Origin of the sequence: Streptomyces sp. NPDC059524, from assembly GCF_042749255.1 — a bacterium.
GTDB lineage: Bacteria > Actinomycetota > Actinomycetes > Streptomycetales > Streptomycetaceae > Streptomyces > Streptomyces xanthii.
Map to the genome: position 1 here is coordinate 1 of NZ_JBHYTK010000027.1, position 41,062 is coordinate 41,062.

Annotated in this window: 37 protein-coding genes and 2 pseudogenes; 29 read left to right on the forward strand and 10 right to left on the reverse strand. The window is 73.2% G+C overall.

Features of this window, described 5'->3' with window-relative positions; translation table 11 throughout:
* The first annotated feature begins 179 nt into the window (after window positions 1-179).
* The 5 genes from ACFW9D_RS10735 to ACFW9D_RS10755 all read left to right on the forward strand — a co-directional run bounded on the left by ACFW9D_RS10735 (window position 180) and on the right by ACFW9D_RS10755 (window position 2,467).
* Window positions 180-506 carry a hypothetical protein gene (locus tag ACFW9D_RS10735; RefSeq protein ID WP_384620166.1) on the forward strand — a complete coding sequence of 109 codons (327 nt, stop codon included), beginning with the start codon at window positions 180-182 and terminating at the stop codon, window positions 504-506.
* 60 nt (window positions 507-566) lie between these two features.
* On the forward strand, window positions 567-989 hold the full coding sequence (gene panD / locus ACFW9D_RS10740; RefSeq protein WP_188335713.1) for an aspartate 1-decarboxylase: 423 nt from the start codon (window positions 567-569) through the stop codon (window positions 987-989).
* Window positions 990-1,032: 43 nt separating this feature from the next.
* A complete protein-coding gene (locus ACFW9D_RS10745; protein WP_384620169.1) occupies window positions 1,033-1,404 on the forward strand; it encodes a GNAT family N-acetyltransferase in 372 nt (123 codons plus the stop codon).
* A 2-nt stretch (window positions 1,405-1,406) separates the two neighbouring features.
* Complete coding sequence (locus ACFW9D_RS10750) at window positions 1,407-2,054, forward strand: aspartate/glutamate racemase family protein (protein ID WP_384620280.1); 648 nt, start codon at window positions 1,407-1,409, stop codon at window positions 2,052-2,054.
* A 191-nt stretch (window positions 2,055-2,245) separates the two neighbouring features.
* The gene (locus ACFW9D_RS10755) at window positions 2,246-2,467 is read left to right on the forward strand and encodes a hypothetical protein (RefSeq protein ID WP_188335710.1); all 222 of its coding nucleotides are present in this window, start codon (window positions 2,246-2,248) and stop codon (window positions 2,465-2,467) included.
* A gap of 7 nt (window positions 2,468-2,474) precedes the next feature.
* On the opposite strand, the gene gndA is transcribed toward ACFW9D_RS10755, so the two are convergent.
* Window positions 2,475-3,917 carry an NADP-dependent phosphogluconate dehydrogenase gene (gndA, locus tag ACFW9D_RS10760; RefSeq protein ID WP_384620172.1) on the reverse strand — a complete coding sequence of 481 codons (1,443 nt, stop codon included), beginning with the start codon at window positions 3,915-3,917 and terminating at the stop codon, window positions 2,475-2,477.
* A 242-nt stretch (window positions 3,918-4,159) separates the two neighbouring features.
* On the opposite strand from gndA, the gene ACFW9D_RS10765 reads away from it, so the two are divergent.
* Window positions 4,160-5,422, forward strand: coding sequence for a transglycosylase family protein (locus ACFW9D_RS10765; protein ID WP_384620175.1), 1,263 nt, complete (start codon window positions 4,160-4,162; stop codon window positions 5,420-5,422).
* On the opposite strand, the gene ACFW9D_RS10770 is transcribed toward ACFW9D_RS10765, so the two are convergent.
* Entirely contained in the window at window positions 5,412-6,431 is a 1,020-nt protein-coding gene (locus ACFW9D_RS10770; RefSeq protein WP_384620178.1) for a DMT family transporter, read from the reverse strand. The two genes, ACFW9D_RS10765 and ACFW9D_RS10770, sit on opposite strands and share 11 nt — an antisense overlap.
* A 280-nt stretch (window positions 6,432-6,711) precedes the next feature.
* Here ACFW9D_RS10770 and glgA point away from each other — a divergent pair, with 280 nt between their 5' ends.
* Window positions 6,712-7,875 carry a glycogen synthase gene (gene glgA, locus ACFW9D_RS10775; RefSeq protein ID WP_188335706.1) on the forward strand — a complete coding sequence of 388 codons (1,164 nt, stop codon included), beginning with the start codon at window positions 6,712-6,714 and terminating at the stop codon, window positions 7,873-7,875.
* Between the two features lie 16 nt (window positions 7,876-7,891).
* Complete coding sequence (glgC, locus tag ACFW9D_RS10780) at window positions 7,892-9,109, forward strand: glucose-1-phosphate adenylyltransferase (protein WP_384620182.1); 1,218 nt, start codon at window positions 7,892-7,894, stop codon at window positions 9,107-9,109.
* 12 nt (window positions 9,110-9,121) lie between these two features.
* On the opposite strand, the gene ACFW9D_RS10785 is transcribed toward glgC, so the two are convergent.
* On the reverse strand, window positions 9,122-10,159 hold the full coding sequence (locus ACFW9D_RS10785; RefSeq protein WP_384620185.1) for an Lrp/AsnC family transcriptional regulator: 1,038 nt from the start codon (window positions 10,157-10,159) through the stop codon (window positions 9,122-9,124).
* Window positions 10,160-10,273: 114 nt separating this feature from the next.
* Between ACFW9D_RS10785 and ACFW9D_RS10790 the strand changes: the two genes are divergently transcribed.
* The 4 genes from ACFW9D_RS10790 (at window position 10,274) to ACFW9D_RS10805 (ending at window position 16,083) form a co-directional block, all read left to right on the forward strand.
* Complete coding sequence (locus ACFW9D_RS10790) at window positions 10,274-11,476, forward strand: M20 family metallopeptidase (protein ID WP_384620188.1); 1,203 nt, start codon at window positions 10,274-10,276, stop codon at window positions 11,474-11,476.
* Window positions 11,473-12,873, forward strand: coding sequence for an MFS transporter (locus ACFW9D_RS10795; protein ID WP_384620191.1), 1,401 nt, complete (start codon window positions 11,473-11,475; stop codon window positions 12,871-12,873). The genes ACFW9D_RS10790 and ACFW9D_RS10795 overlap by 4 nt, the downstream gene beginning before the upstream one ends.
* Window positions 12,874-13,026: 153 nt before the next feature.
* Window positions 13,027-14,430 carry a wax ester/triacylglycerol synthase family O-acyltransferase gene (locus tag ACFW9D_RS10800; RefSeq protein WP_384620194.1) on the forward strand — a complete coding sequence of 468 codons (1,404 nt, stop codon included), beginning with the start codon at window positions 13,027-13,029 and terminating at the stop codon, window positions 14,428-14,430.
* A 147-nt stretch (window positions 14,431-14,577) separates the two neighbouring features.
* Complete coding sequence (locus ACFW9D_RS10805) at window positions 14,578-16,083, forward strand: SDR family NAD(P)-dependent oxidoreductase (RefSeq protein WP_188335700.1); 1,506 nt, start codon at window positions 14,578-14,580, stop codon at window positions 16,081-16,083.
* On the opposite strand, the pseudogene ACFW9D_RS10810 reads toward ACFW9D_RS10805, so the two are convergent.
* From ACFW9D_RS10810 to ACFW9D_RS10820, 3 genes and pseudogenes are all read right to left on the reverse strand, one after another.
* Window positions 16,062-16,184, reverse strand: a pseudogene (locus tag ACFW9D_RS10810) (3-oxoacyl-ACP reductase); the annotation flags it as partial. The gene ACFW9D_RS10805 and the pseudogene ACFW9D_RS10810 sit on opposite strands and share 22 nt — an antisense overlap.
* Window positions 16,185-16,348: 164 nt before the next feature.
* Window positions 16,349-17,062 (reverse strand): annotated as a pseudogene (locus ACFW9D_RS10815) (SDR family oxidoreductase); the annotation flags it as partial.
* 95 nt (window positions 17,063-17,157) lie between these two features.
* Window positions 17,158-17,664: a metal-dependent phosphohydrolase gene (locus ACFW9D_RS10820; RefSeq protein ID WP_384620197.1), complete on the reverse strand. Its 507-nt coding sequence runs from the start codon at window positions 17,662-17,664 to the stop codon at window positions 17,158-17,160.
* A gap of 115 nt (window positions 17,665-17,779) precedes the next feature.
* Here ACFW9D_RS10820 and ACFW9D_RS10825 point away from each other — a divergent pair, with 115 nt between their 5' ends.
* The 7 genes from ACFW9D_RS10825 (at window position 17,780) to ACFW9D_RS10855 (ending at window position 24,935) form a co-directional block, all read left to right on the forward strand.
* Window positions 17,780-18,157: a hypothetical protein gene (locus tag ACFW9D_RS10825; RefSeq protein WP_384620200.1), complete on the forward strand. Its 378-nt coding sequence runs from the start codon at window positions 17,780-17,782 to the stop codon at window positions 18,155-18,157.
* Between the two features lie 76 nt (window positions 18,158-18,233).
* A complete protein-coding gene (locus ACFW9D_RS10830) occupies window positions 18,234-18,980 on the forward strand; it encodes a DsbA family protein (RefSeq protein ID WP_384620203.1) in 747 nt (248 codons plus the stop codon).
* Entirely contained in the window at window positions 18,977-19,876 is a 900-nt protein-coding gene (locus ACFW9D_RS10835) for a cytochrome c biogenesis CcdA family protein (protein ID WP_384620206.1), read from the forward strand. The genes ACFW9D_RS10830 and ACFW9D_RS10835 overlap by 4 nt, the downstream gene beginning before the upstream one ends.
* A gap of 43 nt (window positions 19,877-19,919) precedes the next feature.
* Window positions 19,920-20,702 (forward strand): DUF4142 domain-containing protein, encoded by a 783-nt coding sequence (locus ACFW9D_RS10840; RefSeq protein WP_188335694.1) that lies wholly within the window; start codon window positions 19,920-19,922, stop codon window positions 20,700-20,702.
* Between the two features lie 356 nt (window positions 20,703-21,058).
* On the forward strand, window positions 21,059-21,232 hold the full coding sequence (locus tag ACFW9D_RS10845) for a hypothetical protein (RefSeq protein ID WP_188335693.1): 174 nt from the start codon (window positions 21,059-21,061) through the stop codon (window positions 21,230-21,232).
* Window positions 21,233-21,441: 209 nt separating this feature from the next.
* Complete coding sequence (locus ACFW9D_RS10850; RefSeq protein WP_384620211.1) at window positions 21,442-23,334, forward strand: family 20 glycosylhydrolase; 1,893 nt, start codon at window positions 21,442-21,444, stop codon at window positions 23,332-23,334.
* A 35-nt stretch (window positions 23,335-23,369) separates the two neighbouring features.
* Window positions 23,370-24,935 (forward strand): alpha-L-fucosidase, encoded by a 1,566-nt coding sequence (locus ACFW9D_RS10855; protein ID WP_384620213.1) that lies wholly within the window; start codon window positions 23,370-23,372, stop codon window positions 24,933-24,935.
* Between the two features lie 68 nt (window positions 24,936-25,003).
* Here ACFW9D_RS10855 and ACFW9D_RS10860 read toward each other — a convergent pair whose 3' ends face one another.
* Together ACFW9D_RS10860 and ACFW9D_RS10865 are read right to left on the reverse strand one after the other, a co-directional pair.
* Entirely contained in the window at window positions 25,004-26,650 is a 1,647-nt protein-coding gene (locus ACFW9D_RS10860; RefSeq protein ID WP_384620216.1) for an amidohydrolase, read from the reverse strand.
* Window positions 26,651-26,679: 29 nt separating this feature from the next.
* The gene (locus ACFW9D_RS10865; protein ID WP_384620219.1) at window positions 26,680-28,164 is read right to left on the reverse strand and encodes an APC family permease; all 1,485 of its coding nucleotides are present in this window, start codon (window positions 28,162-28,164) and stop codon (window positions 26,680-26,682) included.
* Between the two features lie 140 nt (window positions 28,165-28,304).
* Between ACFW9D_RS10865 and ACFW9D_RS10870 the strand changes: the two genes are divergently transcribed.
* Window positions 28,305-28,997, forward strand: a complete 693-nt coding sequence (locus ACFW9D_RS10870; RefSeq protein WP_188335688.1) for a TetR/AcrR family transcriptional regulator — start codon at window positions 28,305-28,307, stop codon at window positions 28,995-28,997.
* A 229-nt stretch (window positions 28,998-29,226) separates the two neighbouring features.
* Here ACFW9D_RS10870 and ACFW9D_RS10875 read toward each other — a convergent pair whose 3' ends face one another.
* Window positions 29,227-29,931 carry a FadR/GntR family transcriptional regulator gene (locus ACFW9D_RS10875; RefSeq protein ID WP_188341181.1) on the reverse strand — a complete coding sequence of 235 codons (705 nt, stop codon included), beginning with the start codon at window positions 29,929-29,931 and terminating at the stop codon, window positions 29,227-29,229.
* A gap of 231 nt (window positions 29,932-30,162) precedes the next feature.
* Here ACFW9D_RS10875 and ACFW9D_RS10880 point away from each other — a divergent pair, with 231 nt between their 5' ends.
* The 8 genes from ACFW9D_RS10880 to ACFW9D_RS10915 all read left to right on the forward strand — a co-directional run bounded on the left by ACFW9D_RS10880 (window position 30,163) and on the right by ACFW9D_RS10915 (window position 38,340).
* Complete coding sequence (locus tag ACFW9D_RS10880) at window positions 30,163-31,263, forward strand: sugar ABC transporter substrate-binding protein (protein WP_384620222.1); 1,101 nt, start codon at window positions 30,163-30,165, stop codon at window positions 31,261-31,263.
* A gap of 8 nt (window positions 31,264-31,271) precedes the next feature.
* Window positions 31,272-32,780, forward strand: coding sequence for a sugar ABC transporter ATP-binding protein (locus tag ACFW9D_RS10885; RefSeq protein ID WP_384620284.1), 1,509 nt, complete (start codon window positions 31,272-31,274; stop codon window positions 32,778-32,780).
* A 161-nt stretch (window positions 32,781-32,941) separates the two neighbouring features.
* Window positions 32,942-33,985 carry an ABC transporter permease gene (locus ACFW9D_RS10890; RefSeq protein ID WP_384620224.1) on the forward strand — a complete coding sequence of 348 codons (1,044 nt, stop codon included), beginning with the start codon at window positions 32,942-32,944 and terminating at the stop codon, window positions 33,983-33,985.
* 27 nt (window positions 33,986-34,012) lie between these two features.
* Window positions 34,013-35,371 carry an L-fuconate dehydratase gene (locus tag ACFW9D_RS10895; protein WP_384620227.1) on the forward strand — a complete coding sequence of 453 codons (1,359 nt, stop codon included), beginning with the start codon at window positions 34,013-34,015 and terminating at the stop codon, window positions 35,369-35,371.
* Window positions 35,368-36,138 carry an SDR family NAD(P)-dependent oxidoreductase gene (locus tag ACFW9D_RS10900; RefSeq protein WP_384620230.1) on the forward strand — a complete coding sequence of 257 codons (771 nt, stop codon included), beginning with the start codon at window positions 35,368-35,370 and terminating at the stop codon, window positions 36,136-36,138. Before ACFW9D_RS10895 ends, ACFW9D_RS10900 begins: the two co-directional genes overlap by 4 nt.
* An 11-nt stretch (window positions 36,139-36,149) precedes the next feature.
* Window positions 36,150-37,157 (forward strand): aldo/keto reductase, encoded by a 1,008-nt coding sequence (locus ACFW9D_RS10905; protein ID WP_384620233.1) that lies wholly within the window; start codon window positions 36,150-36,152, stop codon window positions 37,155-37,157.
* Complete coding sequence (locus tag ACFW9D_RS10910; protein ID WP_384620235.1) at window positions 37,154-37,468, forward strand: L-rhamnose mutarotase; 315 nt, start codon at window positions 37,154-37,156, stop codon at window positions 37,466-37,468. Before ACFW9D_RS10905 ends, ACFW9D_RS10910 begins: the two co-directional genes overlap by 4 nt.
* The gene (locus tag ACFW9D_RS10915) at window positions 37,465-38,340 is read left to right on the forward strand and encodes an amidohydrolase family protein (protein ID WP_384620238.1); all 876 of its coding nucleotides are present in this window, start codon (window positions 37,465-37,467) and stop codon (window positions 38,338-38,340) included. Before ACFW9D_RS10910 ends, ACFW9D_RS10915 begins: the two co-directional genes overlap by 4 nt.
* On the opposite strand, the gene ACFW9D_RS10920 is transcribed toward ACFW9D_RS10915, so the two are convergent.
* Window positions 38,301-39,707: a lipase maturation factor family protein gene (locus tag ACFW9D_RS10920; RefSeq protein ID WP_384620241.1), complete on the reverse strand. Its 1,407-nt coding sequence runs from the start codon at window positions 39,705-39,707 to the stop codon at window positions 38,301-38,303. The two genes, ACFW9D_RS10915 and ACFW9D_RS10920, sit on opposite strands and share 40 nt — an antisense overlap.
* Window positions 39,708-39,819: 112 nt before the next feature.
* Between ACFW9D_RS10920 and ACFW9D_RS10925 the strand changes: the two genes are divergently transcribed.
* On the forward strand, window positions 39,820-40,944 hold the full coding sequence (locus ACFW9D_RS10925) for a DUF6777 domain-containing protein (protein ID WP_384620243.1): 1,125 nt from the start codon (window positions 39,820-39,822) through the stop codon (window positions 40,942-40,944).
* The last annotated feature ends 118 nt before the right edge of the window (window positions 40,945-41,062 follow it).

The following is a 41,062-nucleotide window of genomic DNA, read 5'->3' on the forward strand; positions in this document are numbered from 1 at the left end:
CCCGCCACCCGAGAAGGCGGGTTCAGCCGGAGAGGGGCCCGGGTCCGAGACCTGAGCTCCCGAGAGGCCGGGCCGGTAGAAGAGGGGACCCGGGCCGGCCCCTTGGTCGCGTGATCGTCGTGCCCTGCGTCGCAAGCCCTTCGGACTCGACCATCACGCATGCCCGATATTGCCCCAATATGCGCAGAATCTTCACGCGACTCGCCGGGGAAACCATGATCGATGCCGACCCCGCAGAGGTGGACCTCGTCCACCACCACGCCTCCATGCAGGTGTTCGCCGAAGCCGGCGGGCGCAGCCGATTCGTCTGGATCACCGACGTGCAGTCGCACAGCTGCGCGGAGCCCGTCGCCGCGATGGTCGACCAGGGGACCCAGGTGATCCGCCGGACCCTGAGCAGGCGCCCGCCGCCGCTTCTTGACACGAGGGGGCGTGCCGGCGCGGGCCTGCTCGGCGGGGCGCACGATCTTCTGGAAGGCCTTCGGGGCGAAGGTGGGCCGATGTAGAGTGAAGAACGCCCTTGACCTGCACAAAGCAGGCAGGGAGCCGCCTTCTAGGAGTCCATAGTGCTGCGCACCATGTTCAAGTCCAAGATCCACCGTGCCACCGTCACCCAGGCCGACCTGCACTACGTCGGCTCCGTGACCATCGATGCCGATCTGCTCGACGCCGCCGATCTGCTGCCCGGCGAGCTTGTGCACATCGTCGACATCGACAACGGGGCCCGGCTCGAGACGTACGTCATCGAGGGGGAGCGGGGGTCCGGAGTCATCGGGATCAACGGGGCCGCCGCCCACCTCGTGCACCCGGGCGACCTCGTGATCATCATCAGTTACGCTCAGGTCGACGACGCCGAGGCGCGTGCGCTGCGGCCCCAGGTCGTGCACGTGGACCGGGAGAACAAGATCGTCGCGCTGGGTGCGGACCCCTCCGAGCCTGTCCCCGGCGGCGCCGACCGGCGCAGCCCCCAGGCGGTGCCCGCGGGCTGAGCGGGGCCTCGGCGCGGGAGAGCCTCAACCCGAGGAGAGCCGCATGAGCCCCACGAGCACGCCGGGCGAGATCGACATCCGGGACGACCGCGAGCGGGGCCGGCTGAGCGCCCGGGTGGGCGGGCCCGACGGGGAACTCGTCGGGCACATCCAGTACTTCGTGCTGGAGGAGCCGGAGCGGGCCCTGGTCGCCGTGCACACGATCGTGGAGCGGGAGTACGAGGGCCGCGGCATCGCCGGCTCGCTCACCCGCGAGCTGTACGCGATCGCCGCCCGGGAGGCCGTGCATGTCGTCCCGCTGTGCCCGTTCGCCGTGCGCTGGGCCGCCCGGCACCCCGGTGAGGCGCCCACCGTGTCCGACACGCTGCGGCGGGCCGCCGAGCAGGCGCTCGCCTCCGACCCCGGGAAGTGGTGACCGTGCTCGTCCTGCTGCACACCTCGCCCGTGCACGTGCCCGTCTTCGAGGCCCTGCGCGACGCGCACCATCCCGGGCTCGCCCTGCGGCACGTCGTGCGTGAGGAACTCCTGGAGCGGGCCCGGTCGGCCGGGCCCGCCTCCGCCACCGACGACGTCCGCCACGTGCTGGCCGAGGCCACCGCCGACGGGGCCGGAGCCGTGCTGTGCACCTGCTCCTCGATCGGCGGCGTCGCCGAGTCGCTCGCCGCGGACCTCGGGGTGCCCGTGCTGCGGCTCGACCGGCCCATGGCGGCCCGCGCCGTCGCCCTCGGCCCGCGCGTGACCGTCGTCGCCACCACCCACAGCACCCTGGGCCCCACCGTCGCCCTCGTCGAGGAGGAGGCGGCCCGCGCCGGGCGCCCCGTCGACGTACGGACGGTGCTGGTGGAGGGGGCCTGGGAGCTGTTCCTCGCCGGGGACCACGAGGGATATCTCGGCCTCGTCACCGCCGCGCTGGACGCCATCGGCCCCGCCGACGCCGATGCCGTCGTGCTGGCCCAGGCCTCGACCGCGGACGCCGCCGACCGGACCCGTACCGACGTGCCCGTGCTCTCCAGCCCGCGCCCCGGACTGGCAGCCGCGGCACGCGCCGCGGCACCTGTGGAGTAGCCGCGGCACCTGTGGAGTAACGGCGCCCGGGTCTTCCGGGCCGGCCCCCGAGCGTCCTCACCGGCCCCCGACCGGCACGAACCGCGAGCGGGCCGCCACCCGGGGTGAGCGTCACGCGTGGATCGCGCGGGCGTGGGCACGCGACGGGGGTGACAGTGGAAGGACCCCCGTAGATCTCTGGAGGAACGACCATGACCCACCCGTTCCCCGACCCCGTCCCGCCCGGACCCACGCCGGGACCCGGTCCGGGACCCCGGCCGGGCCCCGGACCCGACCGGCCCGACCCCGGGCCGCTGCCGGACCCGTTCCCGACCCCGGTGCCGCGTCCGGTCCCCGAGCCGTCGCCGTCCCCCGTGCCACCGGACCCGGACCCCGACCCGAAGCCGCCGGAGCCCGAGCCCTCGCCCGCCTAGCGGGCCCTCAGGCCTCGACCTCGCTGCGGTCGCCGCCCCAGAGGGTGTGGAACGAGCCCTCGCGGTCGACGCGCCGATAGGTGTGCGCGCCGAAGAAGTCGCGCTGGCCCTGGGTCAGCGCGGCCGGCAGCCGCTCCGCGCGCAGCGCGTCGTAGTAGGCGAGCGCCGCGGCGAAGCCCGGGGTCGGCACGCCCTCGGTCACCGCGGTGCCCACCACCGACCGCCAGTCGTTCTGGGCTGCCGCGATCTCCTCGGCGAACCCCTTGTCGGACAGCAGCGACACCAGGCCGGGGTCGGCCTCGTAGGCCGCCGTGATGCGGTCCAGGAACGCGGCCCGGATGATGCAGCCGCCGCGCCAGATCCGGGCCACCGCCCCCAGGTCGATGTCCCAGTCGTACTCCGCGCTGCCCGCCGCGATCTCGTGGAAGCCCTGCGTGTACGACACGATCTTCGAGGCGTACAGCGCCTGCTCGACGTGATCGGCGAAGTCGGCGCGCTCCGTGTCCGCGATCGGTTCGGGGCGCGGGCCGGCCAGTTCGCCGGACGCGGCCCGCAGGTCGGCGTGGCCCGACAGGGAGCGGGCGAACACCGCCTCCGCGATGCCCGACACGGGCACCCCGAGGTCCAGCGCGATCTGCACGGTCCAGCGTCCCGTGCCCTTCTGCTCGGCGCGGTCCTGCACGATGTCGACGAACGGCCGGTCGGTCGCCGCGTCCACGTGGGACAGCACCTCCGCCGTGATCTCGATCAGGTATGAGTCGAGCCGGCCCGTGTTCCACGTGCGGAAGACTTCCGCGATCTGCGCCGGGGTGTAGCCGCCCACGTCGCGCAGCAGCTGGTACGCCTCGCCGATCAGCTGCATGTCCGCGTACTCGATGCCGTTGTGCACCATCTTCACGAAGTGGCCCGCGCCGTCCGGGCCGACGTGCGTCACGCACGGGGTGCCGTCCTTCGCCTTCGCGGAGATCTTCTCCAGCATCGGCCCGAGCGCGGCGTACGACTCGACGCTGCCGCCCGGCATGATGCTCGGACCGTGCAGGGCGCCCTCCTCGCCGCCGGAGACGCCCGTGCCGACGAAGTGGATGCCCTGCTCGCGCAGTTCCTTCTCGCGCCGCCGGGTGTCCGCGAAGTGCGCGTTGCCGCCGTCGACGATCATGTCGCCGGGTTCGAGCAGCGGGGCGAACTCGCCGATCACCGCGTCCGTCGCCGCACCCGCCTTCACCATGATCACCAGGCGTCGGGGCCGCTCCAGCGCCGCCACGAACTCCTCGGCGGTCTCGGTCGGGACGAAGATGCCCTCCTCGCCGAACTCCGCGACGAGGTCGTGGGTGCGCGCCGCCGTGCGGTTGTGGAGGGCCACGGTGTAGCCGTTGCGGGCGAAGTTCCGCGCGAGGTTGCGGCCCATGACGGCGAGCCCCGTGACACCGATCTGCGCTGTGCTGCTGCTCATGCCTGTCGCTCCTGGATCGGGATGGTGGCCGGTCCGCCGGACGCCGGGGCCGACCCTTCGACGGTACGTACGGGTACCGGCGCGGGCATCCCGTGCGGAGGCGGGGATTCCTGAGGCATGGGCCCGGTGCCCAGGGTCCAAAAGTCGCCATAGTGGCTTGGGAGTCTCTTGTCACGACTGTGCGGGAGCGGCTAATTTGCCGCTCCTACGTGTGCCCGCAGGTGGTACCAGAGGGGGCTTTCATGGCGTTACGCGGCCGGCACCGCCGGTATCAGCCGAGCCGGGTCAACCGGGCGTCGCTCACCGTGACCGTGGGCGGCGCGGGCATCGCGATCCCCCTGATAGGGGCGGGCACCGCCGAGGCCGCCGACGCCGCGACCTGGAACAAGGTCGCCGCCTGCGAGTCCTCCGGCAACTGGAGCATCAACACGGGGAACGGCTACTACGGCGGCCTCCAGTTCACCGGCTCCACCTGGGCCGCGTACGGCGGCACGGCCTACGCGCCGCGCGCCGACCTCGCCACCCGCGACCAGCAGATCGCCGTGGCCGAGAAGGTCCTCGACGGGCAGGGGCCCGGCGCCTGGCCGGTCTGCTCGCAGCGGGCGGGCCTGTCCCGTACCCCCGAAGCCGCCCCGCCCCGCGCCCCCGAGCGCCCTGCGGTCCGCGCCGTCAAGGACGTGAAACCCGAGGTCACGCCGCAGTCCAGAGCCGGCCGCACCGAGATGTACACGGTCCTCGGCGGCGACACCCTCTCCGGCATCGCGCAGAGCCGCAAGGTGCCCGGCGGCTGGTCCCGGCTCTACGAGGCGAACCGCTCGACCATCGGCGCCGACCCGGACCTCATCCTGCCCGGCCAGCGCCTCGCGATGCCCGGCGGGAAGGCGACCCCGGTCCGCCCGGACCGTACGAAGAAGCCCGCGGCGCGTCCGCCGGAGTCGGCGCAGCCTCCGGCGCACAAGGCGGAGCCGAAGCAGCCCGAACACAAGAAGGCAGCCCCGAAGAGGACCGAGCCCAAGAAGGCCGAGCACGAGAAGGCTGCGCCGCACAGAACCGCGCCGAAGAAGAAGCCGCAGGCCGAGAAGCCCGCGACGCACCGCACGAGCGGCGTGGTCGCCCCGGTCAGCGCCTCCATCGGCACCCCGTACCACGCGGCCGGGTCCTCCTGGTCGAAGGGCTACCACACGGGCGTCGACTTCGCGGTGCCCACCGGCACCTCCGTCAAGGCAGTCGCCGCAGGTCAGGTCGTGTCCGCGGGCTGGGGCGGCTCGTACGGCTACGAGGTCGTGATCAAGCACGCCGACGGCCGCTACAGCCAGTACGGGCACCTGTCCGCGCTCAGCGTGAAGAGCGGGCAGCGGGTCGTCGCGGGCCAGCGCATCGCCCGGTCGGGCTCCACGGGCAACAGCACGGGCCCGCATCTGCACTTCGAGGTGCGGACCGGGCCCGGCTTCGGCAGCGACATCGACCCGCTCGGTTATCTGCGGGCCCGCGGCGTCAGGATCTGACGTCCTGGATCCTCCGGTCGTCCCGGGGCCGCCGCGGGCGGCTCGGGCGGCCGGGGCGGTGCGGATGCTTCGGGATGTCGTCCAGCGCGGCGGGACTGTCCGGCACCACCGGGCCGTCCGGCGCCGGAGAGGCGGGCGCGGCGTCCGATGACGCCCCGTCCCGCGCACCGGCGGCCCGCCGGTCCCGGCCGATGCGCTCCGTGGTGAGCAGGATCAGGCCGCCCGCCGCCACGACACCGCAGCCGAGCGCCAGGACGGTGCCCGCCGTGCCGTGCCGGAAGGACTCGCCGAACAGGGTGAGGCCGACGGCGGACGCCACCACCGGGTTCACGACCGTCGCCGTCGCCAGGGGCGCGGCCAGGCCCGCGCCCCGGTAGGACGCCTGCGACAGCAGCATGCCCGTCGTCGCGAGCGCCGCGATCGCCAGCAGCGTCGTGAGCTGCTCCGGGACGCTGCCCGACCAGTCCTCGGCGACGGACTTCGTGAACACCGACGCCATGCCGAACGCGCCGCCCGCCCCTATGGCCAGCAGCACCGACCGCACCACCGGATGCCGGTGCGCGGCCCGCGCCGACGTCATCAGGACGAGGACGGCCCCGGCCGTGATCAGACCGACCACGAGACGCTCCGTACCGTCCAGGGACTGCTCGGAGGGGGTGCCGGTCAGCGCGAGGAGCCCCGCGAGGCCCGCCGTCGCCATGATCGCGCCGCGCCAGGCGGTCGCCCCGGCCCGGCGCCCCACCAGCAGCGCCGACATCGGCAGGGCGAGCACGATGGTGAGCGCGCCGAGCGGCTGCACGACGCTCAGCGGCCCGTACGCGAGCGCGATGACGTGCAGGAGCGCTCCCATCCCGTTCAGGCAGCCCGCGCCCCACCAGGCCGGCCTGCGCAGCGGCGCGTACACCGCTTCCGGGGAGGTCTCCGCGACGCGCTCCTGCACGATCGCCCCGCCCGCGTACGCGACGGCGGAGACGAGCGACAGCAGCACGGACAGCGCCAGGGCACTCATATGGCGTCCCTGGTGGTGCGGCGCGGAGCGCGATCGGTTCTCATACCCTCCACGATCTCTCGCCCGAGCCGATCTGTCGTCCGACCACAGACGGCATCGGGTCGTACTGCCGATGGAGTACGCCGCCCTCCGGGTCATCCCCAGGACGGGTGTCGCGCGGCGTAGGGGTGGCCTCGTCGTGTCGGCGGTCTTCCGCCCGCGCCCCCCATGGGTGACCATGAGGGGGCGATCCGGGCACGACGATCCGAGCGAGTGGTGGACGACCGACACGGGGGCGCGCGTGCGAGTGGGACTGCTCACGAGGGAGTACCCGCCGGACGTCTACGGCGGCGCCGGGGTCCACGTCGAGTTCCTGGCGCGTGAGCTGCGCCCGCTCGTCGACCTGGAAGTGCACACCTGGGGCGAGGGGTCATCGGCCGGGGTCCGCCGGCACCGCGCCTGGCCCGCCCTCGACGGGGCCAACGACGCGCTGCGCACCCTCTCCGTGGACCTGGCCATGGCCGCCGCGCTCGAAGGCCGCGAGCTCGTCCACTCCCACACCTGGTACACGGCGCTCGCCGGCCATCTCGCCGCCCTGCACCTCGGCGTCCCGCACGTCATGACCGCGCACTCCCTGGAGCCGCTGCGCCCCTGGAAGGCGGAGCAGCTCGGCGGCGGCTACGCCCTGTCGGCCTGGGCCGAGCGCACCGCGATCGAGGCCGCGGACGGGGTCATCGCCGTCTCCCGCGCCATGCGCGACGACATCCTGTCCTGTTATCCGGCCCTGGAGCCGAAGAAGGTCCGGGTCGTGCACAACGGCATCGACGTCTCCCTGTACCGCGCCGACCCGGGCACCGACGTCCTGCGCCGCTTCGGCATCGACCCCGCCCGCCCGTACGTCCTGTTCGTCGGCCGCATCACGCGGCAGAAGGGCGTCCCGCACCTGCTGCGCGCGGCCCGGCACCTCGCCAAGGGCGTCCAGGTCGTGCTGTGCGCGGGGGCGCCCGACACGCCGGAGATCGGCCGGGAGTTCCGCGCGCTGGTCGAGGAGCTGAAGCGGACCCGGGACGGTGTGTGCTGGATCCCGTCCATGCTGCCGCGCACCGAGGTCGTCCAACTCCTCACGCACGCCTCGGTGTTCGTGTGCCCGTCCGTCTACGAGCCGCTCGGCATCGTCAATCTGGAGGCGATGGCCTGCGGCACCCCCGTCGTGGCCTCCCGGGTCGGCGGCATCCCGGAGGTCGTCGCGCACGGCGAGAGCGGACTGCTCGTCCCGTACGCGGAACAGGACCCGGAGGCCTTCGAGGCGGGCCTCGCGCGGGCGATCGACGAGACGGTCGGCGACCCGGACGCGGCCCGCCGCATGGGTGAGGCCGGACGGGAGCGGGCCGCGGCCGAGTTCGGCTGGGACGCGATCGCGCGGCGCACGGCGGACGTGTACGAGGAGATCATCGACGGCGCCTGAACGGCAGGGGGTTGGCATGCGCGGTGGACCTTCGGTGCTCGGGATCGTACTGGCGGGAGGAGAGGGCAAGCGGCTGTTACCGCTCACCGCGGACCGGGCGAAACCCGCGGTCACCTTCGGCGGCACCTACCGGCTCGTCGACTTCGTCCTGTCGAACCTGGTGAACGGCGACATCCTGCGGATCTGCGTGCTCACCCAGTACAAGTCCCACTCCCTCGACCGGCACGTGACGACGACCTGGCGCATGTCGAGCCTGCTCGGCAACTACGTCACCCCGGTGCCCGCCCAGCAGCGGCTCGGCCCGCGCTGGTTCTCCGGCAGCGCCGACGCGATCCTCCAGTCCCTCAACCTCGTCCATGACGAACAGCCCGACTACATCGCCGTGTTCGGCGCCGACCACGTGTACCGCATGGACCCGCGCCAGATGCTCGCCCAGCACATCGAGAACGGCGCGGGTGTCACCGTCGCCGGCATCCGGGTGCCCCGCACCGAGGCCTCCCAGTTCGGCGTCATCACCCCGGCACGCGACGGCACCCGCGTCGAGTCCTTCCTGGAGAAGCCCGCCGACCCGCCGCCGCTGCCCGGCAGCCCCGGCCAGGTGTTCGCCTCGATGGGCAACTACCTCTTCACCACCAAGACCCTCGTCGACGCCCTCCAGCAGGACGCCGAGGACACCGCCTCCGCGCACGACATGGGCGGCTCGATCCTGCCCCTGCTCACCGAGCGCGGCGTCGCCCAGGTCTACGACTTCGACGGCAACCACGTGCCCGGCGAGACCGAACGCGACCACGGCTACTGGCGCGACGTCGGCACCCTCGACGCCTACTACGAGGCCCACATGGACCTCGTCTCGGACCAGCCCGTCTTCGATCTCGACAACCGGCGCTGGCCCATCTACACCCACCCCGGGCAGCTGCCGCCCGCCCGGTTCTGCGCGGGCGGCATCGCGAGCGGGTCGATCGTCAGCCCCGGCTGCGTCATCCGCGGCCAGGTCACCCGCTCGGTGCTCTCGCCGGGCGTGGAGATCGGCGACGGCGCCGTCGTCCAGGGCTCGGTCCTGCACGACAACGTGCGGATCGGCAGGGGAGCGGTGGTGCGCGGAGCCGTCCTGGACAAGAACGTCGAGGTCCCGGCCGGCGCCACGATCGGCGTCAACCCGGGCCGCGACGCCGAGCTGTACACGGTGTCGAAGACCGGCGTCATCGCGCTCGGGAAGGGGCAGGCGGTGCGCTGAGCCGAGCCGGGCTCAGACCCGGCCGGCGGCGCGGGCGTCGATCGGGACCGCGCCCGTGCGGTAGCCGTTCTCGTCGAGCAGGTGCCCGTTCAGCTTCACCGGCCACAGGGCCACCGCCCGGTCGACGACCGTCAGGGCGGGCACCCGCTCCGCGAGCCGCACCTCGAAGCGCTGCGCGTCGTCCAGGGAGCGCACCCAGGCGATCACCTTCAGGTTGTGCCGGCCGATCACCCCCGCGCACAGGCGCACCTCGCGCGCGCCCGTGACCTGCTGCGCCACCGCCCGCAGCCCGTCGGGCGCGCTGCGCCCCCACAGGACAAGGGACACCGGCCACTCCGACAGCGGGCGCGCCACCTCGCAGCGCGGCTGGGCCATCCCCGAGGCCAGCAGCCGGTTGACCCGGCGGCGCACGGTGTCCGGGCCCGCGCCGCAGCGTTCGGCGAGCGCCCGATGGCCGATCCTGCCGTCCACCGACAGCTCCGCGAACAGGGCGTGGTCGAGGTCGGTCAACTCGAACACCGACGTGTCCCCGCGCTGCGGCGCCGACTCGGTGAGCCGGGCGATCTGCGCCGCGTCGAGCGCCCGCAGCCGCCACCGGCTGCCCTCGGTGTAGACGGTGCTCGCCAGATGGGTGCGGGCCGTGACGACGCCCGGCAGGGCGCCGAGCCGGTGCGTCACCCAGCGCGTGACCGCCGCCAGCCGGGGCGCGATCAGGGTGATCAGCAGGTCGCGCTCACCGCTGACGTGCTCGACGGCGATGACGTGCGGCTCGGCGGCGAGCGCCCGGGCCACCTCCGGCACCCGGCCGTTCGCGCAGTCCACCTCGACGAACGCGAGACAGCCCTGGCCGGTCTCCGCGAGGACGGGCCCGGGATGACAGCTCACCCACGCGGCGCCCGCCTCGGTCAGCCGGCCCCAGCGGCGCGCCACCGTCACCGGGTCCACGCCGAGTGCCGCGCCGATCCGCGCCCACCCGGCCCGCGGCGCGATCTGGAGGGCGTGTACGAGCGCCTGGTCGAGATCGTCCAGCGCACCGCCGAATTCCTGCACGCGCGGCCACCTCTCTGCGTTTTCCCTGCGATCCGGGCGGCGTTCCTGCGGTGGCACAGCACCCTGAGCCCACCCGCTCCGCCCCGCCGGACCGTACCAGGAGGTTCCTCCCCGATGTCGATCACCGAACGCGCCCGTGAACTCCAGCCCGACCTGGTCCGGCTGCGCCGCGCCCTGCACCGCGAGCCCGAGCTCGGCCTGGCGCTGCCCCGCACCCAGGAGAAGGTCCTCGCCGCGCTCGACGGACTGCCCCTGGAGATCACCCCCGGCCGGGCCATCGGCTCCGTGACCGCCGTCCTGCGCGGCGGCCGGCCCGGCGGCGCCGTCCTGCTGCGCGGAGACATGGACGCCCTGCCCGTCACCGAGAAGACCGGCCTCGACTACGCCTCCGAGGTGCCCGGCGCGATGCACGCCTGCGGCCACGACCTGCACACCGCCGGGCTCGTCGGCGCCGCGACGCTGCTCGCCGAGCGCCGCGAACACCTCCGCGGCGACGTCGTGTTCATGTTCCAGCCCGGCGAGGAGGGGCACAACGGCGCCGGACGCATGATCGAGGAGGGCGTCCTCGACGCCGCCGGCAAGCCGCTCGACGCCGCGTTCGCCCTGCACGTCGCGGCGAACCGGCTGCCCGGCGGCCTCGTCGCCACCCGCCCCGGAACCGTCACCTCCGCCTCCGACGTCCTGACCGTCACCGTGCGCGGCGCCGGCGGCCACGGCTCCACCCCGCACAGTGCGAAGGACCCCGTCCCGGTCGCCTGCGAGATCGTCACCGCCCTGCAGAACTGGGTCACCCGGCGCTTCGACATCTTCGACCCCGTCGTCGTCACCGTCGGCAGCTTCCACGCCGGCACCCAGGCCAACGTCATCCCGGAGACCGCCACCTTCGAGGCCACCGTGCGCAGCTACTCGGAGGCCGCCCACGCACAGCTCATCGAGGGCCTGCCGCGGCTGGTGCGCGGCATCGCCGAGTCCCACGGCGTCGACGCCGAGACCGACTACCGGGTCCAGTACCCGGTCACCGTCAACGACCCGGGCGAGACCGCCTTCGCCCTGGAGGCCGCCCGCGAACTGCTCGGCCCGACCCAGGTCCTGGAAGCCCCGCACCCGGCCAACGGCTCCGAGGACTTCGCGTTCGTCCTGCGGCGCACCCCCGGCACGATGCTTCTGGTGGGCGCGGCCCCCGAAGGCGTCGACGCGTCGACCGCCCCCATGAACCACTCGCCGCACGCCGTCTTCGACGACCGGGTGCTCGGCCGGCAGGCCGCCCTGCTCACCGAGCTCGCCGAGCAGCGCCTCGCCCGCGGCGGCGCGGCATGACGGCCCCGGCCGACGGCAGAGTCCGTACGGTCGTCGGGCTGCTCGTCGCCTTCGAGCTCGTCAGCGGCTTCCTCCAGGGCGCCGCCGTCCCCCTCGTCCCCGCCGTCCAGGACTGGCAGGACATCACCACGGGCCAGGCCCAGTGGTTCACCACCGTCCAGTTCCTGGCCGCCGCGATCAGCGTCCCGGCCTTCGGGCGGCTCGGCGACCTGTACGGACACCGCCGGATGATCCGGGTCGCACTCGCCACGATCGCGGCCGGCACACTGCTCGTCGCCTGCGCCCCGAACCTGGCCGTGCTCCTCGTGGGCCGCGCCCTGATGGGCCCCCTCGCCGCGCTGCTCCCGCTGGAGATCGGCCTCGTCCGGGACCGGCTCAGCGTCGACGGCGGACGCCGGGCCGTCGGCCTCCTCGTCGGTGCGCTCACCCTCGGCTCGGTCCTCGGGCACGCGCTCGCCGGGCCCCTGCTCTCGCTGACCGGCGAACTGCGCCTCACCCTGTTCGTCCTCGCCGCGCTCGCCGCGGCCTGTGTCGCCGTGTCCTTCACCGCGATCCCCGAGTCCGGCACCCGGGCCGAGGGGCGCATGGACCGCGCGGGCGCCGTCCTGCTCGCGCTCGCCCTCGTCGTCCTGCTCGGCACGGTCTCCCGCGCCGCGGCCTGGGGCTGGGGTTCCCCGCTCACCCTCGGCGGACTGCTCCTGGCCGTCGTGCTGCTGGCGGTGTGGACGCGGCTCGAACTGGCCCACCCGCACCCGCTCGTGGACGTCCGTGCCCTGGCCGGCCGGCACAGCGCCCCCTACTTCGCCTCCGCGTTCGTGCTCGGCGCCGTGATGCTCGGCGGGCAGGCCGTCGGGGTCAGCTTCATGGCCGCCTCACCCGGTGACGAGGGATACGGCTTCGGACTCGCCGCCTGGCAGATCAGCGTCTACGGCGTCGTCCCGCACCTCACCGCGTTCGCCGGTTCCGTGCTCTGCGCCCCGCTCGCCGCCCGCATGGGCTACCGGCGCCTCCTCCTTGTGGCGTTCACCCTCCTGGCGGCCGGATACCTGGGCCTGATCGGGGCGAACACCGCGCTCGCGCCGTTCACCGCCGCCAACGCGCTGACCGGGATCGGCTGCGGCCTCGCGCTCGGGGGACTGCCCACCGTCGTAGTCGAGGCCGGCCCGGCCGACCGCACGGCGAGCGTCACCGCCGTCTACAACAACCTCAAGACCCTCGGCGGCAGCATCGGCGGCGCCGCGTTCGGCACCGTCCTGGCGGGCCTGGTGATCGGCACGACGGACACGCCGTCCCGGACCGCCTATCTCGCGATCTGGGCCGGGGGAGGGGTGGCCTGCGCCCTCGCCGTCGGGGTCCAGCTCCTCGCGGCGAGGCGGCCCGCGGTGCTCGCCGCCTGATCCGGCAGAGCACTTCTGCCACACGAGTCACGCCCGACACCATTCGGGCGCCTCTTAATCAAGTGTTAACTGTCTGTGCGCGGATCGTACTTGACCGTAATCGATCGATCGGGGTTGACTGCGACTCCCCTGTCCTCGACGCGAGAGCACTCCATGACTGCGCAGAGTTCGGACCTGCTCGCCCCCCTCGACCTGGCGTTCTGGAACATCGAGACCGCCGAGCACCCCATGCACCTGGGCGCGCTCGGCGTCTTCGACGGAGCCGGCGACGGGAAGAGCGCCGCCCGGCACGCGTACGAGCTGCTCGCCTCCCGCGCCGCCGCCGTCCCCGGACTGCGCATGCGTCTCGCCGGGGTGCTGTTCCCCGTCGGCGGCGCCGCCCGGGTGCCCGTCCGCGACTTCGACCCGCGCGAGCACGTCCGCCTCGGCGTCCCCGTCGAGAACTTCCACGCCGCCGCCGGCGCCCTCATGGAGCGGCCCCTCGACCGCCGCAGGCCCCCGTGGGAGGCCCACGTGCTGCCCGCGGCGGACGGCTCGGGCTTCGCCGTCCTCTTCAAGTTCCACCACGCCCTCGCGGACGGCCTGCGCGCCCTCACCCTCGCCGCCGCGGTCATGGACCCGACGGACCTGCCGCTCGCCCGCGCCCCGAAACCCGAGCCGCAGCGCGGCCGCGGCCTGCGCCTGCCGTTCTCCGGCATGCGCGAGCTCACCCTCGCCGACCTCGACCCGCGCCGCTACCCCGACCACGTCCGCTCCGTCGTCGGCAGCACCGCGCAGGCCCTGTCCATCGGCGCCTCCGTCGCCCGCGCCACCCTCGGCGTGCGCACCTCGCCCGCCCTCACCTCGCCCGGCAGCGGGACCCGGCGCACCGCCGGCGTCGTGCTCGACCTCGACGACGTGCACCGCATCCGCAAGACCGTCGGCGGCACCGTCAACGACGTCCTCATCGCGCTCGTCGCGGGTGCCGTGCGGCGCTGGCTCGACGAGCGCGGCGACGGCAGCGAGGGCGTCGAGCCCCGCGCCCTCGTCCCCGTCTCCCGCCGCCGCCCCCGTACCGCGACCCCGCAGGGCAACCGCCTGTCCGGCTATCTCGTCCGGCTCCCCGTCGGCGAGCGCGACCCCCTGGAGCGGCTGCGCGTCGTACGGGCCACCATGGACCGGCGCAAGGACCACGGCCCGAGCCGCGGCGCCGGCGCGGTCGCCCTGCTCGCCGACCACGTCCCGCCGCTCGGCCACCGCCTCGGCGGCTCCTTCGTCGGGCAGAACGCCCGGCTCCTGTTCGACCTGCTCGTCACCAGCGTCCCGCTGCCCAGCCTCGGCCTGAAGCTCGGCGGCTGCCCGCTCACCGAGGTGTTCCCGCTGGCCCCGCTCGCCCAGGGGCAGTCCCTCGCCGTCGCCGTCTCCACGTACCGGGGCCGCGTGCACTACGGACTCGTCGCCGACGGCGTCGCCGTGCCCGACCTCGACGTGCTCGCCACCGCGCTGCGCACCGAGCTGCGGGTGCTCACCGAGGAGTGCGAGCGCGCCGCGAGCCCCGGCGGCGCCTCCCGGGCGTGACGTCCGTCATTTGGCCGACCCCGCCCGCCCCAGTATCCTCCGGAGCTGGCGGGATCAGCTGAGTGACCTGTAGGGTGCCGCCTTTTGGCAGTCGCGCGGCCACCGGGCATCGGCGCGGCACGAGCGACACGAGGAACAGCAGCGGCGATGACCGTGACAGAGGACAACCAGGCCCCGACGGCGGCCGAGGCCACGGACACCGCGTACGGCCCGGGCATCGACCCCGAGCGCCTCGCCATCTGCCTGAGCGTGCTGGACGAGCTGGACGAGCTGGACGTCGACCACCCCGACGCGATCACCGTCCGGCGCGCCACCGCGGGCATCTACCGCACCGTGAAGCAGCGCCGCCGCCAGGAGCGCCGCGCCGCCAAGACCGCCCACGACAAGGCCGTCACCGAGGCGACCGCGACCGGCTCCGCCGAGCGAATCGACGACGAGACCGAGGGCCTGCTGCCGAGCTCGCAGACCGAGGAGGGCCGGATCGCGGGGATACTGCAGCGCCCGCGCTCCTGCTACACCTGCAAGACCCGCTACGTCGAGGTCGACTACTTCTACCACCAGCTCTGTCCGGACTGCGCCCGCGTGAACCGCGCCAAGCGCGACGTCCGCGCCGACCTGACCGGCAAGCGCGCCCTGCTCACCGGCGGCCGCGCCAAGATCGGCATGTACATCGCGCTGCGGCTGCTGCGCGACGGCGCGCACACCACCATCACGACCCGCTTCCCCAAGGACGCCATCCGCCGCTTCAAGGCGATGGAGGACTCCGCGGACTGGATGGACCGCCTGGAGGTCGTCGGCATCGACCTGCGCGACCCCGCGCAGGCCGTCGCGCTCGCCGACCAGATCGCAGACGCGGGCCCGCTCGACATCCTGATCAACAACGCGACGCAGACCGTGCGCCGCCTGCCCTCCGCCTACGCGGCCCTCGTCGACGGCGAGAACGCCCCGCTGCCCGCGGGTGAACTGCCCCCGTACCACGTCATCGGCGCGTTCAACTCCGGCGCCGTCGACGGCATCGCCGCGCTGCCCCTGGGCACCAGCGGCATCGACGCCCAGCAGGTCGCCGACCTCGCGCTCGTCGCGGGCAACGCGAGCGTGGAGCGGCACCTCGCCGGCACCGCCATCGACGCGGGCGGCCTCGTGCCGGACGTCGTCGACTCCAACACCTGGGTGCAGACCATCGAGCAGATCTCCCCGGTGGAGCTCCTCGAGACCCAGCTGTGCAACTACACGGCGCCGTTCATCCTCATCAGCAAGCTCCGCCCGGCCATGGCCGAGGCCGCCAAGAAGGCCGCCAGCGGACGCGCGTACGTCGTCAACGTGTCGGCGATGGAGGGCGTCTTCGGCCGCGGCTACAAGGGCGCGGGCCACCCGAACACGAACGCGGCGAAGGCCGCGATGAACATGGTCACGCGCACCAGCGCCCAGGAGATGTTCCAGTCCGACGGCATCCTCATGACGTCCGTCGACACCGGCTGGATCACCGACGAGCGCCCGCACTACGACAAGCTGCGGCTCGCCGAGGAGGGCTTCCACGCCCCGCTCGACCTGGTCGACGGCGCGGCCCGCGTCTACGACCCGGTCGTGCGCGGCGAGGCCGGCGAGGACCTGTACGGCGTCTTCCTGAAGGACTACGAGCCCGGCAAGTGGTGACGCAGCTGCCGCTGCACCGCTCCCGGATCGCCGCCCGGTGAGGCGGCACGCACCCGCGTGCCGCCGTCCACCAGCAGATCCGCCCCGGTGATCCACGAGGCCTCGGTGGGCCCGGGGATGTGGGAGCACGCCCCCACGCCGCCCGGCACGCACGCTCGCCGCACCGGTCAAAGGCCCGAGTAGCTCCGCTACCAGGACCTTCGTCCGGCACGCCGATCGCACGCACCGAACGACGCGGGAACGCACCCCCACATCCCCGGGCCCACCCGTCGGACACCAGCCAGCGCACCGCCCGTGCCACGTCGCCGGGCTCGCCGATCCGCCCGCTCGGCAGCCCGGCCGCGACGCTCTCCTCCGCGCGCTCCCACACGAACCGCGCCATCTCGGTGCGCACCAGACCCGGAGACACCGAGTTCACCCGCACCCCGGGCCCCAGCTCGCCCGCCAGCTGGGCCGTCAGATGCAGCAGCGCCGCCTTGCTCGTCCCGTACGCGCCGACGTTCGGGCCGACATGGGCGGCGCCCTCCGTGCACACGTTGACGACGGCGCCGCCGTGCTCGCTCATCCAGGCCCGCCACGCGCACTGCACGAGCCGCAGCGGCGCCTCCACGTTCACCGCGAACGCCGTGCGCCAGGCGTCCGGATCGGTGTCCATCAGCGGTCCGTACGGCTGGTTCGTCGCCGCGTTGTTCACCACGACGTCGAGCCGCCCGTACGCGTCCACGGTCGCCTCCGTGACCTCCCACAGATGCGCCGGATCGGCGACCGAACCGGCGACGCCGATCGCCTCCGCACCCTCGTCCCGCAGTGCGGCGACCGCCTCGCGGACCCCGTCCGCGTCCCGCGCCGTCACACACAACCGGGCACCGCAGCGGGCGAGTTCACGGGCGATCGCCAGGCCGATGCCGCGCGTGCCGCCGGTCACGACGGCCGCCCGGCCGGCCAGGACGCCGGAGACCTCGGCAGGACCTGAAGTCATGGGCGTACGGTCTCACGTTCTCGCCTGACTGACGATGCGTCAGCCGTGCGAGGTGCGTGGGAAGTCGGTGACGGGGCGGGCGGGGAGCGGGCGGATCAGCGGCTGTGGGCGGGCGTCCGCAGGAGCCCCTGCGCGGCCCGCTCCAGCAGCTCGCGCCAGTCCTCCACGACCCCCGCGCCCGGACCCGCCGCCCGGCCCGCGTCGTCCGTCGCCCGGCACAGCGCCACCGCGTCCCGCGCCAGCGGATCGGCCTCGAACGCGGCCGCCTCGCCCGGACTCATCGGCCCGCCGCGCAGACCGGACCCGGCCGGGACGGCGCCGGGCTCGACCGCCGCCAGATAGCGCCGCGCCGGGACGCGCAGCCGCACCAGTCGGGCCACCCGCTCGCCGAGCAGCCCGCGCACGGCCTCGGCGGTCGGGGCCGCCTCACCCGTGTCGCCGACCAGACCGTGGACGAGCCCGGCGAGCTGGAGCTCCTTGTCGCTGGGGTGCGCGCGGCGCAGCAGCGCCGCCGTCCGCAGCGCGTGCTCGGGGCCGAGGGCGCGCAGCGCCGCCATCAGCTCCTCGACGGTGCAAGGTTCGAAGCGGTGCGGGGACGGCATGGGTGACTCCTCCCGAAGGTCTTCCGGTGGTCGACCCCAGCCGACCATGGACACCTGACGGACCGGTCAACGGGACGTTAACGGTCCGTCCCCCGCGTGGGGCACAATGGCCCGCATGCCCCGCACCGTCCCCCGCACCCGCGTGCTGTGGGGCGTCGTGCTCATCGGCCTGCTCCTGTCCGTCCTCGGCGCGCAGCACTGCGCCCGGTCCTTCGCCTCGGCCGCGCCCGGCGCCGCCGAGATCAGCGCGAGCCGGCAGGCGGCGCCGGCCGTCCCGGGCTGCGACCCGCAGCGGCAGCACGCCCCCGACGACCGGCAGGGCCTGCCGCACCGCGGCACCGCCGCGCACGAACTCCTCGCGCCGCTCGCGCACGAGCACGGCCGGGGCGCCGCCGCGCTGCTCGACGCGCTCGCACCCCGCACCCCCGCCGGCCGCGCCCCGCCCCCGGCCGACGCGCCGTCACCCGTCGAACTGTCCGTCCTGCGCGTGTAGCCGACGCCCCGGGCCGCTTCCGCCTGCCCGGAACCCGTCGCACCGTCACCTCCTCCTCACGCAAGGACCTTTCGGCATGCCCGAGAAGAAGAAGACCGCCCGCCCCCTCGTCATCGGCGCCGGCGTCGCCGTGGCCGCCGCCCTGCTCGGCCTCGTCTCCTACACCGCCACCAAGCCCGAGCCGCGTGACGCCGCAAGCACCGGCAGCGCCGCGACCGTCGAGCAGGGGCCCGCCGACGAGACCACCCAGGCCCTCGTGAAGCTCGCCCGCCGCGAGGCGAAGGACCCGCTCGCGCAGGGCCGCGCCGACGCGCCCGTCGTCCTCATCGAGTACGCCGACTTCCGGTGCGGCTACTGCGGGAAGTTCGCCCGCGACACCGAGCCCGGCCTCGTGAAGAAGTACGTCGAGGACGGCACCCTGCGCATCGAGTGGCGCAACTTCCCCATCTTCGGCGCCGAGTCCGAGACCGCGGCGCGCGCCGCCTGGGCCGCCGGACAGCAGGGCCGCTTCTGGCAGTTCCACGCGGCCGCCTACGCCGAGGGCGCCAAGGAGAAGGGCTTCGGCGCGGACCGCCTCGACGCGCTCGCCCGGGAGGCCGGGGTGAAGGACCTCGACCGGTTCCGCCGCGACCTCGACGGCGAACAGGCCCACGCGGCCGTCAAGAAGGACCAGGACGAGGCGTACAGCCTGGGCGCCACCTCCACGCCCTCCTTCCTGATCAACGGTCAGCCCATCGCGGGCGCCCAGTCCGACGCGGTCTTCGAGCAGGCCGTCGAGACCGCGAAGGCGCAGGAGGAGAAGAAGGCGCGGGACGCCCAGTGAGCGACATCGGCTACCTCGCGGCGTTCCTCGGCGGTCTGCTCGCCCTGCTCAGCCCGTGCAGCGCGCTGCTGCTCCCCGCGTTCTTCGCCTACTCGATCGACAGCCCCACCCGGCTCGTCGCCCGCACCGGCGTCTTCTACCTCGGCCTCGCCACGACCCTGGTCCCGCTCGGCGCCGCCGGCTCGTACGCCGGCCGCTTCTTCTACGGGCACCGGGACCTGCTCGTCACGGTCGGCGGCTGGACCGTCATCGTGCTCGGGGTGCTCCAGATCGCGGGGCGCGGATTCACCTCCCGGCGGCTCACCGAGCTCTCCGGGCGCATCCGCCCCACCACCGCCCTGTCCGTCTACGCGCTCGGCGCCGTCTACGGGCTCGCCGGATTCTGCGCGGGCCCCATCCTCGGCAGCGTCCTGACCGTCGCCGCGCTCGGCGGGCATCCCGTGTACGGCGGCGTCCTGCTCGCGGTCTACGCCCTCGGGATGGCCGTGCCGCTGTTCCTGCTCGCGCTGCTGTGGGAGCGGTTCGACCTGGGGCGGCGCCGGTTCCTGCGCGGCCGTGCCGTGCGCCTCGGCCGCTTCGAGACCCACTCGACCTCGCTCGTCTCGGGCCTCTTCTTCCTCGCCCTCGGCACCCTGTTCCTGGTGTTCGACGGGACGACGGCGCTGCCCGGACTCCTGGACGTGGACGACTCGTTCGCCGTCGAGCAGTGGGCCCGGTCGGCCGGCGGACACGTCCCGGACGCGGCGCTGCTCGTCGCGGCCGTCGCCGTGGTGGGCGTAGTGCTCGTGGTCCGGGCCTGGCGCGGCCGTACACCCACCGTGAGCGAGGGGGACGAACACCGCGAGGAAGTGAACACGGCGGACCCGGCGGCCGTATCTTCCCGTACCACCACGTAGCTCGCCGCACGGGCGAGCCGACGCCGGTCACCGGGAGGCCCGCTTGCGTCGCGTCAACGGCACCGCTCTGATCATCGCCGCTCTCCTCGCCACCGTCGCCGCCCTGGCGTTCCCGATCTGGTCGTACGCCGACCGGTCGGGGACGGGGCAGGCGAACCTGGACGCCGGCACGGTGGCCACCCGGTGGGGGCCGCTGTCCGCGACGGACCGGGACTTCATCGTGAAGGTCCGGCTCGCCGGGCTCTGGGAGATCCCCGCGGGACAGCAGGCCATGGAGCGGGCGCCGACGCGGGCCGTGCGCGAGGCGGGGGACCACCTCGTCGTCGGGCACACCGATCTCGACCAGCGGGTGCGGTCGGTCGCGTCCCGGCTCGGCGTGGAACTGCCGAGCCAGCCGAACGCGCAGCAGCAGGGCTGGCTGGCTCAGCTGAGCGCCGCGCGCGGCAAGGACTATGAGCGGAAGTTCGCCAATCTGCTGCGCGACTCCCACGGCAAGGTGTTCGCCCTCATCGCCCAGGTCCGCCACACGACCCGCAACACGCTCGTGCGGGAGCTCGCCACGGACGCCAACCAGACCGTGCTCGACCACATCACCATGCTGGAGAACACCGGTGACGTGGACTTCGACGCCCTCGCGAACGAGGCGGCGGGCACCGCGACGGCCAGCCCGACCGGCCCGCCGCCGCCGGACGGCCGGACCCCGCGGGACCCGGCTCCGGCCGCCGGACCCACCGGTTCCCCGGAGGCCACCTCACGGCCCTCGGCCCAGCCGACGGACGAGCCGGGCCGCGTCATCGACACCGACCGCCCCGCCCCCACCTCCTGAAACGCCCAAGTCGGGCTGTGGCGGAAAGAACAGGAAAAAGCAGTCGCGCCTGAACGGTCCGCCATGGCTGAATGAACTCACGTAAACCTCTCAGGTACGTAAAATCTTCAGCCCCGGTGAGCGGACCCGCGCTCATATGGTTAGGCTGTAGCCGGACGGTCACCGCAAGTGGGTCCCACCCGACCCAGGGGCCGTCCAGGGAAAGACCGATCACCACAGGTCGATTCCACCAGCGACACCGGCGCCACCGCGCCCGAACTGGCCTTCCACTCAAGCCCGATCGGGTGTCCAGTGCCCCGCGTGAAGCTGGGCCGGTCATGCCGGTGAGGGTTACCCCGACACACAAGGAGTGCGCGGTGACACCAGAGAAGACGACGCGAGAGCAACGCCCGAAGGATCGAGCGGACCGGGCCGGCCGACGGCCGGAGCGCCTCGGCAGCCTCGAGGTCTGGGCCCGGTCGGCCCCGATCCGACTCGCGGGCTACGAGGAGGATCTCGCCGAGCCGCACATCCTGCCCAGCGTCGACTGAGTCCGACGCCACGGCTCGAGAGAAGTGGATCGCCCGCCCGCGCCTTCCTGACCGGAGGCGCGGGCCGACGTGTGTCCGGGGCCGTACAGCCCGCGGGACGAGACGTGCGGAACATCCGATGTGTCCCGGGCGGTCGCGACCGGATGTCCAAGTATTCGCCGGGGATGTCCATGGACCGATGATCCTGGGTGCGGGAATCCTCGGATCTCATGTTGACCGAGTCGCGTACGAAACCGCCCGCAGGGCGCCGCAGACCGCGCATCGTCGGCGCCGCCCTGGCCCTCCTCGTCGCGGCGCTCCCCGTCACCGCCGCCCACGCCGCCCCCGGTGCCGAGGCCGCCGCCCCGCAGACCCTGCCGGCCCTGACCGACTGGACGGCGGGACAGGGCACCTACACCTTCGGCGACCGGACCAGGCTCGTCGCCGACGACACCGCGTCCCGCCGCGTCGCCCGCACCCTCGCCGGCGACCTGCGCGCGGCCGGCCACGGCACCGTGCCCGTCACCGACGGCCCCGCCAGGACCGGTGACATCGTCGTCGACGTCGCCCCCGGCCGGGAGCCGCTCGGCACGGAGGGCTACGAGCTGCGGGCCGGGCAGCGCCTGGAGATCACCGGCGCCGCCGAGACCGGAGCGTTCTACGGCACCCGCACCCTGCTCCAGCTCCTCGCCCGGGGCGACACGATCCCGGCCGGACGGACCGTCGACGTGCCCCGCTACCCGGAGCGCGGCGTCGGCGTCTGCGCCTGCTACGTGCACATCTCCACCGACTGGCTGGAGAACCTCGTCCGCGACATGGCGTACCGCAAGCTCAACCAGCTGCTCCTCGAGATCAAGGTCAAGAGCGACCGGCACCCCGAGGCGAACACCTGGGGCTACTACACCAAGGGCGAGATCCGCCGGCTCGTCGCGCTCGGCGAGAAGTACCACGTCACGATCGTCCCCGAGATCAACTCACCCGGGCACATGGACCCGTGGATCGAGAACCGCCCCGACCTCCAGCTCGTCGACACCGACGGCAAGGCCCAGCCCTCCCGCCTCGACGTCACCAAGCCCGAGGCGTTCGCCTACTACAAGAGCCTCGTCGACGAGTACGCCGACGTCTTCCCGGCCCGCTGGTGGCACATGGGCGCCGACGAGTACATGCTCGGCTCCGACTTCGCCAAGTACCCGCACGTCCTGGAGTACGCGCGCGAGAAGTACGGCCCGGACGCCACGCCCCAGGACGCGTTCATCGACTTCGTCAACCGCGTCGAGGCCTACGCGCGGAGCAAGGGCAAGGCGCTGCGCATCTGGAACGACGGCCTGACCGGCGCCAACACCGTGCCGGTCGCCCCCGGCACCACCGTCGAACACTGGCTGAACGTCAAGGTCAGGCCCAGCACCCTCATCGCGCAGGGCCACCCGGTGATGAACGCCGCCTACTCGCTCTACCTCGTGCGCGGCGGCTTCCACACGAACACCCGCAAGCTCTACGACGAGCAGTGGGACCCGCGCAGCTTCGAGGGCGAGAAGCTGACCTCCAGCAAGGGCATCACCGGAGCCAAGATCAGCCTCTGGCCCGACAACGGTCGCGGCGAGACCGAGAACGAGGTCGCGCGGGCCACTGCCCCTGCCCTCGCCCACATCGCCCAGGTCACGTGGGGCGCCGCCCACCCCGACGCCGACTACGGCGCTTTCACCGCCCGCGCCGCGGCGGTCGGCACCGCGCCCGGCCTGCGCGACCTGACCCGCGTCCCCGTCGCCGACGGCACGTACACCCTCGCCGACCGCGCCGGACGCACCCCCGCCCGCACGGTCCGCGTCGCCCGCACCCCCGACGGCTACGCCACGCTCACCGACACCGCCTCCGGCACCTGCCTGGAGACCCGCAGCGGCAAGCTCACCCTCAACGTGCCGCTGCAGCCCGGCTCCGCCGCCACCTGGGAGACCTGCGACCCCGAGAACACCCTCCAGCGCTGGCAGCTCACCCGTGCGCCGGGCGGCCTCACCCTCACCAACGCCATCACCCGCATGACGCTCGACGCCGGCCCCGACGGCGGGCTCGCGCAGTACCCGCCCGACCAGGAGACCCCGACGACCTGGACCCTCACCCAGAACTGAGCGGAACCAGGCCGCGACGAAAGGGACCCACCCGCATGGCACTCAGCAGACGGCACCTCCTGTTCGCCGCGACGGCCACCGCCGCCGTCGCCACCACCGGCCTGCCCGCGTCCGCCGCCTCCGCGGCGACCGCGCGCGGCGCCGCCGAACCCCGCTTCCGGATCCCCGTGAGCCCCGACGACACCCTTGACGAACTCGTCGCCAAGGCGTCCCAGGTCCGGCCCACTCCCCGCCAGATCGCCTGGCAGGGCCTGGAGAAGACCGCGTTCCTGCACTTCGGCGTCAACACCTTCACCGGCCTCGAATGGGGCATCGGAGACGAGGACCCGGAGATCTTCCAGCCCACCGGGCTCGACACCGACCAGTGGGCCCGCGCCCTCGCCGACGGCGGCTTCAAGCTCGCCATCCTCACCGTCAAGCACCACGACGGCTTCGTCCTCTACCCGTCCCGGTACACCGGCCACAGCGTCCGCTCCAGCAGCTGGCGCGGCGGCAAGGGCGACGTCCTGCGCGACTTCGCCGCCTCCATGCGCCGCCACGGCATCAAGGTCGGCGTCTACGTCTCGCCCGCCGACGAGAACCAGTACCTCGACGGCGTCTACGCCAACGGCAGCGCCCGCTCCACCCGCACGATCCCCGAACTCGTCGACGGCGACGACCGCGCCGGGCGCGACCTGACCACGTACGAGCTCGACGCCACGGACTACGGCGCCCACATGCTCAACCAGCTCTACGAGGTGCTCACCGAGTACGGGCCCGTCGACGAGGTCTGGTTCGACGGGTCGCAGGGCCGGATCCCGCCGGACAAGGTCGAGAAGTACGACTGGGACAGCTGGTACGCGCTGATCCGCGCACTCGCCCCGGACGCCTCGATCGCCGTGTCCGGGCCCGACGTCCGCTGGGTCGGCAACGAGGGCGGACTGGCCCGCGAGAACGAGTGGAGCGTCATCCCGGTCAAGGACTCCGGCAACGGCAAGTACGACTACGCGCTGCCCTACGACGCGCCGGACGACGGCAGCCGCGACGCGCTCCTGGAGGCCCGCTCCAAGGCCGCCTACCTCCAGTGGTGGCCCGCCGAGTGCGACGTGTCGATCCGGCCCGGCTGGTTCTACCACTCCGACCAGCAGCCCAAGTCGGTCGCGCAGCTCACCGACATCTGGTTCCGCTCGGTGGGTCGCGGTGCCGTGCTGCTGCTCAACGTGCCGCCGGACACGAACGGCCTGCTCCCGGCCGCCGACGTGACCCGGCTGAGGGAGTTCCGCGAGCGCACCGACCGCGAGCTGCCGGGCGACCTCGCGCGGGACGCGAAGGTCACCGTCGACGACGCGGGCACCCGCACCGTCGACCTCGGCCGCCCGGTGGCCGTGGACCGGATCCGGCTCGCGGAGGACATCCGGCACGGCCAGCAGGTCGAGAGCTTCGTCGTCGAGGCCGAGGGTGACGGCGGCTGGACCGCCGTCACCGGCGCGGGCACCGTCGGCGCCGCCCGCATCCTCGCCCTCGGCACACCGGTGACGGCCCGCCGCTTCCGGCTGCGGATCACGCAGGCGCGGGCCGACGTCCACCTCGCACGGTTCGAACTGCACAAGTCGCAGGTGTGACCGCACGGGGGCCGGCCGGTGCCGCGCCCGGCCTCGGCCTTCGGCGTCGTCTTCGCTTCCGGCAGGACCTAGCCGAACACGCGCCGGCCCCCGACGTACGTCCCCTCCACCCGCGTCGAGGCGATCTCCTCGGCCGGGCCCGCGAACGGGTCCCGGTCCAGGACCACCAAGTCGGCCAGGTACCCGGGCGCGATCGTGCCCGTCTCGGCGTCGAGCCCGTTCACGTACGCGCTGCCCGCCGTGTACGCGGTGAGCGCGTCCTGGAGCGTCAGACGCTGCTCCGGCAGGAACACCGGGGTGCCCTCGGGCGCCTCCGGCACGATCCGGTTCACCGCCACGTGGATGCCCTCCAGCGGGTCCGGGCTGCTCACCGGCCAGTCGCTGCCCGCGGCGAGCGTCGCCCCCGCCCGCAGCAGATCGCCGAACGGGTACTGCCACCCGGCCCGCTCCGCACCCAGGAACGGGATCGTCAGCTCGTCCATCTGCGGCTCGTGCGCAGCCCACAGCGGCTGCATGTTCGCGGTCGCGCCGAGCGCCCGGAAACGGCCGATGTCGTCCGGGTGCACCACCTGCAGATGCGCCAGGTGCGGCCGGTGGTCCGTCCAGCCGTTGGCCGCGCGGGCCGCCTCCACGGCGTCGAGCGCCTCGCGCACCGCACGGTCGCCGAGCGCGTGGAAGTGCACCTGGAACCCGTGCGCGTCCAGCGCGGTCACGTACTTCTTGAGGTCCTCCGGCGGCACGAAGCTGATGCCGCTGTTGTCGCTCCGGCAGCCGCAGCTGTCCAGGTACGGGCCGAGCAGCGCCGCCGTGCCGTTCTCCGCGACGCCGTCCTGCATGATCTTCACGGTCGTGGAGCGCAGCCGGCCCCGGGTGCCCGCCGCGCGGCGGGCGATCAGCTCCTCGATCTGCTCGGTGCCCCGCGCCCGGTCCCACCACAGGGAACCGACCACGCGGGCGGTGAGGCGGCCGTCGTCCGCGCAGGCCAGGTACGCGTCCGTCGGGTCGGTGAGGTTGGCGTGCGAGCCCAGCAGCGCGTCCTGCCAGGCCGTGACGCCGAGCGAGTGCAGCAGCTCCTGCGCGCGCAGCAGCCCGGCGATCCGCTCCTCGCGGGTGACCTCCGGCAGCAGCCGGCCGACCAGGTTCGCCGCGCCCTCCTGGAGCATGCCGGTCGGCTCGCCGTCCGCGTCCCGCTCGATCCGCCCGTCGGCCGGGTCGGGCGTGTGCCGGTCGATGCCGGCCAGACGCAGCGCCGCCGAGTTGACCCAGGCGCCGTGGTGGTCGCGGTTGACGAGGTACGCGGGCCGGTCGGGCACCAGGGAGTCCAGTTCGGCGGCCGTCGGCAGACCACCGGGGAAGGCCTCCATGGACCAGCCGCCGCCGGTGATCCACGCGTCGTCCGGGTGCGCGGAGGCGTACGCCGCGATCAGCTCCCGGTACTCCGGCAGGGCCTCCGCGTGGCTCAGGTCGCACTGGCCCATCTCGATGCCGCCGCCCACGGGATGGATGTGCGCGTCCTGGAAGCCGGGGATCAGCAGCTTCCCGTCCAGGTCGACGACCTCGGTGCGCGGGCCGATCAGCTCCCGCACCTCGTCATGTCCTACGGCGACGATCCGCTCGCCGCGCACGGCCACACCGCGGGCCCGCGAGCGGGCGGGGGAACCGGTGTGGACGGGACCGCCGGTGAAGACGAGATCGGCGGGTGCGGTGCCGGTCATGGGGCAACTCCTTGTACGGGGTGAGGTGTTCAGCGGACGTTCTCGGGCGCGGTCAGTTCGACCGCGTCGGCGTCGGTGCCGCGCCCGGTGACGAAGTAGGGGGAGCGGCGCCGGTACTTGGCGAAGGCCGCCATCGCGAGCCCCGAGGCGATGATCGCAGCGGGGATCGACAGCATGAACCAGCCGTTGTCCGGGGTGAGTTCGAAGTGGTCGCTCATCGTCGCGTAGTCCCGGCCCAGGTAGATGCCGATGGCGAGCAGCGCGATGCCGCTCAGGCCCGGCGCCACCACGGCGCGCAGCGCCTCGCCCCGGTTCGTGCGCAGCAGTCCGCGGAAGCGGACGGCGCAGGCCAGCGCGGTGAGGCCGTAGTAGAGGGCGACGACGAGGCCGATCGAGTTCACGGCCGCGAGGATCATCTCGTTGAGCTTGGGGATCGCGAGGGCGAGCAGGGCGATGGCCGCCGAGATCGAGGTGACGAGGACGGTGCCGAGGGCGGGGGAGCCGTACTTCGGGCTGATCTTCGTCCAGACCTGGCCCATCGTGCGGTCCCGGCCCATCGCGAGCATGCCGCGCGCGGTCGGGATCACGCTGGACTGGAGCGAGGCCACCGCGGAGAAGAGCAGCGCCATGAGCGGCAGGCTCGCCAGCGGCTCGTCGGCGAGCTTCGCCCCGAGGTACGTGAGCGCCTGCGGGCCCTGCTCGACCAGCTCGGACAGCGACATCTCGCGCTGGAAGGCCACGGACCCGTACAGGAACAGGGCGAGCATCGTGAACAGGGCGATGAAGCCGCCGCGGCCCGCGTCGCGGACGTCCTTGGTCTCCTCGGTGACGCTGAACGCGGCGTCCCAGCCCCAGAAGAAGAACACGGCGAGCACCAGGCCCTGCGCGAACCCGGTGCCGCTGTGGATCGCGAACGGGTTCAGCCACGACCAGGAGAAGTCGTGCGAGCCGGTCACCAGGGACCAGCCGCAGAAGCCGAGGAGGACCGCGTACTCGAAGACGAGCAGCCAGGTCTGCAGCCGGGTCGCCTTGCGGACCCCGGTGACCGCGGTGACGGTGACGGCGGCGAGGATCACCAGGCCGACGACGGTCGACAGGGCGGTCGAGTTCGGGTCGAGACCGAGGCCGAGCAGCGAGTGCAGGCCGGCCTTGTTCGCGAACTGGAGGAACACCGAGCCGGTCACCGCGGTCGTGTACGCCATGAAGATCAGGGTGCCGAGCAGGGTCACCCAGCCGGTCAGGAAGCCCAGCCAGGGACCCAGGGAGCGGCCGACCCAGACGTAGCCGCTGCCCATGTTCTGTTCGTGCCGGTTCAGCCGGGCGTACGCCGTCGCGATGCCGAGGATCGGCACGAACGCGACGAGCAGGATCGCCGGGGCCTGGAGCCCCACCGTCATCGCGAGCGAGCCCATGCCGATGCCGATGCTGGTGGTCGCGGCGGTGCTGGAGGCGGCGACGGCGATGCCGTCGACCACGCCGAGGGAACGACGCAGACCTGGTGGTTCACTTCTCATGGACGCACTCCTGAAGAGGCCAGAGGGTGTGAGCTGTGGGGAGTGGCTGCGATCAAACAGGCCTTGTCAGCATTGCGTCAATGGTGTTGACATAAGGGGAGCGCGCGGTGACCGGGCGGTGGCGGAGGAGGGCGTACCGGATGGCGGACGGACGGGTTCCGGAAGAGCGGAAGCGGCGCAGGCCCACGAAGACGGGGCTGCTGCTGTCGGAGGACGTGATCGTGGACTGCGCGCTGCGCCTGGTCGGGCAGCACGGCCCCGACGCGCTCAGCGTGCGCCGGCTCGGCGCGGCCCTCGGCTGCGACCCCAGCGCCCTGTACCGCTACTTCCACAACACCGACGACCTGCTGCTCGCCGTCGCCGACCGGATCATCGGCGGCGCGATGGAGGGCTTCGAGCCGGACACGATGGACTGGCGCGCGGGGCTGCGCGAGATGGGGATGCGGATCCACCGCGGATACCGGGCGCACCCGCGGGTCGCGGCGCTCGCCGCGTTCCGCGTGACCCGGCGGGCCCACGAGTTCCGGGCCGTCGACACGGGGATCGGGCTGCTGCTGCGGGCGGGGTTCGCGCCGGCGGAGGCCGTGCGGTGGTACTCCGTGTTCGTCGACACGGTGCTGGGGCACGCGGCGCTCGACGCGGCGTACATGGCGCTGCCGGACGAGCGGCGGGGGGCGGACGATCTGGCCTGGGGGGCCGTCTACGCGGAGCTGCCCGAGGGGGAGCATCCGCACATCGCGGCGGTTCGGCCGCATCTGTCATTGATGGCGGGGAGCTCGTTCGAGGGGGCGCTGGATCTCCTGATCGGAGCGCTGAGCGCTGCCGCGCCGTAGCGGGCGGTTCGGTCTCGTCGCCGGGTGCGGGCCGGTGGGGGCTGGTCGCGCAGTTCCCCGCGCCCCTGAAATGCAGACCCTTCGGGTCGCATTTCCCCGATCAAGGTGCGGGGTGCCTTTTGCCGGGGGAAGGCGCGGCGAAGCCGCAGCCTTCCAGGGGCGCGGGGAACTGCGCGAGAAGCCCCACGCACCCGCACCCGGCGATGAAACCGGCGGAGTTACGGCGCGCTCAGTCCCGCGGCAACTGCAACCGCAGCCACGCCTCGACCTCGCCCACATGCGCCGCCGCCGCGGCCCGCGCGGACTCCGGGTCGTGCGCCGCCAGCGCCGCGTGGATCCGCGCGTGCTCCCGCCGGGTCCGCTCGAACGCGCCCTCCTCCTGGTACCCCCGCCACACCCGCGCCCGGAACGTCCGCGACGACAGCCCCTCCAGGATCGCCGCCATCGTCTCGTTCCCGGCGGCGGCCACGATCGCCCGGTGGAAGGCGAGGTCGTGGGAGAGGATCTCCTCCGGGTCGTCCGTGGCGTCCATCGCCGCCAAGTGCTCCTCCACCTCGGCGAGTTGGGCCCGGCTGATCCGCGCGGCGGCGAGCGCCGTCGCCGTCGACTCCAGGATGCGGCGCACTTCGAGGAGCTCCACGAGCTGCGGCCCGCGCGACAGATCGGCGACGACCCCGAAGGTCTCCAGCAGGTCGCCGGCCTCCAACTGCGTGACGTAGATACCGGATCCGTGCCGGGCCTCCAGGACGCCGAGGACGGTCAGCGCCCGGATCGCCTCCCGCATCGAGGAGCGGGAGATGCCGAGCTGCGCGGCCAGGTCCCTTTCCGTCGGCAGCCGTTGCCCCGGTTCGAGGCTGCCGCTGCCGATCATCGCCTTGAGCTGCTCGATCGCGCGCTCCGTGACGGTGCCCCTCCGGGGCGCGGTCTGCTCCACGATGACGTCCTCCCGCTGCTGGATGCGGCGCAGTCTAACCAGCAAGGTGGTCCGACCACTACCGGGATGGTCGGACCTATCTGAGGTCTCGGAGGCGTAAAACCCGAGAAAACTTGGTTCCGCGGGGTGTTGGTCGGGCGAAGTGGTCTGATAAATATTCCGGCGCGGCCACAGTCGGGACGGGCAGTACTCGGTCGCACCCCATGACTTCCGGAGCCGAGGAGCGGTCCGATGACTGGCACCACGAAGCGCACGTACGGTTCGAAGGGCGGGGCGGTCGCACGGCGGCGGACCCTGCGCGCGGCGGCCCTCCTCGGTGCCGCCGCCCTCGCCCTGAGCGCCTGCGGCAGCACCAAGGACGACGCGGCCGGCGCCGGAGGTGGCGGCGCGGGCGACGGCAAGGGCAAGGTCGGCGTCATCCTGCCTCTGCTGACCTCGCCGTTCTGGCAGTCGTACAACGACTACGTGCCGAAGACGGCGAAGTCCGAAGGTGTCGACGCGCTGAAGACCGTCAACTCCAACAGCGACCCCTCGCAGCAGATCACCGACATCAACAACCAGCTCAACCAGGGCGTCAAGGGCCTCGTCGTGGCTCCGCTCGACAGCGCCGCCATCGCCGCCGGCCTCGACCAGGCCGAACGCAAGGGCGTGCCCGTCGTCGCCGTCGACGTCGCGCCCGAGAAGGGCAAGGTCGCCATGGTCGTGCGCGCCAACAACGTCGCGTACGGCGAGAAGGCCTGCGAGTTCCTCGGCGGCCAGGTGAAGTCGGGCAAGGTCGTGCAGATCATGGGAGACCTGGCCTCGGTCAACGGCCGCGAGCGCTCCGAGGCGTTCCGCGACTGCGTGAAGGAGAAGTTCCCCAAGCTGAAGGTCCTGGAGATCCCCGCCAAGTGGGAGTCGGACGCGGCGGCCTCCAAGCTCGACACCCTCCTCAACGCCAACCCCGACATCAAGGGCATCTACATGCAGGCGGGCGGCGTCTACCTCGCCCCCACCCTCCAGACCCTCAAGTCCAAGGGCATGCTCAAGAAGGCCGGCGAGAAGGGCCACATCGCGATCGTCTCGAACGACGGCATCCCGCAGGAGTTCGACGCGATCCGCAAGGGCCAGATCGACGCGACGGTCTCCCAGCCCGCCGACGCCTACGCCAAGTACGGCATGTACTACATCAAGGCGGCGATGCAGGGGAAGACGTTCAAGCCCGGCCCGACCGACCACGACTCGGAGATCGTCCAACTGCCCAGCGGCATCCTCGAGGACCAGCTGCCCGCGCCGCTGGTCACCAAGGACAACGTCGACGACCCGAAGCTGTGGGGAAACACGGTCAAGTGAGCGCCGACGTGAGCACCCCGCTGGTCGAGGCGCGGGGCATCGCCAAACGGTACGGGCCCACGGTCGCCCTCGCCGACGGCCGCCTCACCGTGCGCGCGGGCGAGTCCCACGCGCTCGTCGGCCGCAACGGCGCGGGCAAGTCCACCCTCGTCACCGTCCTGACGGGCCTTCAGGAACCGGACGCGGGCACCCTGTTGTTCGACGGGGAGCCCGCGCCGCCCCTCGGTGACCGCGAGGCCTGGCGCGCCAAGGTGGCCTGCGTCTACCAGAAGCCCACCGTCGTCCCCGAACTCACCGTCGCCGAGAACCTGTTCATCAACCGGCAGCCCGAGGCCCGCCGCGGCTTCTTCAGCTGGAAGAAGCTGCACACCGAGGCCACCCGGCTGCTCGACACCTGGGACATCCACGTCGACCCCGGCGCCCGCACCGCCGACCTCAAGGTCGAGGACCGCCAGATGGTCGAGATCGCCCGCGCCCTCAGCGGCGGCGCCCGCTTCATCGTCCTCGACGAGCCGACCGCCCAGCTCGACAACCGCGAGATCGAGCGCCTCTTCGCCCGCATGCGGGCCCTGCAGGACTCCGGCGTCACCTTCCTCTTCATCTCGCACCACCTCCAGGAGGTCTACGAGGTCTGCCAGACCGTCACCGTGCTGCGCGACGCCCGCTGGATCACCACCGCGCCCGTCGCCGAACTCCCGCGCCCGGCACTGGTCGAGGCGATGGCGGGAGAGGCGATCGCCGAGCAGGCGGCCGCCGCGGCGGAGGCCGTCGTCGAGCAGGACGGCGTCGACGCGCCGGTCGTCCTCGACGTGCGCGGCCTGACCTCGGACACGTACCGGGACGTCGACCTCACCGTGCGGCGCGGCGAGGTCGTCGGACTCGCCGGATCCAGCGGCAGCGGCAAGATCGCCCTCGCCGAGTCGCTGGCCGGACTGCACACCCCGGCCTCCGGCACGGCCCGGATCGACGGCGCGCCGCTGCCCTTCGGGGACGTGTCGGCCGCCCTCGCCGCCGGCGTCGGCTGCGTGCCCCGCGACCGCCACGACCAGGGCCTCGTCACCGGGATGTCCATCGGCGACAACGCCACGATGTCCGTCCTCGGGCGGCTCGGCCGGTACGGGTTCGTGGGAACGGACCGCAAGCGCTCCGTCGCCCGTGACCTCATCGAACGCCTCGACATCCACGCCGAGGGACCCGAACAGCCCGTCTCCGACCTCTCCGGCGGCAACGCCCAGAAGGTCGTCATGGCCCGCGCCCTCGCCGCCGACCCGCACCTCCTCGTCCTCATCAATCCCACGGCCGGCGTCGACGTGAAGTCCAAGGAGTCGCTGCTGCGCCGCGTCGACCACGCCCGCGACGACGGCACCGCCGTCCTGGTCGTCTCCGACGAACTCGACGACCTCCGCCGCTGCGACCGCGTCCTGGTCCTCTTCCACGGCCAGGTCACGGCGGAACACCGGGCCGGCTGGACCGACCAGTCCCTGATCGCCTCGATCGAGGGCGTCGACGATGAGTGAGCTTGCGAACGGCCGTCCCCTGGGGCGCACGGAGTGCGCCTTCAGGGGCGCGGGGCTGTATCGATCAGCGACTCCGTCGCGGGGCGCGACCAGCCACGACGTACCCGCACCCGCCAACCAACCCTTCACCCCTACGGCGCATACGCGCCCTGGAGCCCACCATGGCTGACACACAGGCCCCGTCGGCCTCACCCCAGACGACAACGAAGACCCCGCCCCGCCCGAAAACCGGCACAGCCAAAGGCGTCGTACTCCGCCGGGCCCGGGAACTCGCCCTCGTACCCGCCCTGCTCCTGCTCCTCGTCCTGGGCGCGATCCTCAACGACTCCTTCCTCACCGAACGCAACCTGATCTCGATCCTGGGCGCCTCCGCGGCCCTCGCGATGGTCGTGCTCGCCGAGTCCCTCGTCCTGATCACCGGCAAGTTCGACCTCTCCCTCGAATCGGTCGTCGGCATCGCCCCGGCCGTGGGCGCCCTCCTCGTGCTCCCCGTGGCCCAGTCCGGCTTCGGAACGGAGTTCCCCGCCGCGCTCGCCCTGCTCTCGATCCTCGTCGTCGGTGCGGCCATCGGCGCCTTCAACGGCGTCCTCGTCGTCAAGCTGAAGCTCAACGCGTTCATCGTGACGCTCGCGATGCTGATCATCCTGCGCGGCCTGCTCGTCGGCGCCACCAAGGGCAAGACGCTGTTCGGCATGCCGGACGCGTTCTTCTCCCTCGCCACGACCACGTTCCTGCGCATCCCCCTGTCCGTGTGGCTCGCCGCGATCGCCTTCGGCGTGGCCGGCGTGATCCTCAAGTACCACCGCGTGGGCCGCGCCCTGTACGCCATCGGCGGCAACGCCGACGCCGCCCGTGCCGCGGGCATCCGCGTCGAGCGGGTCATGCTCGGCGTGTTCGTCGTGGCCGGCGTCCTCGCCTCCGTCGGCGGCATCATGCAGACCGGCTACGTCGGCGCGATCAGCGCCAACCAGGGCAACAACATGATCTTCACGGTGTTCGCCGCGGCGGTCATCGGCGGCATCAGCCTCGACGGCGGCAAGGGCACCATGTTCGGCGCGCTCACCGGCGTCCTCCTGCTCGGCGTCGTCCAGAACCTGCTCACCCTCGCCCAGGTCCCGTCCTTCTGGATCCAGGCCATCTACGGCGGAATCATCCTGCTCGCCCTCATGATCGCCCGGGTCACCACCGGCCGCGCCCAGGACTGATCACCGCCCCCGCCCGAAAGGCAGCCCGTGACCCCGACCACCCCGCGCGTCACCGCGGTCGACACGTACGACATCCGCTTCCCCACCTCACGGGAACTGGACGGATCCGACGCGATGAACCCCGACCCCGACTACTCCGCCGCCTACGTCGTGCTCCGCACCGATGCCGCCGACGGGCACGAGGGACACGGCTTCACCTTCACCATCGGCCGCGGCAACGACGTCCAGGTCGCCGCGATCCGCGCCCTGCGCCACCATGTGATCGGCCGCCCGCTCGACGAGCTGTGCGCCGACCCCGGCACCCTCAACCGCGACCTGATCGGCGACAGCCAGCTGCGCTGGCTCGGCCCCGAGAAGGGCGTGATGCACATGGCGGTCGGCGCCGTCGTCAACGCGGTCTGGGACCTCGCGGCCAAGCGCGCCGCCAAACCCCTGTGGCGGCTGCTCGCCGACGCCGAACCCGAATGGCTCGTCTCCCAGGTCGACTTCCGCTACATCGCCGACGCCCTCACCCCGCAGGAGGCCCTCGACCTGCTGCGGGCCGGACGACAAGGCTCCGCCGCGCGCACCGACACGCTCCTCGAACGCGGCTACCCCGGCTACACCACCTCGCCCGGCTGGCTCGGCTACTCCGACGAGAAGCTCACCCGGCTCGCCCGGCAGGCCGTCGCCGACGGGTTCACCCAGATCAAACTGAAGGTCGGCGCCGACCTCGACGACGACATCCGCCGCTGCCGCACCGCGCGCGCCGTCATCGGCCCCGGCATCCGCATGGCCGTCGACGCCAACCAGCGCTGGAACGTCGACGAGGCCGTCGAATGGACCCGCGCCCTCGCCGAGTTCGACCCGTACTGGGTCGAGGAGCCCACCAGCCCCGACGACGTCCTCGGGCACGCCGCGATCCGCCGCGCCGTCGGCCCCGTCAAGGTCGCCACCGGCGAACACGTGCAGAACCGCATCGTCTTCAAGCAGCTCCTCCAGGCCGGCGCCATCGACGTCCTCCAGATCGACGCGGCCCGTGTCGGCGGCGTCAACGAGAACCTCGCGATCCTGCTGCTCGCCGCCAAGTTCGGCGTCCCCGTCTGCCCGCACGCCGGCGGAGTGGGACTGTGCGAACTCGTCCAGCACCTCTCGATGTTCGACTACGTCGCCCTGTCGGGAACGACGAAGGACCGTGTCATCGAGTACGTCGACCATCTCCACGACCACTTCCTCGACCCGGTCGTCATGCGCCGCGGCCACTACGCCGCCCCCACCGCACCCGGCTTCTCCGCCACCATGCGCCCCGCGTCCATCGCCGAATTCACCTACCCCGACGGTGAGTTCTGGGTGAAGGACCGCGCCGGGCAGCCCGCCACCCACCAGCCGAACGGAGCCGCAGCATGAGCGACAGCAGCGTCCAGGACTTCGCCGGACTCAAGGCCCTCGTCACCGGCGGCGCCTCCGGACTCGGCCGCGCCACCGCCGAACTCCTCGCCGCGCGCGGCGCCGACGTCGCCGTACTCGACCTCGACACCTCCACCGTCGACAAGCCGCTGCGCGCCCACACCGCCGACGTCACCGACGACGCCTCCGTCCGCGCCGCCGTGAGCGCCGCCGTCGAGGCACTCGGCGGACTCGACGTCCTCGTCAACAACGCGGGCATCGGCGCCCAGGGCACCGTCGCCGACAACGACGACGCCGAATGGCACCGCGTCCTCGACGTCAACGTCGTCGGCATGGTCCGCGTCACCCGCGCCGCCCTCCCCGCCCTGCGCGCCTCCCGCCACGCCGCGATCGTCAACACCTGCTCGATCGCCGCCACCGCCGGACTCCCTCAGCGCGCCCTCTACTCCGCGTCCAAGGGCGCCGTGCAGTCCCTCACCCTCGCCATGGCCGCCGACCACGTCCGAGAGGGAATCCGCGTCAACTGCGTCAACCCCGGCACCGCCGACACCCCCTGGATCGGCCGCCTCCTCGACAAGGCCGACGACCCGGCCGCCGAACGCGCCGCCCTCGAAGCCCGCCAGCCCACCGGCCGGCTCGTCTCCGCCGACGAGGTCGCCGGCGCCGTCGCCTACCTCGCCAGCCCGCTCTCCGGCGCCACCACCGGCACCTCCCTCGCCGTCGACGGCGGCATGCAGGGCCTGCGGCTGCGCCCCGCCGGACAGTGACGGAGACCGCGATGCGCACCCGCACCCTCGGCCGCACCCGCGTCCCCGTCACCGCCTTCGGCTTCGGCGCCGCCGGCATCGGCAACCTCTACACCCCGGTCGGCGACGACGCCGCCCGCGCCGCCGTCGACGCCGCCTGGGACGCGGGCGTCCGCGCCTACGACACCGCCCCGCACTACGGCATCGGCCTGTCCGAACGCCGCCTCGGCGCCGCCCTGCGGGCCCGGCCCCGAGCCTCCTACACCCTGTCCACCAAGGTCGGCCGCCTCCTCACCCCGTACGAAGGCGGCGGCGACGACCTCGACCACGGATTCGCCGTGCCCGCCACCCACCGCCGCGTCTGGGACTTCAGCGCCGCCGGGGTCCGACGCTCCCTGGAGGACAGCCTCGAACGGCTCGGCCTCGACCGCGTCGACGTCGTGTACCTGCACGACCCCGACGACCACGCCGAACAGGCCTTCACCGAGGCCTACCCGGAACTGGAACGGCTGCGCGCCGAGGGCGTCGTCGGGGCCATCGGCGCCGGCATGAACCAGGCGGAGATGCTCGCGCGGTTCGTCCGTGACACCGACCTCGACGTCGTCCTGTGCGCCGGCCGCTACAGCCTCCTCGACCAGCGCGCCCTCACCGGCCTCCTGCCCGCGGCCGCCGAACGCGGCGTCTCCGTCGTCGTCGGCGGCGTCTTCAACTCGGGCCTGCTCGCCGACCCGAAGCCGGGCGCCACCTTCGACTACGCCGCCGCCGAGCCCGGCACCCTCGACCGGGCCCTGCGCCTCAAGGCGCTCGCCGAGCGGCACGGCACCACCCTGCGCGCCGCCGCCCTCGCCTTCCCGTTCGGCCACCCGGCCGTCGCCGGCGTCCTCGTCGGCACGCGCTCCGCCGCCGAAGTCACCGACACCGCCGCCCAGTTCGAGGCCCGGGTGCCGGACGCCTTCTGGCAGGAGGCCCGGGAGGCGAGACTGATCGGCGCGGACATCCCCGTACCCCGAGCAAGCCCCGAACAGGAGCAGCCCGCGTGAGAGTCGCCCTGCACACCAAGGTCCGCGCCGACCGCGTCGAGGAGTACGAGCGGGCCCACCGCGAGGTCCCCGCCGAACTCACCGCCGCCATCCGCGCGGCCGGCGCCACCCGGTGGACGATCTGGCGCAGCGGCACCGACCTCTTCCACGTCCTGGAGTGCGAGGACTACGGGCGCCTGCTCGCCGAACTGGACCGGCTCCCCGTGAACATCGCCTGGCAGGCCCGCATGGCCGAACTCCTCGACGTCGTCCACGACTACTCGGCCGACGGCGCCGACGCCGGACTCCCCGTCGTCTGGGAGCTGCCGTGAGCGCGGCCGACGACCCCGGGATCATCGACGCCCACCACCACGTGTGGGACCTCGCCGTTCGCGACCAGGACTGGATCACCGGTCCCGAACTCGCCTCGATCCGGCGGGACTTCACCATGGCCGACCTGGCTCCGGAGGCGCGCGCGGCCGGGGTCGGGGCCACGGTCCTCGTACAGACCGTGACCGTCGCCGAGGAGACGCCCGAGTTCCTCGCGCTCGCCGCACGCGATCCGCTCGTCGCCGCCGTCGTCGGCTGGACGGACCTGACGCGCCCGGACGTGAGCGACGCGCTCGCCCGCCTGCGCGAGCTGCCCGGCGGACCCCACCTCGCGGGCATCCGCCACCAGGTCCAGGGCGAGCCGGACCCCGCTTGGCTGCTCCGGGACGACGTGACCCGGGGCCTCGCCGCGCTCACCGCGGCCGGGCTCGTGTACGACCTCGTGGTGCTCCCGCACCAGCTGCCCGCTTGCGTCCGGGCCGCCGCCAGGCACCCCGAGCTCACCTTCGTCCTCGACCACGCGGGCAAACCGCCGGTCTCCACAGGCGAGTTCGAGCCCTGGGCCGCCGACCTGCGCGCGCTCGCCGCGCTGCCCAACACCGTCTGCAAACTCTCCGGCCTCGTCACCGAAGCCGACTGGGAACGCTGGACGGTCGCCGGCCTGCGCCCGTACGCGGACACCGTGCTGGACGCCTTCGGCCCCCGGCGCGTCATGTTCGGCTCCGACTGGCCCGTGTGCACGCTCGCCGCCTCGTACGGCCAAGTGGTCGAGGCGGCGCGGGAGTTGGTGGGCGGCTCGGACCCGGACGTGTTCGCCGGAACAGCGCGCCGCGTCTACCTCAGCCGGGTCGGCGGCAGGAACTCGCGCACGTAGGTCCGCTCCCACCACGCGCCCGTCTCCCGCAGCTCCCGCCACGTCGTGTACCGGTAACGGAAGACGCGGGCCCGGACGTACGCGGGCGGCGTGTCCGGGAACGGATTGTGGCGCAGCAGCCGCAGCGTGTCCCGGTCGTTGTCCAGGAGCCGCTCCACCAGCGGACCGAACCACGGGCGCGCGTACGCGGGGGAGAGCGCGGCGAACCACATCAGCCAGTCGAGCCGCAGATGGTACGGGGCGAACTGGCGGGGGAGCCGGCGCGGATCGCCGGGCTTGCCGTGGAACTCGTAGGCCCGCCACTCCGCGTCCGGGCGCGGCCCCGCGTCGGCCGTCCCCTCGATGACGATCTCGTCCCGGATCCGGCCCACGCTGCCGAACGCGCCGTAGGTGTTCACCAGGTGCAGCACGTCGTAGGAGCGGTTCATGCTCTGGTGGCGGGAGAGCAGATTGCGGGCCGGGCGCACGCTCAGGACGGCGACCAGCGCGGTGAGGGCGAACACGAGGATCTCGTACCAGAGCGGCGCGGCGGGCAGCGCGGGCGGGGAGCGCAGCGGGGAGAGGTCGAGGGCGGACGCGGCGATCACGATCGCCAGCCAGTTCAGCCAGGCGAAGTTCCCCGACAGCACCAGCCACACCTGCGTCACGATCATCACGGACGCGGCCACCGTGGCGACCGGCTGCGGGGTGAAGAGAAGGAACGGAACGGCCAGCTGCGTCACGTGGTTCGCCGCGACCTCCACGCGGTGCAGCGGGCGCGGCAGATGATGGAAGAACCAGCTCAGCGGGCCAGGCATCGGCTGCGTCTCGTGGTGGAAGTACAGACACGTCAGCTTCCGCCAGCACGCGTCCCCGCGCAGCTTGATCAGACCCGCGCCGAACTCCAGGCGGAACAGCAGCCAGCGCAGCAGGAACAGGACGAGGACCGGCGGCGCCACCTCGTCGTTGCCCAGGAACACCGCGAGGAACCCGGTCTCCAGGAGCAGCGACTCCCAGCCGAAGCCGTACCAGGTCTGCCCCACGTTCACGATCGACAGATACAGCGCCCAGGGCGCCAGCCACAGCGGCAGCGTCGCCCACAACGGCACGAACCGGTCCACGCCCGCGAGTAGCGCCGCCGACAGCGCGGCCCCGGCCCAGGCGCACCCCGCGAAGAAGCGGTCCGAATAGTGCAGCCGGAACAGCGTCGGCGCCGCCCGCCACGGCACCCGCTCCAGATACCGCGGTACGGGCGTCATCCCGCGCTCGCCGATCAGCGCCCGGAACTGCAGCGCGGCCCCGGCGAACGCGACGAGGTACACCGCCGCGAGACCCCGCTGGAACACCAGCCGGGCGAGCCAGTAGTCCGGGGCGACGAACCAGTCCACCCCTCCAGTGTGGGCCCCGCCGGGCGGCCCCGGCACGACTTGCGGGCCCGTACGGCCTGCGCCCGACTGGAGCGGAGAGATCAAGGACGCCGCCGTACAGCTGGGAGAACACGTGCGCGCACGGATCAGGACCAAGACGTACGTCACCGCGCTCGGAATATCCGCGGCGCTGCTGCTCGCCGGGTGCTCGTCCGGCGACGGGGCCGGGGACCAGACCGTCGGTGTCGCCGCCGGCGCCAAGGGCACGCTGCACCTGCAGCCGATCGCCGACGACGGCCCCGACCCCTTCACGGACTCCACCGCCACGTCGGACGCGACACCGCCACCCGTCACCCGAACGCCGCAACCGGCCCCGAGCGGCAGCGCCACCGGCAACCCCGAAGGCCTGAAGTCCTACTCCGGCTCCACCCCCGGCCTCTACGGCGGCACCCGCTCCGTCGGCAGCTGCGACGTCGAGAAGCAGGTCCGCTTCCTCACCTCCGACCAGGCCAAGGCGGGCGCCTTCGCCGAGGCGAGCGGCATCGACCGGGCCGACATCGCGAGCTTCCTGCGCGGCCTCACCCCCGTCGTGCTGCGCGTGGACACCCGCGTCACCAACCACGGCTACCGCGACGGCAGCGCCACCAGCTTCCAGTCCGTCCTCCAGGCCGGCACCGCCGTCCTCGTCGACCGGCACGGCCTGCCCCGGGTCCGCTGCGCCTGCGGCAACCCGATCGCCGCGCCCGTCGCCCTCAAGGGCACCCCGCGCCAGAAGGGCAAGGCCTGGGAGGGCTACCGGCCGACCGAGGTCATCGTGATCACCCCGGCGCCCCAGATCATCCAGAACATCACCATCATCAACATCGTCAACAACACCTGGATCCAGCGCCCGATCGGCGACGACGGCCACCACGACAAGCCGGTCCCGCCGCCCGGCCCCACCCCGACCTCACCGTCACCCAGCCCCAGCGACTCCGAGACCTCGCCGAGCCCCTCCGACTCGGAATCCGACTCCGCGTCCCCGAGCGACAGCCCGTCGAGCAGCGAGTGCCCGACCCCCACGGCGACGAGCACCCCCGTCAGCCCGTCCCCCTGGCCCTCCGGCTGCCCCACCCCGACCCTCGCCTCGGACTCCCCGTCCCCGGACACCTCCTCCGACAGCCCGGCCCCCGACACGGTCCCCGAATCCCCGGACCAGCCCGACGGCGCGGGCCTGATCCCGGACGCCTCCTCCCAGGACGAAGCGACCGCCGGCTGACCCGGGCGACGCGGGGCCCCGCCCCCCCCCCCCCCCCCGCCCCCGCCCCCCCCCCCCCGCGCCCCGCCGCCGCCCCCCCCCCCCCCCCCCGCCCCGCCATCGCCCCCCCGGGTGGGGT

Coding starts and splice junctions, on each gene's coding strand:
- ACFW9D_RS10850 (WP_384620211.1), top strand. CDS start 21,442: ATGTTGACCGAGTCGCGTACGAAACCGCCCGCAGGGCGCCGCAGACCG.
- ACFW9D_RS10790 (WP_384620188.1), top strand. CDS start 10,274: ATGTCGATCACCGAACGCGCCCGTGAACTCCAGCCCGACCTGGTCCGG.
- glgC (WP_384620182.1), top strand. CDS start 7,892: ATGCGCGGTGGACCTTCGGTGCTCGGGATCGTACTGGCGGGAGGAGAG.
- ACFW9D_RS10890 (WP_384620224.1), top strand. CDS start 32,942: ATGGCTGACACACAGGCCCCGTCGGCCTCACCCCAGACGACAACGAAG.
- ACFW9D_RS10800 (WP_384620194.1), top strand. CDS start 13,027: ATGACTGCGCAGAGTTCGGACCTGCTCGCCCCCCTCGACCTGGCGTTC.
- ACFW9D_RS10735 (WP_384620166.1), top strand. CDS start 180: ATGCGCAGAATCTTCACGCGACTCGCCGGGGAAACCATGATCGATGCC.
- ACFW9D_RS10855 (WP_384620213.1), top strand. CDS start 23,370: ATGGCACTCAGCAGACGGCACCTCCTGTTCGCCGCGACGGCCACCGCC.
- ACFW9D_RS10880 (WP_384620222.1), top strand. CDS start 30,163: ATGACTGGCACCACGAAGCGCACGTACGGTTCGAAGGGCGGGGCGGTC.
- ACFW9D_RS10795 (WP_384620191.1), top strand. CDS start 11,473: ATGACGGCCCCGGCCGACGGCAGAGTCCGTACGGTCGTCGGGCTGCTC.
- ACFW9D_RS10900 (WP_384620230.1), top strand. CDS start 35,368: ATGAGCGACAGCAGCGTCCAGGACTTCGCCGGACTCAAGGCCCTCGTC.
- ACFW9D_RS10830 (WP_384620203.1), top strand. CDS start 18,234: ATGCCCGAGAAGAAGAAGACCGCCCGCCCCCTCGTCATCGGCGCCGGC.
- ACFW9D_RS10770 (WP_384620178.1), bottom strand. CDS start 6,431: ATGAGTGCCCTGGCGCTGTCCGTGCTGCTGTCGCTCGTCTCCGCCGTC.
- ACFW9D_RS10765 (WP_384620175.1), top strand. CDS start 4,160: ATGGCGTTACGCGGCCGGCACCGCCGGTATCAGCCGAGCCGGGTCAAC.
- ACFW9D_RS10755 (WP_188335710.1), top strand. CDS start 2,246: ATGACCCACCCGTTCCCCGACCCCGTCCCGCCCGGACCCACGCCGGGA.
- ACFW9D_RS10745 (WP_384620169.1), top strand. CDS start 1,033: ATGAGCCCCACGAGCACGCCGGGCGAGATCGACATCCGGGACGACCGC.
- ACFW9D_RS10825 (WP_384620200.1), top strand. CDS start 17,780: ATGCCCCGCACCGTCCCCCGCACCCGCGTGCTGTGGGGCGTCGTGCTC.
- ACFW9D_RS10860 (WP_384620216.1), bottom strand. CDS start 26,650: ATGACCGGCACCGCACCCGCCGATCTCGTCTTCACCGGCGGTCCCGTC.
- ACFW9D_RS10820 (WP_384620197.1), bottom strand. CDS start 17,664: ATGCCGTCCCCGCACCGCTTCGAACCTTGCACCGTCGAGGAGCTGATG.
- ACFW9D_RS10870 (WP_188335688.1), top strand. CDS start 28,305: ATGGCGGACGGACGGGTTCCGGAAGAGCGGAAGCGGCGCAGGCCCACG.
- gndA (WP_384620172.1), bottom strand. CDS start 3,917: ATGAGCAGCAGCACAGCGCAGATCGGTGTCACGGGGCTCGCCGTCATG.
- ACFW9D_RS10865 (WP_384620219.1), bottom strand. CDS start 28,164: ATGAGAAGTGAACCACCAGGTCTGCGTCGTTCCCTCGGCGTGGTCGAC.
- ACFW9D_RS10805 (WP_188335700.1), top strand. CDS start 14,578: ATGACCGTGACAGAGGACAACCAGGCCCCGACGGCGGCCGAGGCCACG.
- ACFW9D_RS10905 (WP_384620233.1), top strand. CDS start 36,150: ATGCGCACCCGCACCCTCGGCCGCACCCGCGTCCCCGTCACCGCCTTC.